This window comes from Jeotgalibacillus sp. 10bf12 (assembly GCF_055597105.1).
Genome location: NZ_CP200276.1, coordinates 2,185,367 through 2,243,037 on the forward strand (window position 1 = coordinate 2,185,367; position 57,671 = coordinate 2,243,037).

Annotated in this window: 62 protein-coding genes and 1 other annotated feature (1 of these 63 cut by a window edge); of the genes, 52 read left to right on the forward strand and 10 right to left on the reverse strand. The window is 41.3% G+C overall.

What is annotated here, in order from left to right; genetic code table 11:
* A protein-coding gene (gene pyc, locus DH10bf12_RS11345; RefSeq protein ID WP_471735397.1) for a pyruvate carboxylase crosses the window boundary here: on the forward strand, window positions 1–1,082 show its end. The gene continues 2,362 nt to the left of window position 1, outside the view; only the last 1,082 of its 3,444 coding nucleotides appear in the window; its start codon lies off the left edge, out of view; its stop codon occupies window positions 1,080–1,082.
* A gap of 33 nt (window positions 1,083–1,115) precedes the next feature.
* On the opposite strand, the gene DH10bf12_RS11350 is transcribed toward pyc, so the two are convergent.
* Window positions 1,116–2,039, reverse strand: a complete 924-nt coding sequence (locus DH10bf12_RS11350) for a COX15/CtaA family protein (RefSeq protein ID WP_471735398.1) — start codon at window positions 2,037–2,039, stop codon at window positions 1,116–1,118.
* A 341-nt stretch (window positions 2,040–2,380) separates the two neighbouring features.
* Here DH10bf12_RS11350 and cyoE point away from each other — a divergent pair, with 341 nt between their 5' ends.
* The 7 genes from cyoE to DH10bf12_RS11385 all read left to right on the forward strand — a co-directional run bounded on the left by cyoE (window position 2,381) and on the right by DH10bf12_RS11385 (window position 8,924).
* The gene (gene cyoE, locus DH10bf12_RS11355) at window positions 2,381–3,295 is read left to right on the forward strand and encodes a heme o synthase (protein WP_471735399.1); all 915 of its coding nucleotides are present in this window, start codon (window positions 2,381–2,383) and stop codon (window positions 3,293–3,295) included.
* Between the two features lie 81 nt (window positions 3,296–3,376).
* Complete coding sequence (coxB, locus tag DH10bf12_RS11360; RefSeq protein ID WP_471735400.1) at window positions 3,377–4,495, forward strand: cytochrome c oxidase subunit II; 1,119 nt, start codon at window positions 3,377–3,379, stop codon at window positions 4,493–4,495.
* Between the two features lie 26 nt (window positions 4,496–4,521).
* Window positions 4,522–6,414, forward strand: a complete 1,893-nt coding sequence (gene ctaD / locus DH10bf12_RS11365; protein WP_471735401.1) for a cytochrome c oxidase subunit I — start codon at window positions 4,522–4,524, stop codon at window positions 6,412–6,414.
* Window positions 6,414–7,043 carry a cytochrome c oxidase subunit 3 gene (locus tag DH10bf12_RS11370; RefSeq protein WP_471735402.1) on the forward strand — a complete coding sequence of 210 codons (630 nt, stop codon included), beginning with the start codon at window positions 6,414–6,416 and terminating at the stop codon, window positions 7,041–7,043. Before ctaD ends, DH10bf12_RS11370 begins: the two co-directional genes overlap by 1 nt.
* 4 nt (window positions 7,044–7,047) lie before the next feature.
* Window positions 7,048–7,377 (forward strand): cytochrome c oxidase subunit IVB, encoded by a 330-nt coding sequence (gene ctaF, locus DH10bf12_RS11375; RefSeq protein ID WP_039808668.1) that lies wholly within the window; start codon window positions 7,048–7,050, stop codon window positions 7,375–7,377.
* A gap of 140 nt (window positions 7,378–7,517) precedes the next feature.
* The gene (gene ctaG / locus DH10bf12_RS11380) at window positions 7,518–8,438 is read left to right on the forward strand and encodes a cytochrome c oxidase assembly factor CtaG (RefSeq protein ID WP_471735403.1); all 921 of its coding nucleotides are present in this window, start codon (window positions 7,518–7,520) and stop codon (window positions 8,436–8,438) included.
* A 24-nt stretch (window positions 8,439–8,462) separates the two neighbouring features.
* Entirely contained in the window at window positions 8,463–8,924 is a 462-nt protein-coding gene (locus DH10bf12_RS11385; protein WP_471735404.1) for a DUF420 domain-containing protein, read from the forward strand.
* A 54-nt stretch (window positions 8,925–8,978) separates the two neighbouring features.
* Here the strand turns inward: DH10bf12_RS11385 and ytvI are convergent, their stop codons facing one another.
* Complete coding sequence (ytvI, locus tag DH10bf12_RS11390) at window positions 8,979–10,037, reverse strand: sporulation integral membrane protein YtvI (RefSeq protein WP_471735405.1); 1,059 nt, start codon at window positions 10,035–10,037, stop codon at window positions 8,979–8,981.
* A gap of 116 nt (window positions 10,038–10,153) precedes the next feature.
* On the reverse strand, window positions 10,154–10,513 hold the full coding sequence (locus DH10bf12_RS11395; protein ID WP_471735406.1) for a YugN family protein: 360 nt from the start codon (window positions 10,511–10,513) through the stop codon (window positions 10,154–10,156).
* A gap of 206 nt (window positions 10,514–10,719) precedes the next feature.
* On the opposite strand from DH10bf12_RS11395, the gene DH10bf12_RS11400 reads away from it, so the two are divergent.
* Window positions 10,720–11,799 carry a CAP domain-containing protein gene (locus DH10bf12_RS11400; RefSeq protein WP_471735407.1) on the forward strand — a complete coding sequence of 360 codons (1,080 nt, stop codon included), beginning with the start codon at window positions 10,720–10,722 and terminating at the stop codon, window positions 11,797–11,799.
* Between the two features lie 37 nt (window positions 11,800–11,836).
* Here DH10bf12_RS11400 and DH10bf12_RS11405 read toward each other — a convergent pair whose 3' ends face one another.
* The gene (locus DH10bf12_RS11405) at window positions 11,837–12,310 is read right to left on the reverse strand and encodes a PaaI family thioesterase (RefSeq protein ID WP_471735408.1); all 474 of its coding nucleotides are present in this window, start codon (window positions 12,308–12,310) and stop codon (window positions 11,837–11,839) included.
* Between the two features lie 71 nt (window positions 12,311–12,381).
* On the opposite strand from DH10bf12_RS11405, the gene ylbD reads away from it, so the two are divergent.
* Together ylbD and DH10bf12_RS11415 are read left to right on the forward strand one after the other, a co-directional pair.
* Entirely contained in the window at window positions 12,382–12,708 is a 327-nt protein-coding gene (gene ylbD, locus DH10bf12_RS11410) for a spore coat protein YlbD (RefSeq protein WP_471735409.1), read from the forward strand.
* Window positions 12,709–12,757: 49 nt separating this feature from the next.
* Window positions 12,758–13,204 carry a YlbF/YmcA family competence regulator gene (locus DH10bf12_RS11415; protein ID WP_471735410.1) on the forward strand — a complete coding sequence of 149 codons (447 nt, stop codon included), beginning with the start codon at window positions 12,758–12,760 and terminating at the stop codon, window positions 13,202–13,204.
* Between the two features lie 39 nt (window positions 13,205–13,243).
* Here the strand turns inward: DH10bf12_RS11415 and DH10bf12_RS11420 are convergent, their stop codons facing one another.
* Together DH10bf12_RS11420 and DH10bf12_RS11425 are read right to left on the reverse strand one after the other, a co-directional pair.
* A complete protein-coding gene (locus DH10bf12_RS11420) occupies window positions 13,244–14,146 on the reverse strand; it encodes a glycerophosphodiester phosphodiesterase (protein WP_471735411.1) in 903 nt (300 codons plus the stop codon).
* Between the two features lie 73 nt (window positions 14,147–14,219).
* Window positions 14,220–14,534: a hypothetical protein gene (locus DH10bf12_RS11425; RefSeq protein WP_471735412.1), complete on the reverse strand. Its 315-nt coding sequence runs from the start codon at window positions 14,532–14,534 to the stop codon at window positions 14,220–14,222.
* A gap of 79 nt (window positions 14,535–14,613) precedes the next feature.
* Here DH10bf12_RS11425 and DH10bf12_RS11430 point away from each other — a divergent pair, with 79 nt between their 5' ends.
* Entirely contained in the window at window positions 14,614–14,889 is a 276-nt protein-coding gene (locus DH10bf12_RS11430) for a YlbG family protein (protein WP_471738229.1), read from the forward strand.
* A 40-nt stretch (window positions 14,890–14,929) separates the two neighbouring features.
* Here the strand turns inward: DH10bf12_RS11430 and DH10bf12_RS11435 are convergent, their stop codons facing one another.
* Entirely contained in the window at window positions 14,930–15,325 is a 396-nt protein-coding gene (locus DH10bf12_RS11435; protein WP_471735413.1) for a DUF7147 family protein, read from the reverse strand.
* A 101-nt stretch (window positions 15,326–15,426) separates the two neighbouring features.
* Between DH10bf12_RS11435 and DH10bf12_RS11440 the strand changes: the two genes are divergently transcribed.
* The 3 genes from DH10bf12_RS11440 to coaD all read left to right on the forward strand — a co-directional run bounded on the left by DH10bf12_RS11440 (window position 15,427) and on the right by coaD (window position 17,162).
* Window positions 15,427–15,717, forward strand: coding sequence for a hypothetical protein (locus DH10bf12_RS11440; protein WP_471735414.1), 291 nt, complete (start codon window positions 15,427–15,429; stop codon window positions 15,715–15,717).
* 400 nt (window positions 15,718–16,117) lie between these two features.
* Window positions 16,118–16,687 (forward strand): 16S rRNA (guanine(966)-N(2))-methyltransferase RsmD, encoded by a 570-nt coding sequence (gene rsmD, locus DH10bf12_RS11445; RefSeq protein ID WP_471735415.1) that lies wholly within the window; start codon window positions 16,118–16,120, stop codon window positions 16,685–16,687.
* Entirely contained in the window at window positions 16,677–17,162 is a 486-nt protein-coding gene (coaD, locus tag DH10bf12_RS11450; protein ID WP_471735416.1) for a pantetheine-phosphate adenylyltransferase, read from the forward strand. Before rsmD ends, coaD begins: the two co-directional genes overlap by 11 nt.
* A gap of 8 nt (window positions 17,163–17,170) precedes the next feature.
* Here coaD and DH10bf12_RS11455 read toward each other — a convergent pair whose 3' ends face one another.
* Window positions 17,171–18,259 carry a nucleoside recognition domain-containing protein gene (locus DH10bf12_RS11455; RefSeq protein WP_471735417.1) on the reverse strand — a complete coding sequence of 363 codons (1,089 nt, stop codon included), beginning with the start codon at window positions 18,257–18,259 and terminating at the stop codon, window positions 17,171–17,173.
* A 120-nt stretch (window positions 18,260–18,379) separates the two neighbouring features.
* Here DH10bf12_RS11455 and DH10bf12_RS11460 point away from each other — a divergent pair, with 120 nt between their 5' ends.
* Complete coding sequence (locus DH10bf12_RS11460; protein WP_471735418.1) at window positions 18,380–19,171, forward strand: patatin-like phospholipase family protein; 792 nt, start codon at window positions 18,380–18,382, stop codon at window positions 19,169–19,171.
* Window positions 19,164–20,198, forward strand: a complete 1,035-nt coding sequence (locus DH10bf12_RS11465) for a SepM family pheromone-processing serine protease (protein ID WP_471735419.1) — start codon at window positions 19,164–19,166, stop codon at window positions 20,196–20,198. The genes DH10bf12_RS11460 and DH10bf12_RS11465 overlap by 8 nt, the downstream gene beginning before the upstream one ends.
* Before the next feature lie 49 nt (window positions 20,199–20,247).
* Here DH10bf12_RS11465 and DH10bf12_RS11470 read toward each other — a convergent pair whose 3' ends face one another.
* Window positions 20,248–21,450: a nucleotidyltransferase gene (locus DH10bf12_RS11470; protein ID WP_471735420.1), complete on the reverse strand. Its 1,203-nt coding sequence runs from the start codon at window positions 21,448–21,450 to the stop codon at window positions 20,248–20,250.
* Window positions 21,451–21,680: 230 nt separating this feature from the next.
* On the opposite strand from DH10bf12_RS11470, the gene DH10bf12_RS11475 reads away from it, so the two are divergent.
* The 4 genes from DH10bf12_RS11475 (at window position 21,681) to DH10bf12_RS11490 (ending at window position 24,077) form a co-directional block, all read left to right on the forward strand.
* A complete protein-coding gene (locus DH10bf12_RS11475) occupies window positions 21,681–22,226 on the forward strand; it encodes a YceD family protein (RefSeq protein WP_471735421.1) in 546 nt (181 codons plus the stop codon).
* A gap of 59 nt (window positions 22,227–22,285) precedes the next feature.
* The gene (gene rpmF / locus DH10bf12_RS11480; RefSeq protein ID WP_039808711.1) at window positions 22,286–22,459 is read left to right on the forward strand and encodes a 50S ribosomal protein L32; all 174 of its coding nucleotides are present in this window, start codon (window positions 22,286–22,288) and stop codon (window positions 22,457–22,459) included.
* Between the two features lie 140 nt (window positions 22,460–22,599).
* Complete coding sequence (locus DH10bf12_RS11485) at window positions 22,600–23,352, forward strand: enoyl-CoA hydratase/isomerase family protein (protein WP_471735422.1); 753 nt, start codon at window positions 22,600–22,602, stop codon at window positions 23,350–23,352.
* A gap of 140 nt (window positions 23,353–23,492) precedes the next feature.
* On the forward strand, window positions 23,493–24,077 hold the full coding sequence (locus DH10bf12_RS11490; RefSeq protein ID WP_471735423.1) for an RsfA family transcriptional regulator: 585 nt from the start codon (window positions 23,493–23,495) through the stop codon (window positions 24,075–24,077).
* 161 nt (window positions 24,078–24,238) lie between these two features.
* On the opposite strand, the gene DH10bf12_RS11495 is transcribed toward DH10bf12_RS11490, so the two are convergent.
* Window positions 24,239–24,715 (reverse strand): N-acetyltransferase, encoded by a 477-nt coding sequence (locus tag DH10bf12_RS11495; protein WP_471735424.1) that lies wholly within the window; start codon window positions 24,713–24,715, stop codon window positions 24,239–24,241.
* Window positions 24,716–24,879: 164 nt separating this feature from the next.
* Here DH10bf12_RS11495 and DH10bf12_RS11500 point away from each other — a divergent pair, with 164 nt between their 5' ends.
* From DH10bf12_RS11500 to DH10bf12_RS11650, 31 genes are all read left to right on the forward strand, one after another.
* Window positions 24,880–26,220, forward strand: coding sequence for an acetyl-CoA carboxylase biotin carboxylase subunit (locus tag DH10bf12_RS11500; RefSeq protein ID WP_471735425.1), 1,341 nt, complete (start codon window positions 24,880–24,882; stop codon window positions 26,218–26,220).
* Between the two features lie 5 nt (window positions 26,221–26,225).
* A complete protein-coding gene (locus DH10bf12_RS11505) occupies window positions 26,226–26,438 on the forward strand; it encodes an acetyl-CoA carboxylase biotin carboxyl carrier protein subunit (protein ID WP_471735426.1) in 213 nt (70 codons plus the stop codon).
* Window positions 26,439–26,462: 24 nt separating this feature from the next.
* Window positions 26,463–28,001, forward strand: a complete 1,539-nt coding sequence (locus tag DH10bf12_RS11510; protein ID WP_471735427.1) for an acyl-CoA carboxylase subunit beta — start codon at window positions 26,463–26,465, stop codon at window positions 27,999–28,001.
* Window positions 28,002–28,097: 96 nt separating this feature from the next.
* The gene (locus DH10bf12_RS11515; protein WP_471735428.1) at window positions 28,098–28,988 is read left to right on the forward strand and encodes a ketopantoate reductase family protein; all 891 of its coding nucleotides are present in this window, start codon (window positions 28,098–28,100) and stop codon (window positions 28,986–28,988) included.
* Window positions 28,988–29,374 (forward strand): DUF3397 family protein, encoded by a 387-nt coding sequence (locus tag DH10bf12_RS11520; RefSeq protein ID WP_471735429.1) that lies wholly within the window; start codon window positions 28,988–28,990, stop codon window positions 29,372–29,374. Before DH10bf12_RS11515 ends, DH10bf12_RS11520 begins: the two co-directional genes overlap by 1 nt.
* 79 nt (window positions 29,375–29,453) lie before the next feature.
* Window positions 29,454–31,061 (forward strand): bacillithiol biosynthesis cysteine-adding enzyme BshC, encoded by a 1,608-nt coding sequence (gene bshC / locus DH10bf12_RS11525; RefSeq protein WP_471735430.1) that lies wholly within the window; start codon window positions 29,454–29,456, stop codon window positions 31,059–31,061.
* 200 nt (window positions 31,062–31,261) lie between these two features.
* Complete coding sequence (gene mraZ / locus DH10bf12_RS11530) at window positions 31,262–31,693, forward strand: division/cell wall cluster transcriptional repressor MraZ (protein ID WP_471735431.1); 432 nt, start codon at window positions 31,262–31,264, stop codon at window positions 31,691–31,693.
* Window positions 31,694–31,718: 25 nt separating this feature from the next.
* Window positions 31,719–32,654, forward strand: coding sequence for a 16S rRNA (cytosine(1402)-N(4))-methyltransferase RsmH (gene rsmH, locus DH10bf12_RS11535; RefSeq protein WP_471735432.1), 936 nt, complete (start codon window positions 31,719–31,721; stop codon window positions 32,652–32,654).
* Window positions 32,655–32,684: 30 nt separating this feature from the next.
* Complete coding sequence (gene ftsL / locus DH10bf12_RS11540; RefSeq protein WP_471735433.1) at window positions 32,685–33,038, forward strand: cell division protein FtsL; 354 nt, start codon at window positions 32,685–32,687, stop codon at window positions 33,036–33,038.
* A complete protein-coding gene (locus tag DH10bf12_RS11545) occupies window positions 33,035–35,221 on the forward strand; it encodes a penicillin-binding transpeptidase domain-containing protein (protein ID WP_471735434.1) in 2,187 nt (728 codons plus the stop codon). Before ftsL ends, DH10bf12_RS11545 begins: the two co-directional genes overlap by 4 nt.
* 102 nt (window positions 35,222–35,323) lie before the next feature.
* Window positions 35,324–37,240: a stage V sporulation protein D gene (locus DH10bf12_RS11550; RefSeq protein WP_471735435.1), complete on the forward strand. Its 1,917-nt coding sequence runs from the start codon at window positions 35,324–35,326 to the stop codon at window positions 37,238–37,240.
* 59 nt (window positions 37,241–37,299) lie between these two features.
* Window positions 37,300–38,778 (forward strand): UDP-N-acetylmuramoyl-L-alanyl-D-glutamate--2,6-diaminopimelate ligase, encoded by a 1,479-nt coding sequence (locus DH10bf12_RS11555; RefSeq protein ID WP_471735436.1) that lies wholly within the window; start codon window positions 37,300–37,302, stop codon window positions 38,776–38,778.
* Window positions 38,779–39,000: 222 nt separating this feature from the next.
* Window positions 39,001–39,975, forward strand: coding sequence for a phospho-N-acetylmuramoyl-pentapeptide-transferase (mraY, locus tag DH10bf12_RS11560; protein ID WP_471735437.1), 975 nt, complete (start codon window positions 39,001–39,003; stop codon window positions 39,973–39,975).
* A complete protein-coding gene (murD, locus tag DH10bf12_RS11565; protein WP_471735438.1) occupies window positions 39,975–41,327 on the forward strand; it encodes a UDP-N-acetylmuramoyl-L-alanine--D-glutamate ligase in 1,353 nt (450 codons plus the stop codon). Before mraY ends, murD begins: the two co-directional genes overlap by 1 nt.
* 22 nt (window positions 41,328–41,349) lie before the next feature.
* Window positions 41,350–42,423 carry a putative lipid II flippase FtsW gene (gene ftsW / locus DH10bf12_RS11570; protein ID WP_471735439.1) on the forward strand — a complete coding sequence of 358 codons (1,074 nt, stop codon included), beginning with the start codon at window positions 41,350–41,352 and terminating at the stop codon, window positions 42,421–42,423.
* Between the two features lie 125 nt (window positions 42,424–42,548).
* On the forward strand, window positions 42,549–43,409 hold the full coding sequence (locus DH10bf12_RS11575; RefSeq protein ID WP_471735440.1) for a cell division protein FtsQ/DivIB: 861 nt from the start codon (window positions 42,549–42,551) through the stop codon (window positions 43,407–43,409).
* A gap of 193 nt (window positions 43,410–43,602) precedes the next feature.
* The gene (gene ftsA, locus DH10bf12_RS11580; RefSeq protein WP_471735441.1) at window positions 43,603–44,895 is read left to right on the forward strand and encodes a cell division protein FtsA; all 1,293 of its coding nucleotides are present in this window, start codon (window positions 43,603–43,605) and stop codon (window positions 44,893–44,895) included.
* Window positions 44,896–44,932: 37 nt separating this feature from the next.
* The gene (gene ftsZ / locus DH10bf12_RS11585; RefSeq protein ID WP_471735442.1) at window positions 44,933–46,102 is read left to right on the forward strand and encodes a cell division protein FtsZ; all 1,170 of its coding nucleotides are present in this window, start codon (window positions 44,933–44,935) and stop codon (window positions 46,100–46,102) included.
* 154 nt (window positions 46,103–46,256) lie between these two features.
* On the forward strand, window positions 46,257–47,090 hold the full coding sequence (locus tag DH10bf12_RS11590; protein ID WP_471735443.1) for a sigma-E processing peptidase SpoIIGA: 834 nt from the start codon (window positions 46,257–46,259) through the stop codon (window positions 47,088–47,090).
* A 22-nt stretch (window positions 47,091–47,112) separates the two neighbouring features.
* Window positions 47,113–47,823, forward strand: coding sequence for an RNA polymerase sporulation sigma factor SigE (gene sigE / locus DH10bf12_RS11595; protein WP_471738230.1), 711 nt, complete (start codon window positions 47,113–47,115; stop codon window positions 47,821–47,823).
* Window positions 47,824–47,917: 94 nt separating this feature from the next.
* Complete coding sequence (sigG, locus tag DH10bf12_RS11600; RefSeq protein WP_471735444.1) at window positions 47,918–48,691, forward strand: RNA polymerase sporulation sigma factor SigG; 774 nt, start codon at window positions 47,918–47,920, stop codon at window positions 48,689–48,691.
* A gap of 145 nt (window positions 48,692–48,836) precedes the next feature.
* On the forward strand, window positions 48,837–49,085 hold the full coding sequence (locus DH10bf12_RS11605; RefSeq protein ID WP_471735445.1) for a YlmC/YmxH family sporulation protein: 249 nt from the start codon (window positions 48,837–48,839) through the stop codon (window positions 49,083–49,085).
* A gap of 67 nt (window positions 49,086–49,152) precedes the next feature.
* The gene (gene pgeF, locus DH10bf12_RS11610; RefSeq protein ID WP_471735446.1) at window positions 49,153–49,959 is read left to right on the forward strand and encodes a peptidoglycan editing factor PgeF; all 807 of its coding nucleotides are present in this window, start codon (window positions 49,153–49,155) and stop codon (window positions 49,957–49,959) included.
* Window positions 49,960–50,631 (forward strand): YggS family pyridoxal phosphate-dependent enzyme, encoded by a 672-nt coding sequence (locus DH10bf12_RS11615; RefSeq protein ID WP_471735447.1) that lies wholly within the window; start codon window positions 49,960–49,962, stop codon window positions 50,629–50,631.
* A 17-nt stretch (window positions 50,632–50,648) separates the two neighbouring features.
* Entirely contained in the window at window positions 50,649–51,059 is a 411-nt protein-coding gene (locus DH10bf12_RS11620) for a cell division protein SepF (RefSeq protein WP_471735448.1), read from the forward strand.
* 23 nt (window positions 51,060–51,082) lie between these two features.
* Window positions 51,083–51,358, forward strand: coding sequence for a YggT family protein (locus tag DH10bf12_RS11625; RefSeq protein ID WP_471735449.1), 276 nt, complete (start codon window positions 51,083–51,085; stop codon window positions 51,356–51,358).
* Window positions 51,359–51,415: 57 nt separating this feature from the next.
* Window positions 51,416–52,192: a YlmH family RNA-binding protein gene (locus DH10bf12_RS11630; RefSeq protein ID WP_471735450.1), complete on the forward strand. Its 777-nt coding sequence runs from the start codon at window positions 51,416–51,418 to the stop codon at window positions 52,190–52,192.
* Window positions 52,193–52,277: 85 nt separating this feature from the next.
* Complete coding sequence (locus tag DH10bf12_RS11635; protein WP_471738231.1) at window positions 52,278–52,787, forward strand: DivIVA domain-containing protein; 510 nt, start codon at window positions 52,278–52,280, stop codon at window positions 52,785–52,787.
* Between the two features lie 79 nt (window positions 52,788–52,866).
* Window positions 52,867–53,093: a binding site (T-box leader), on the forward strand.
* A 51-nt stretch (window positions 53,094–53,144) separates the two neighbouring features.
* Window positions 53,145–55,922 (forward strand): isoleucine--tRNA ligase, encoded by a 2,778-nt coding sequence (gene ileS, locus DH10bf12_RS11640; protein WP_471735451.1) that lies wholly within the window; start codon window positions 53,145–53,147, stop codon window positions 55,920–55,922.
* Between the two features lie 319 nt (window positions 55,923–56,241).
* Window positions 56,242–56,730: a signal peptidase II gene (gene lspA, locus DH10bf12_RS11645; protein ID WP_404409046.1), complete on the forward strand. Its 489-nt coding sequence runs from the start codon at window positions 56,242–56,244 to the stop codon at window positions 56,728–56,730.
* Window positions 56,696–57,607, forward strand: coding sequence for an RluA family pseudouridine synthase (locus DH10bf12_RS11650; protein WP_471735452.1), 912 nt, complete (start codon window positions 56,696–56,698; stop codon window positions 57,605–57,607). Before lspA ends, DH10bf12_RS11650 begins: the two co-directional genes overlap by 35 nt.
* Window positions 57,608–57,671 lie beyond the last annotated feature (64 nt).

Genomic DNA, 57,671 nt, shown 5'->3' on the forward strand with positions numbered 1-57,671 from the left:
ATACAAGACAGCTGAAGCTGGATGTTGACCATTCAGAAACACTTTCTCATTACTGGGAAGATGTCCGTAAATATTACGCACCATTTGAGAGCGGCATGAACTCACCGCACTCTGAAATTTATAAGCATGAAATGCCTGGCGGTCAATACTCCAACCTTCAACAGCAGGCAAAAGCTGTAGGGCTTGGCGCACGCTGGGAAGAAGTAAAAGAAATGTACGCACGGGTAAACCAGATGTTTGGTGATATTGTAAAAGTTACACCATCATCTAAAGTAGTCGGTGATATGGCTCTATTCATGGTTCAAAATGATCTTGATGAACAGTCAGTCATTGAAAAAGGATATTCAATCGACTTCCCTGATTCAGTGATCGAACTATTCTCAGGCTATCTTGGACAACCGCACGGCGGCTTCCCTGAAGATCTGCAGAAAGTGATTCTGAAAGGAAAAGAGCCAATTACTGTCCGTCCTGGAGAGTTAATGGAGCCGGTTGACTTTGATAAGCTGAAAGAAGAGCTGTTCCATGAGCTTGGAAGACCAGTAACGAGCTTCGATGCACTTGCTCATGCACTATATCCAAAAGTGTTTAAGGAATTTACTGACACTGCTGCTCAATTTGGAGATGTATCAGTGATTGATACACCAACATTCTTCTACGGTATGAAACTGAATCAGGAAATTGAAGTTGAAATTGAAACAGGTAAAACACTGATTCTGAAGCTTGTATCAATTGGAGAAGCAAGAGCGGATGGAACACGTGTCCTTTATTTTGACTTAAATGGTCAGCAACGTGAGATTGTGATTAAAGATGAAAGTATCAAGTCCACAGTTGCTGTGAAGCAAAAAGTAGACCCGTCAAATCCTGAAGAGCTTGGTGCTACAATGCCCGGAACAGTCATTCAGGTAGTTGTATCAGTCGGAGATCAGGTTGAAAAAGGTGAACACCTGATTATTACTGAAGCGATGAAGATGGAAACAACTGTACAGGCGCCGTTTGATGGAACAGTTGAAGAAGTCTTTGTGGAAAGCGGAGAATCATTGTCTCCTGGAGACCTTATGATTAAACTGAAAAGAGACAACTAAATAAAGTAAAAAAAAAGAAAGTTGAGCTGCGGCTCAACTTTCTTTTTTACTGTTTATTTTGCTTCTTGATATCAGTAGTATAAAGTAACTGAGTAAACCGAACAGAAGTGAAATAATTAATGCATGTGATAATGCGATCAACAGGTTCAGCTTAGTTACAACGACAAGCGCACCTGTGACAACCTGCAGTGTTACAAGGGTTAAAGCGATAATCCAGCCGTAATAAACAATTTTCTGATGTTTATAGTTTCTGATCGCAATAATCGCGACATAGATAATCCAGATGAAAATAAATGCAGCAGCCATACGGTGTCCCATCTGAATCCACTGAATGGAATTTAATGATAGATTACCTGGAGCTGAGTTTACGCAAAATGGCCAGTCAGGACACGCAAGACTTGCTTCAGTGTGTCTGACAAATGCACCGGAATAAACAACTGCAAAAATATAAATCATTAATCCGTAAGTATGAAACTTGATCCTCCGGTCGATGACCAGCTTATAAGCATCAAACTTTTTATCAACCTCAAATATCAGAATCGTTAAAAGGAGAACAGCTGCAAAAGATATAAGGGAAATCCCGAAGTGTGCAGCGAGTATGATATCCGAGTGTCCCCAGACTACAGCTCCTGCCCCAAGCAGTGCCTGCAGCATTAAAAAGAAGAAAGCAAGGATTGCGAGGAAGTTTGTCTCTCTGATATGCCCCATCGCACGCCATGACCAGATGGAAAGCGCCAGTACTAAAAATCCTGCTCCTGCTGAAACAACTCTGTGAGAGAGCTCAATAATCGTTTCTATTTCTAACTGATCCGGGATGATCTGACCGTGGCAGAGTGGAAAGGACTGTCCGCATCCCTGTCCGGAATCAGTTTTTGTTACTAGTGCGCCGCCTAACAGAACAAGCAGCATGACAAGAGTCGTAACAACCCCTAAAAGTTTTAATCCCTTTGATTGCAAAAGTTTCACCTTCTCATTTAATTCTCTTTAAAGTACCTGATACTGAATGAAATACTCGTAATGTCTATTATGGTACAGATTAAACGTCAGGTGTACCTTTTTTGTGTAAAAAACTAATATTGTTCAGAGGCTAAGACAAATAATTTTCACATAGCAAAACTATATAAAAATAATTCATATCACGTATTAGTGTAAAAAGATGTGAAGGAATTGTTACATTTATTTAAATGCATTATTTCAGAAGTTGTCTGAATTTCATTTTAAATATAGAAATCATGTTCGCTATCCTTTATAGTAGATGTAGTATGATGTATTAGCAAGTTTGGAGAGGAGGGGAAAGTGTGTCAAATAGTCGAGTTGTGTCGGCTGTAAAAGAGGCAGATTTTTCTGGAACAACTGCTTGGAAGGATTTCCTCGCTCTGATTAAAATCGGTATTGTAAACTCGAATCTAATAACAGCGTTTACCGGATTATGGCTTGCGCTTTATTTTACCGATACTTATTTTCTTGGCTCAATTGATGTAATGCTTCTCACATTAATCGGATCATCACTTGTTGTTGCGGGCTCTTGCAGTATTAATAATTACATAGACCGTGATATCGATCCTTTAATGGAAAGAACAAAAAACCGTCCAACTGTAACAGGACGTGTTGCACCTTCAAGAGCGCTTGGTCTTGGAATCGGTTTCGTCATTTTTGGTGAAATTATGCTGTTCATGACAACGCCAATGGCCGGTCTGATCGGATTGTTTGGTGTGTTCAGTTATGTCGTCCTGTATTCAATGTGGACGAAGAGAAAGTATGCAAGTAACACAATTGTCGGGAGTATTTCTGGAGCAGTTCCTCCACTGATTGGTTGGGCAGCGATTGATCCTGGTCTTGGCGCTATACCATTTGCATTATTTCTGATGATGTTTGTCTGGCAGCCGCCTCATTTTTATGCAATTGCCATGAGAAGGGTGGAAGAATACCGGGCTGCAGGAGTGCCAATGCTACCTGTGGTAAAAGGGTTTGCGAGAACGAAGCTGTCAATGCTTCTATGGGTTATTGCCTTGTTCCCGCTGCCATTTTTATTGCCTTCACTTGGTACCGCTTTTATCGTACTCGCAACCGTGCTGAATATCGGCTGGCTTGTGCTTGCGCTTAAAGGCTACAAAACAAAAGATGACCATAAATGGGCTACGATGATGTTCGTATATTCATTGAATTACCTGACAATTATGTTTACAGGTATGGTTATTCTTACATTCATTTAGGGAATTCTTTCTTTAGAGAAATCCATATAAACAATCTCCATCAACAAGAATATTCGAATGAAAGAGGGGTTTAAAAAAGCTATGAAAAATGGGCTTAAGAAATGGCGTTTTCTGCCGCTCGTAGCGGCAATGGCGTTTATTCTTTCCGGCTGTGGAGAGCCGTTTCTGTCAACGCTTCAGCCTGCGGGTGAAGTAGCACAGAAGCAATTCAACCTGATGATTCTGAGTGTAGTAATCATGGTTCTGGTAATCATCGTTGTAGCAATCGTATATGTTATTGCTGTTACTAAGTTCCGCCGCTCAAAGCTGGGTGAAGACTTTATTCCAAAGCAGGTGGAAGGAAGTCACAGACTGGAAGTAATCTGGACTGTTATTCCTATTATTCTTCTTCTAATCCTTGCAGTACCTACTGTTGCACTGACTTTTGAACTTGGTGACACGTCAGGAATGGAAGTTGAAGATGAAGATGGAAACAGAGAAGCACTTGTAGTAGATGTGCGTGCAAATCTTTACTGGTGGGAATTCTCATATCCTGATCAGGGAATTGTAACTGCACAGGATCTTGTTGTACCAACAGATCAAAATGTTTACTTTAATGTAATCGCTTCTGACGTTAAGCACTCATTCTGGATTCCTGCAGTTGGAGGAAAGATTGATACAAACGTTGATAATATGAACACATTCTACCTGAACTTTGATGGTGAAAAAGCACAGGATGCTAATAACCTGTTCTATGGTAAATGTGCTGAGCTTTGCGGACCTTCACATGCTTTAATGGACTTCAAAGTACAGACAATGTCTCAGGAAGACTTTGACGGCTGGGTTGCAGCAATGCAGGAAGCTGGAGGAGCTGAAGGAGAACCGGAGTTTGAAAATGAAACAATCGCAAGAGGTTATGAAGTGTTTAGTGACAATCAGAATGGATGTATCGGGTGTCACGCTATTAATCCGACACAGCAGATTGGAACCTCACAGGGACCTAACCTGACAAACTTTGGTGAACGTTCTTACACAGCAGGAATCCTTGATAATGAGGATTCAGAAGAAGTACAAGCTGAAAACATCAAAAACTGGATCCGTAACGCGGATGCTTTAAAGCCGGGTAACACAATGGGCGCTTATAACGAAGATGATATCTCAAATGAAGATCTCGATGCACTGACTGAATACTTAATGAGCTTAAAGGTTTACACTGAATAATTTGATTTTTAAGGGAGGTATACTTAGTGAGTACCGTTGCTGAAAAAAGAGGTTTCTTAGCAGTCCTATGGGACTACCTCACAACGGTCGACCATAAGAAAATCGCCATTCTCTACTTAATTTCCGGCGGATTTTTCTTCCTGGTTGGCGGTATAGAAGCAATGCTGATCCGTATTCAGCTTGCGGTTCCTGATAATGATTTTGTGTCAGCAGGACTATACAATGAATTACTTACCATGCATGGAACAACAATGATCTTTCTAGCAGCCATGCCGCTATTATTTGCTTTTATGAACGCAGTCGTACCATTACAAATTGGTGCGCGTGACGTAGCATTCCCGTTTCTGAACTCACTTGGGTTCTGGTTATTCTTCTTCGGTGGAATCTTCCTTAACCTTTCATGGTTCCTTGGCGGAGCACCTGATGCAGGATGGACTTCATACGCTTCACTGTCACTTGCATCACCTGGTCATGGGATTGACTTTTACGTATTAGGTCTTCAGATTTCAGGGGCCGGTACATTAATTGCAGGGATTAACTTCCTTGTTACCATTATCAACATGCGTGCGCCTGGTATGACTTACATGCGTATGCCGCTATTTACATGGTCAACATTCGTTGCATCTGCACTGATTCTGTTTGCATTCCCTCCACTGACTGTGGGACTTTTCCTGATGCTGTTTGACAGAATGTTTGGTGCGAATTTCTTCGATGTAACAATGGGAGGAAACACGATTATCTGGGAGCACTTATTCTGGATCTTCGGTCACCCGGAAGTATACATACTGATCCTTCCGGCGTTTGGTATTTTCTCTGATATTATCTCGACATTCTCGAAAAAGCGTCTGTTCGGTTACGCTGCGATGGTATTCGCAACAGTACTGATTGGTTTCCTTGGATTCATGGTATGGGCGCACCATATGTTCACAACTGGTCTTGGACCAACTGCGAACGCAATCTTTGCCGTAGCAACAATGGCAATTGCCGTTCCTACAGGGGTTAAGATCTTTAACTGGCTTCTTACAATGTGGGGCGGAAGCATCCGTTTTACAACGCCAATGCTTTATGCTGTAGCATTTATTCCTTCATTCGTTGCCGGAGGTGTTACAGGGGTTATGCTTGCATCAGCTGCAGCTGACTACCAGTACCACGATTCTTATTTCGTAGTTGCTCACTTCCACTATGTAATCATCGGTGGGGTTGTGCTGGGACTACTTGCAGGTACACATTTCTACTGGCCGAAAATGTTCGGTACAATGCTGAATGAATTCCTTGGGAAAATTACTTTCTGGTTATTCCTGATTGGTTTCCACGGCACATTCTTTATACAGCATTTCCTTGGGCTAATGGGTATGCCAAGACGTATCTGGAAGTTCCTTCCTGGACAGGGTCTTGACTTATTCAATATGATCAGTACAGTAGGCGCATTTTTCATGGCGCTTGGTGTAATTGTACTTCTATACAATGTCGTGATTACACAGATCAAAAATGTTCGCGTTGGAAATGACCCTTGGGGGGATGGACGTACGCTTGAATGGGCGATTCCATCACCACCGCCATACTATAACTTTAAGCAGCTTCCACTTGTGCGTGGACTTGATCCACTTTGGATTGAAAAGATGGAAGGTCATACTGAAATGACACCGGCTGAGCCGCTTGGTGATATTCATATGCCTAACAACTCATTCATTCCATTCGTTATGTCTCTTGGACTATTCATTGCAGCATTCGGTGCGATGTACCAGGTGGACTGGAGAGCTTCTGACGGTGCAGATTATGTATGGTCAATTCCGGTTCTGATTATTGGGATGCTGATTACAATCGGTTCTATGGCTGTCCGTTCATTGAAAGATGATCACGGTTACCATATTCATAAAGAAGAACTAATGGACGATCATGATAAAGGGGGTAGGGAGTAATGGATATGAATCAAAAATACACGGCTCGTACGTGGCCTGAATCTCCTGAAAAAACTACCCTTGAAGGTAAAAACAAATTTTTAGGATTTTGGCTCTTCCTTGGTGGAGAAACAGTTTTGTTTGCTTCATTATTTGCAACCTACCTGGCTTTAAAAGATAAAGTTCCGGGTAGTGATCACTATCTCGCAGCAGATATGTTTGCACTGCCGCTTGTCTTTATAATGACAATGCTTCTTTTAACATCATCACTGACAAGTGTCTATGCAATGTATCATATGAAAAACCATAACTACCAGAAGATGCAGACATGGTTACTGCTTACAGTTCTGCTTGGTCTGGCATTCCTTGGTTTTGAAATTTATGAGTTTTATCATTATATTCATGATTACGGTCATACATTTACAAGCAGTGCATTCGGTTCAGCCTTCTACACACTTGTTGGCTTCCACGGAGCGCACGTTGTAGTAGGACTTGGATGGTTTATTCTTCTGCTTGTTCGTAACGCCAAGCGTGGACTGAACCTTTACAACGCACCGAAGTTTTTTGTCGCTTCACTATATTGGCACTTCATTGACGTTGTATGGGTATTCATCTTCACGGTTGTATACTTAATGGGAATGGTGGGATAAACTCATGGCACATGAATCTACTTCAGCGAACCCTAAAGTCAATTATGAATACCGCCGCAGAAAAGCACGCGATGAAATGCGCGGACAGGTAACATCTTTTGCAATGATGATCTTTATGACATTTATTGCATTTATCATTGTCATCGCAGATTTTGATAAGTTTTATGCATTCCCGATTCTGCTTGTATTAGCAGCAGCTCAGGTTGTGCTTCAGCTTTACTACTTCATGCACATGAGTCATAAAGGACATGGGACAGCAGCACTTTTCCTATACTCCGGTGCATTGATTGCATTTGTTACCATTTTGACTTTCCTGACGATCGTCTGGTGGTAATCTCTTAAGGATCGGCATATGCCGGTCCTTTTTTAAATGCGATCGTTCATGAACTTGTCATCTGACTGCATTGAAGTAAAGATGTCTTAGGCTTATAATGAAAGAGATGAGACAGGAGTATTCAGAAAGGAAGGTGCCTGATGTCGATCAGTATATTTGGATTCCAGGCTCTGTGGAGTCCTTACTTTTTTATCAGCCTGACAGTGTTAACCATCCTGTTCTTTTTATTAGCAACTAAATGGAGACATAAGCTTCAGGATTCAAGACCGATCACAAGAAAAGAAACGGTTTTGGTACTTATTGCAGTATTAACGATTTATATTATTAAAGGATCTCCGGTCGATGTATGGGGGCATATCCTGTTTTCAGTTCATATGATTCAAATGGGTATTTTCTATTTATTGATTCCGCCTCTTCTGATAGCCGGTGTGCCGAATTATATGTGGAAGGCATTGTTAAATCTTCCGGTTATTAAACCGCTTTTCAATTTTTTTACTAAGCCTTTGATTGCACTGATTTTATTTAATGGAGCATTTTCTTTTTATCATATACCGTTAATTTTCGATACGATTAAGGTGGATATGGTACTCCATTCAGTTGTAACAGGTGCGATCTTTGTCTTCGCATTCTTAATGTGGTGGCCGCTTGTCAACACACTTGAAGGTGAGTATAAGTTGAGTGGAGTTAAGAAAATCGGGTATATTTTTGCTGACGGGATCTTATTGACTCCTGCATGTGCATTGATTATTTTTGCGAATAACCCGATGTATAATACTTTCTTCAATGGAGGAGCATGGCTTGAAGCAATGGCGCTATGTGTCCCTGCTGCTACGCTTCAAAGTCTGAGTGGGCTTGGCATTACCGGTCCTGAACTGTTTACAAACATGCAGCCGCTTGAGGATCAGCAGGTAGGCGGCGTAATTATGAAGATCATTCAGGAAATTATCTACGGTGTTATTTTGGCCCAGGTATTCTTTGAATGGTACAGAAAAGAAAGATCAGAAGAGGATGCACTTAATGCATCTTTATATGCAGCAAGAGAACCAAAAACTTTATCGTGATGACACAGAAAGAGGATCTAGACGATGACATTACCGATCTTACCAACATTAAGTACAATTTTTATTGTAACCAGCGCAGTGCTTGTCGCAATTGGCTGGGCGCTTGTAAGAAAAAGAAAAATTGAAGCGCACAAAAAGACGATGTTTGCTGCAGCCATTGCAGCTCTAACATTTTTCATTATTTATATGAGCAGAACAATTTTTGTAGGGAACACTGCATTTGGCGGTCCGGATGATATGAAGATCTATTACACTGTATTTTTAATTTTTCATATTATCCTTGCAACGACTGGTGCAGTATTCGGACTTGTAACGATTTGGCTTGGATATAAGAACAGGATTAAAAAACACCGTAAAATCGGACCTGTTACTTCAGTTATCTGGTTTGCAACTGCCACTACGGGTGTAATGGTTTATCTGCTGCTGTATGTTTTGTACGATGGTGGAGAAACTACTTCTGTTATTAAAGCCATACTCGGAACGTAATCATATTACACATAAAAAGCGCGCCAAGTTCCGGCGCGCTTTTTTGTATGCAGATTAAAACTTGAAATCCATTTTGAAAATACCTGCTTCTCTTGCTGAGTTGAAAATGATCAGAATCAGTGGCCCTATAATGAATCCGAGGATTCCAAATAACTTTAGACCGATAAACATGGCGATCAGTGTAGCAAGAGGGGAGAGACCAATATGTGTCCCCATGACTTTTGGTTCCACTGTTCTTCTGATAACCAGCAGAATGACAGCTAATATCGCAAGCTGTGTTCCCTGCTCAATATCACCCGTGATCAGCTGGAAAATAGCCCATGGAGCAAGGACGACAATCGAACCGATAATTGGGATCAGATCGATCAGCCAAATAATGATCGCCATGACAAGCGCAACTTCCGGAGCAATGATGTAAAGCCCGATTAAAGAACCTCCAAGTATTAATAAACTTACTAAAAACTGAGCCTTGGCAAATCCCCAAATGACTTTTGACAGTCTTGCAGTCATAAAGCGTACCTTTTCAGCCGTCTGGTCTTTGAAATGCTTATAAATATTTTTTCTGATTGCCGGCAGATCCAGCATAATTAAAAATAATGCAATGAGATAGACAAGAAAGCTGACAAGGTAATCAGGTATGTTTGTAATCATACCGGTGACACTTTCAGCATTAATTGAATTTGTGATGCTTGTTCTAAAGTCGTTTATAAAGTTATTGATTTCCGTACTTGTCTGTTCCATTACCTGCGTAGGAACCTGGGCAAAAGTAACGGCCATATCATTTTCAACTGTTTTCCACCAGACTGCGAGCTCATTAATATAATCCGGTGTATTTTCAACAAATTGAATCGCCTGACCGATTAATTTCGTTACAGCTATGTACAGAAGAAAGCCAATTGTACCAAGGAACAGAATAAATACCGTCCCGACAGACAATTTCCTGTTAAATTTAGTTTTACTTTCAATCAGCTTTACCAGCGGATCCAAAATAAGTGCTGTAATGAGAGCGGCAATCAAAGGAACTGAAACGGGTAAAATAAAGTAAATCAACAGTAATACAGCAATCACAACGATTGTTGTAATAACATTCTTTTTGGTAAATAACTTGTTCAACGCCGGTCCCCTTTCAAAGATCTAGTGGTTATTCAGAGGATGTTCAACTGCTCTAAGGGTTCAAAATAGCAGCTATATATAAAAATAAAGAGCCATTATACCATGGCTCCTGCCCATTAGATGGCGATCTTTGCAAGATCCTCATAAATGGCAATTAAGATTTTTTCACACGTTTGTACAAGGTGTTCAGGAAATTCTTCACCTTCACCATATTCAACACCATGCGGGTAATAATGTTTACCAAGCAGTGGTGTAAGCAGCTTTACATCAGCATCACTTGAGCCGATATCTCCTTTTTCAGTGTATCCGAAAATACGAAGGTAGAAAGTACCTTCTCTGATCTCGAACTTTCTGTCATATGTAACACGTTCCCAGTCCCATTGGCCTGCACGGATCATGCCATGTTCATTCATTACATCTTCTAAAGGATCAAATTCGATTAATAAAGATTCTAATCCAGTATTTTCAAAGCGCATTTGAAAATCTCCTCCTGTAAACCAGTTTTAATAATAAGTCGTCTCATGCTTAATAATAGTCGAAACAGTAAGAAGTTGCAATTATGTCATTCATTAATTTCGTGATATTTGTGGCAAAAGCATGACAGTTGATATACGGTCTCTTGCTATTATTATCACCTGATCCTATGTATAATATAGATAAGAGATAAAAAGGGGGGACACAGATGAAGGCAATGATCAGAATAGGCGTAGTCATATTAGTCATATTCCTCATTGGCTTTTACAATGGTCCTACTTTTCAGGAGAATGAAGAGCTTGAGAACGAACCGTTTAATGTAGATTCCAATGAAAATGCTGAAATCCCCGCCTCAGAGGGCCTGACAAGACCTAAATCAGGTGTTTCTGTTTATATTGGTAAAGGTGTAGAGAGCTTAACCTCGGAATATGGTGAGCCTGAAAGAATGGATCCTGGCAGAAATGGACTGACCTGGTTAATTTATAAGGTGGAAAGTGGTTATATGCAGGCAGCAGTGAAAAACGATGAAGTTAAAGCGTTATTTGTGATGGGAGATGCTTATGACAGCACGCCTTATTTCTCAGGTCAGTCTGTTCAGGAAATTTACCAGTTCACAATGATCAACAGTGAAATTATCGTAGAAGATGATGGCAGGGTATATCAGCTTGAATTAAGTGAACAGGACCTTCATACACGGCTTCTTGTTCAATTTGAAAATATCTACGCACAGCTGATGATTGATACAGTTTCTAACAGTCTGATGGGTGTATATTATCTGGATAAAGAGACACTGCTTGATCAGCAGCCTTATGAAGGTTCAGTTGAAGGTGGACCGCTTGCAGATCAGGATCAGCTCATTCTTGATGAAGTGAATAAAGCAAATGAGCGTCAAATGTTTGATATTGTAAATTTTATCAGGGGGAAAAACGGGCTGAATGAACTGATCTGGGATGATCAATTGGCAGAGGCTGCGAGAGATTTAAGTCAGACGCGCGAACAGTTGTCATCAGAGTCATCTGAGGAATCGTCAGGTTTATCAGACCGCCTGGATATACTGGACAGGAATTATAAGTCAGCAGCTGAAAATACAGCCTCACAGTATTATCTTACACCTGCAGTGGTGCATGGGTGGCTGAATTCAGAAAGTCACCGCAGTACAATGCTGGATGATACATTTACTCATACCGGTTCTGGTGTGTACGGCAGCTATTATACTCAGGACTTCGTTCAATTTGATGAACCGGATGTTCTGGATGAAGAAGACGATTTATCAATGCAGAGTGAATAATATGAAAGGGTGAGACTCAATTGTCTCACCCTTTCATCTATTTTCGGTCAATCATAAAAAATGAACCAGTTGCATGCGCGGCTCTTTTACCTTCTGCAGTTTCAACCCATCCTTCAATCACCATACTCTTGCTCCCGTGATGAATGACTTTGGCGAAAGCCTGTATCGTACCTTCCTGAATAGGAGCAGTATAATGCAGATTAAGCTGGCTTGTGACAGCAGCTTTAGTGGGAGGGGCAATTTTATTGGCAAGCGTGCCCATTGCAGTATCAATTGCAGTGGCTGTAATACCACCATGCATGATGCCAAGTGAATTGTGTACAATCGGTGTAACAGGCATCGTAATGGTTAATACTTCTCCATCATAAAGATGCTCCATTGCATACATTGCACTTACATAAGAAGTGGCGAGCCCCTGTCTTTTTGTTTCAAAGCCTTTTAATACCTGTTCAATAATACTTTTTTCATCATCATTTAACTGATCAATACGCAGTTGATTAAGTGTGTTCATCGTCTGCCCCCTTTAACCATTCAATTCATTTTACCATAAAATATAAGATGAACATGAAGAGGGGGAGTCGTATGAGTAACAACGAGCGCTTAGAGGCATTTAAGCTTTATTTAAAAAAACATCCCGATCTTGTAAAGCAAGTCAGGAGGCAGGAAAACTCGTGGCAGGGATTATATGAGGAATGGCTGTTGTTGGGAGATGATAAAGCTCCCGGTATTGAATTTGAACAGCTCTTTTCAAGTGTAAAAGAAAAAATACAGCATTTTGATCCATCACAGATTGAAGAATACTCAAAAAAGCTTCAGTCAGGACTGGATTTTTTTCAGGAAATGCTGAATCATTTTAATCGTGAAAAAGATCAGGAAGATGATATTTTAATGAAACAGTGGAAACAATAAGGGATTCATTTACTGTATTTCATGTTATGATAAAAGTGGAGGTGCGAATATGTTAGCGACAATGGAAAGAATCCAGCTGCTTGATGCGTCAGATGAGCTGTCTGAAGTGATCCTGCACTCAGAAACATTAGAAAATTATTACGAGAAGTACCGCACTTTAAAATCGTCCACCACGTCGATGGATAAAATATATAAGTTTAATGCACTGAAGGAATTATACGAAGAAGTTCAGCGCTTCGGCAGATATCATCCCGATTACAGCAGAGTCATGAAGGAAATCCGTGAGACAAAACGGGATATGGATATGGACCCGAACGTTGCACAGTTCAGAGTGGCTGAAAATGAGTTACAGCAGTTACTCGATGAGGTAAGTGCGCTGATTGGCCATGCAGTATCTGAAAACGTGAAGATTCCTACCGGGAACCCATTTTTTGATTCTCAATCCGGCTGCAGCGGAGGCTGTGGTTCAGGCGGGGGCTGCTCATGCTCAGCGTAATAAAAATGACGGAATGCGATTAAGCATTCCGTCATTTTTTTAATCATTTTTCAGTAATTGCATTGCGATGTCAGGGCGGTCGGTAATAATGCCATCTGCACCAAGGCCAATCAGACGGTCCATTGTTTCAACATCATTAACAGTCCAATACTCAACCTGGATGTTCAGGGAAGTTAAAAATTCAATAAACCCTTTTGAATCAAGGGGAATTGATTTATGTTTAGTCGGGATCTGAATCGCATCAGTATTTGGGTGATATAAATGCCCAAAGCCACTGCGATATAATGAGAATGCTTTTCTTGCTTCACTTTCACCGGCACCGATTGCTACACGGTCCTGGGAATAAAGAGAGAAGCGGTCAATCTGCTCATCATAAAAGCTTGTAACAAGCACTCTGTCCTGAACGCCAACCTTCTCAATCAGACGCCATAATTTTGAAGGCATCAGACTTCCTTCATAAGTATCCGGATCTTCTTTCATATCAATATTAAACAGCATGTCAGGGAACACTTCAAATGCTTCTTTCAGACTAAGCACGACTTCGCCTTTATCTCTGTATGTCTGTTCACCCTGAAGGTCTCTGAAATGATAGCCAAGATCAAATTCTTTCAGTTCAGCAAGCGTATAATCAGCTACTCTGCCGGCACCGTTTGTAGTGCGATCGATAAACTGATCATGGAAAATGACCAATTCTTCATCTTTTGTCATACGGATATCAACTTCAAATCCGTTCACACCGAGTTCAGCAGCCTGCTTGAATGCTGCAAGTGAGCTTTCTGGTGCTAATGCCGCACCGCCTCTATGAGCAAATACTCTTGGTTTTTCACCTTCAAAAAACGTTTTAGTTTGTCTTTTAGCCGGTTTTGATGTCATTTTGGTACCTGCCCAGATCGCTGCACCAGAAGCAGCAAGAGCAAGTCCGATATTAGTCTTCTTTCCCATTAAGAATCCTCCCTTATACAAATATTTCACATTTTAATGTTAGCACGCAGGCGTTTGGTTCACAAACATTAGCTCACCTGAAACGGATACAATCATTGCAGAGGTTGCCACAGCAGAACATTTTTTCCTGAGGAACATAAAAGCGGTGCCTGTAAACCCATTCACCATCCAATGCTCTCACAAAAATTGTTTCGGCATTCAGACGTTTACCTCGCATTGCCCGGACTGCACAACGTTTTATTTTTTGTTCGATTTCCTGCCGGTCTGCTTGCAAAGTTTGAATATACAAAAATGGAATCCCGGCAGATTTTCTCCATTTAGCATTTACAATTCCGGGTTCTTCACTTAAAAGAGAGATAAACCGCTGCCAAATTTCATTCACATCCATATAAGCGCTTCCTTTCGTTGCCGGAAAGGCATACTATATGCTACAATTTTGTGTAAGAATAACGAGTGAGGTAATGACTATGCTGACAGAGCGTCAAGGATTAATCGTATGGCTGCACAGCTTAAAGCACGCGAAAACGCTAAGGCGCTTTGGGAACGTGCATTACGTATCAAGGAAAATGAAGTATGTATTATTATACTGCAATCAGAGTGAAATTGAAAAATTAACAGAAAAGCTCTCAAATTACTCATACGTAAAGAAAGTTGATGTGTCACTGAGACCAATGATTAAAACAGAATATGAGAATGCAAGACCGGATAAAGCTAAAGAGTACGATTACAAAATGGGTCTTTGACAATTAAAAAAGGCGGGCATAAGCTCCGCCTTTTTGTGTCTTAATAAGATGATGAAAGTGGTGCGATGTAATGGTTCATCCTTAAGATGCCGACCAAGTGTTGAAAATACAGCTCTTTTTCGCCGAATGCGACTGAGGGTTGTACCTCCAGATGAACGATTGGAATACCTGCCTGTTCAGCAGCTGCTTCAATTAATCTTAGTCGTTCAGAAGGCTTTTCAAGATCCGGAATGCCTTCAGTGGAAATATAGATTGCCTGAAAATTGCCCATTTCAGTTTTTTTCATAATCAGCGCCGGAGAGACAAGCTTCTTATCACTCATCTTTGTATGGAATACCGCAAGCCTCATTGCACGATCCTTATTATATTTAATTAAATCAAGTAATTCATATACATCAGCGTAACCTTCACCAAGTTCAATAAAACGTTGAATCATCCATTTCACCTGCTTTATTTAATTTAATCACCAGCCCTTAATGTATCATATGTTTCAGAAATATGCTTTCAGTAAAAGAATATAAAACCGGGGTGATCGCTATGCATATTGCAGCAATTGTAATTGTACTATTACTGGTCATCATTTATTTTCTTCCTGGCAGTAAAAACGAAACAAAAATGAATGACGAAGGATGGCTCGTGACAGCGATTGTCACAGCGTTAGTGACTTATGGATTCATTGAGCTTGCCAGGGCAGATGAAATGAATGAGATGTCACTGCAGGAGCTCAAAGAGACATTAGCTGAAAATGAAAACCTGCCTGACCTTGATCAGATTATTCACGAAATGGGAGTAGAAGACTTCGCAGCTGACCTGCCTGATTCAGGATAAGTTATGTATTACATTTTAATTTAAAAGACTATAAGGTACCCTGTTTGAATAAGAGTGAAGCATTCAAAGAGCATGAGACTATTATGTCTCATGCTCTTCCTTTTTTGGAAAGCTAAGTTATAGGTTAGGTTATGTCTGGTACTGCTAAGCTGATGATTCTCGCTGCAGGATTCTCTTCGTCAGGAAGGGACGTGTGAGGCATGGCAGAAGCCTGCTGGCTCAACGCACGGCTGCAGAAAGCGTCTGCCTCACTCAGCAATCATCACCTGACTTTAATAAAGCCTTTTGAAAAAACAACGTATCTCATGGCGGTTCACAGTCAATTATGGTAGCATAGGTACGAAAAGTGTCACACCTTATCAGAAATTGACAAATTGACATGAGAGATTGTGGTGAGAATATGAGAATTATTTCAGGGGATAAAAGAGGAATTCACCTGCAGGCAGTACCCGGCACAAATACAAGACCAACGACTGACAAAGTAAAAGAGGCTATTTTTAATATGATTGGTCCATACTTTACTGGCGGTAACGGATTGGATTTATTTGCCGGCAGCGGAAACCTTGGACTTGAAGCGTTAAGCAGGGGTCTCGATCATATGATTTTTGTGGATAAAGACCGCAAAGCATTTCAGACAATTCAAGCAAACATACAGAAATGTTCGTATGAAGATCACTCGGAGTTATACCGAAATGATGCAGAGAGAGCTTTGAAAGCGGTTGCGAAAAGAGAGCTGCAGTTTGAGTGCATCTTTTTAGATCCTCCTTATAAAAATAAACAGCTGGAACTATACCTGGCATTTATAGATGAACATCAGTTGCTGAGTGCTACCGGGGTTGTCATGTGTGAGCACGATGCAAACACTAAAGTACCTGAATCAGCAGGCGCGCTTGTTCTTGTTAAGCACGAACTTTATGGTACTACAGGTATTTCGATTTATAAAAGAGAGGAAGAAATTCATGAAGCGTAAAGCAGTATGTCCGGGCAGCTTTGACCCGATTACACTTGGACATTTAGATATTATTTCACGCGGGGCGAAAAATTTTGATGAATTACATATAGTTGTACTAAATAATTCTTCAAAAAAGCCTGCGTTTTCAGTTGAAGAGAGAATGGATCTGATCAGATCAGTCACTAAGGATATTCCAAATATTAAAGTGGACTCTTATCAGGGGTTACTGGTAGATTATGCAAGAGAAGTCGGGGCTAATGTTATCATCCGCGGCTTACGTGCAGTATCCGATTTTGAATATGAAATGCAGATCACATCCATGAACAGAGTGTTACATAACGATCTTGAAACCTTTTTTATCATGACTAATAATCAGTACTCATTCTTAAGCTCAAGCATTGTAAAAGAAGTGGCACGTTACGGTGGAAATATTTCAGAGCTTGTACCGCCGGAAGTAGAAGAAGCATTGAAACAAAAATATCTGATGAAATAAAGCCCTGGCTAATACCGGGGCTTTTCTTTGTATCGAAATTGTATTAATATCACGGCGCATATGAACAACACGATTACGGTCAAGATTTGTGAAAAATTAATCCCTATATCAACAGGCGCCATGACATCCGCTGCAGGAAGTTTGTCTGCTTTGAAAGGAAAGAAAAGTTGATGGATCATAAAAATAACCGGTGAAATGATCATATGAAAGAGCCTTGAAACTAAATAGGATCGATAAGTAATCGGCAGCTGATCAATAAAAGTGATGACCTGCATATGTATACATAAACCACTAAAAGACACCATCGCAAGAACAATGACAGATGCTGTGTAGGGGTCTGAAAAACGAACCGCTGCCTCAACTCCGTTAGAGAGCTCCATGACACCAGCGATTAAAACCTCCATCTGCTCAGCTTTAAGTCGATCTGAAAAAGAGCTTAGAAGTTGTTCAAGTAATTCTATACATACTGAAAAAAAAGTAATCAATCCGCCAATGATAATCAGCTGTTTGACTGACACTGTGACGGATTCTCTGAACAGAGAGAGATAATCAGCCTTTGACTGGTCAGGTGGGTTCCTTTCTAATGAGGGCCCTTTTATCAGTCTCCCGGCTGCAATTCCAATGATCACATTTCCACATAGATGACACAAAAACAGAATGATTCCTAATGTAGGCTGATTCATCAGTCCACCCGCAACTGCACCAATGATAAACATGGGGCTTGCGCCATTTGTATAACAAATCAGACGCCTCGCATCTGTTATACTGATTTTATGATTTTTAAGTAAATCAGCAGTCATTTTTGCACCAATTGGAAATCCTGATAAAGACCCGGCAATGAAAACAAGTGCCCCCTGACCTGAAACATTAAATAATGGTTTCATAACTGGTCCAAATAATCGGGCTAACAGATTAACCCATGGTATAGCGGGTAGCATAGCAGTTAATACAAAGAATGGGAAAAGTGAAGGGAAGATAATATCAGCAAATAATGTCATGCCAGTTAAGGCAGCTTCAATTGTCGATGTTGGTGAGGAGAGCATAAATATAAAAAACAGTAAAAACATAAATGACACAATATGCTCTTTAAATTTCATTAAATCGGCTCCATTGCAGTGTGATTAGTTCTTTTTAAAGTTCAGCAGTGCTAAAATTAACTGTAAGAGAATTGTATGAGGTTGCAGACTGATTAGAACTGCTGGTTAGGGGTGGTTTAGATGAATCCGAAAATAGGTCTTGCACTTGGATCGGGCGGTTCAAGGGGATTTGCTCATCTTGGCGTTTTAAAGGTGCTGGAGCGCGAAAATATCTCAATTGATTATATCTCGGGCAGTAGTATGGGTTCTTTAGTCGGGGCATTATATAGTGCAGGACAATCTGTTGCTGATATGGAAAGAGTCGCAGAGACATTCAGAAGTAAATATTTTATGGATCTGACAGTTCCAAAAATGGGGTTTATCTCAGGAGAAAAATTCAGGCAGTTCATCAGATTGTTTACGCATCATAAAAATATAGAAGAGTTAAATATACCGCTCTCGATTATAGCGACTGATCTGATTAAAGCTGAAAAAGTGATTTTCACAAGCGGTCCGGTTGACCGTGCAGTGAGAGCAAGTACAGCGATACCTGGCATTTTTGTTCCGGAGAAGATTGACGGCAAATTACTCGTTGATGGCGGGGTCATTGACAGGGTGCCTGCTTCTGTAGCAAAAGAAATGGGAGCAGACATTGTGATTGGTGTGGACGTTTCCCAGGTAAAGAAAAATGCTGAAATTACAACGATTTATGATGTAATTATTCAGAGTATTGATATCCTGCAAACCGAAATTGTGCAGCTAAAAATGACGGGAGCAGATGTGTTAATTTCTCCACGCGTTGAAAAGTTCAGCAGTAAATCCTTTCAATATGCTAAAGAAATTATACACCTAGGTGAAGAGGCTGCTGAAGCGGCTTTACCAAGAATATTCGAGGAAATTGAACACTGGAAGGAGCTTCACAAACATGAATAAAAAAACGATGCTGACACTGACCATTATTATGCTCGTTTCAGTGTTTCTCAGCTTTTATTCGCTGCCTTATTATATACAAAAGCCGGGCAGCGCCTTTGCGCTTGATGATATCGTTGAGGTGACAGATGGGACTGACAGTGAAGGAGATTTCTCTTTAATGACTGTTTCACAGGTACAGGCAAACGTATTTGCCTATGCATGGGCATATTTTAGCGATTATCAGGAAATTTACCGAGTAGAAGAGGTCAGAAACCCGCATGAAAGTGAGGATGAGTATTCAGTCAGGCAGCTATATCTGATGGATAACTCAGCAGCTCATGCAATTGAAGTGGCATTCCGTGAAGCCGGAGCAGAGTTTGAATACCTTTATAATGGCATTTATATTCTTAATGTATTTCCGGGTATGCCGGCAGAGGATATTTTACAGGCTGGTGACAGGATCACACAGGTAGATGAGACTGCATTGGAATCATCAGAGCAATTTATTGAGTATGTATCTGAAAAGGAAGCTGGAGACGCAGTGACGATTGTCTATGAAAGAGATGGAGTAGAAAGATCAGATGACATTACACTCGAGACATTCCCTCAGAATAATAACCAGGTAGGAATGGGGATTTCCCTTGTTGATGATATTGATCTCGAAACAGATCCGGCAGTTAATATTGACTCAGGAGGCATCGGAGGTCCCTCAGCCGGACTGATGTACGCACTTGAGATATACGATCAGCTGGTAGAAGAAGACCTGACATCAGGAAAGCTGGTCGCCGGAACAGGCACGATCTCTTCAGAAGGCATTGTAGGAAGAATTGGCGGCATTGAACAGAAGGTAGTGGCAGCGGATAGACAGGGAATTGAAATATTCTTTGCACCGGACGATGAACTGCCTGAAGATGTGCTGAATGATAACCCTGACCTTCAGACAAATTATGAAGCGGCTTTACAGACTGCTGAAAATATTGGAACTGATATGGAGATCGTTCCAGTAAGAGAGTTTGAAGATGCGCTTGAATATTTGAATTCGTTATAACACAAAGAGCCTGAGACAAAAGTCTCAGGCTCTTCTTTATAAGGACTACTTATTTTATGATCACCGGGGGAGCAGTAAAATCCCTTGTAAGCATTATTTTACGTTTAGCAGGGTCAGAAAAGCCCATAGCATACGTTTTCGAAGCTCTGATATCAATCGCACACAGATCCTGGTGCTGCTGGTTCAGATTGCTGATAACCGGGAGCGTAAAATCCTTTTTATATTTATTAAGATATTCTTTCCCTTTTGCCGTCATACCAAGCATTCTTAAATACGCTGGCTGAGTATTTTGCTGAATTTCTTCCTTCGTTGTTTTAGTGATCAGATGTGTAAGCATTCTCTGGATTCTGGTCCAGGTATATCTTTTTGTTTTTACCGCCTGCATAAAAGATTCAAAGCATGTACTTCTCATAGCGGCATCGATTAACCTGTACTCAATACCTTCCTCCACCTCATAATAGGCTTTAAGGGTTGATGGGGATGAGGTCACCAGCATATGCTGCAGATATGGCCAGAAGTGATTCCAGTTTAGAAACTGGCCGTCTTCAGTGAAATCTTCCATCACGGTATATGATGAATGAGGCACATGCCGGACAATTTCTTGCAGTCCATCTTGAAAAATCTTTTTTCTGATAGAAGTAGCGCTTGAAATGAAAGATTTGTGCAGTGATTCATCATGGTAATCTGAAGAAGTTCTTTTAATCGTATAAGGCTTCATATTCGAATACCGGTGTACCGCAGTTATGTATTGATAACCAAGCATGTTATTTGGCCTGGCCAGATCAAGTTCAGATGAGTGGCTAAATAATAATCTATAACTTTCAGCCGCTGCTGCAGGATAACTTTTACCGAGCTTCATCTGTTCACGAATCGTATACTGTAAGTCTTCCTGATGTTTGTTTTCAAGGTTTAACTGATGAATAAATGGTTCGATTCTTCCATTTTCGCTTCCAAAACAGATTGAATCGCACCCCGCGGCATCAAGACATTTCACAGCACCTTCTGCAAAAATAGAAGCATGTTGAACAGCAAAATGGTATGGCAGCTCAAAAACGATATCAACACCTGAGCGCAGTGCCATTTCAGCACGGTCCTGTTTCGGACAGAGTGCAGGCTCACCTCTTTGAAGAAAATTCCCGCTCATCACAGCAATGACTACGTCACAATCAGTCACTTTTCGTGATTGTACGGCATGGAGATGGTGACCGTTGTGAAAAGGGTTATATTCAACTACAACTCCACAAGCCCTCATTTATCTCACTCCTTCAATAAAATCGTTTCGTAAAATGAACAATCCCTTTATATTTTAACTCATTTACGTTATAATAGGGTGTAGTTTAGACCGGAGATAGTAACCGGTCTTTTATTGTGCAGCCTAAAGCGTAAATACTTTCAGGTCAGTACTTTTAGTTGTAAAGAAAAAATCTTGACATTCCTTTATACAGGGAATATAATCTACTTTGTGCCTTGAGGTGATGACAAATGAAATGGTCAATCATTCAGCTGCAGAAATATCGCAATGAGGACTTCAAGATCGATGAAACGGCAGAAATGAATGAACTGACAGAACGGCACCGTGATATCAGACAGGTAGAACCTGTAAGAGTCACTGGACGCGGTGATATCAGCTCTTCAAAGATTACGTTTCACCTTCATATTGAAACAACACTGACTTTACCATGTGCGAGAACACTTGCAGATGTTAAGTACCCGGTTTCTCTTGATACTGTGGAAACTTTTATTTTGAATTCATCTTATATAGATGAGGAATTAAATGAAGAAGTACATGAGCCGGATGGTGAGGTTGTTAACCTCCGACCGGTAATCGAAGAGATCCTGCTGCTTCAGGTACCACTTCAGGTCTTTAGCGATAAAGCGCTTGAAGAAGAAGGTATGGACAGCGGAAACGGCTGGGAAGTGTTATCAGAAGAGGAACTTGAAGAAGCAAGAATAGAGGAGCAGCAGGAAGAACCTGCCGCAGATCCAAGGCTTGCTGATCTTGCGAAATTTTTCGACGAAAAAAAATAAACGTAAAAACTGGACCTCTGGTTCATTTTACAATCACTCTCTTTAAGGAGGTGGGAAACATGGCAGTACCATTTAGAAGAACATCGAAGACCGCTAAAAGAAAGCGTCGTACGCATTTCAAGTTATCTGTACCAGGTATGGTAGAGTGCTCTAACTGTGGAGAAATGAAGCTTTCTCACCGCGTGTGTAAAGCGTGCGGAACTTATAAAGGCAAAGAAGTAGTAGGCAAATAATGTCTTCTGCTGAAAACCTGCAACAGGGACCATGGCCCTTTGCAGGTTTTTTTGTCCAGAAATGTAAGTAAATCATTCAGCTCCTTAAAATCTCATGTTACAATTATTTGCAGACTTAAGGGAAAAGGGGACTGTTATGTATGGGGTATCAAATACACAAAAAAAATAACGTACTAGTTTTTACAATCACCAGACCCGATCGCAGAAATGCAGTTAACTATGAAGTAATGGATGGGCTGGACGAAGCAGTCACAAAAGCTGAACATGATGACAGTATAAAAATTTTAATGATTACAGGAGAAGGCACACAGGCCTTTTGTGCCGGTGGGGACCTTCAGGAATTCCACAGCTTAAAAACTCAGGCAGAATCCTACAGCATGCTGTCGAGGATGGGTGGTATTTTATACAGGCTGGCAATACTTGATAAAGTCACTGTTGCATTCATCAATGGCGCGGCTGTTGGCGGAGGCTGCGAAATTGCTTCAGCCTGTGATTACAGATTTGCACGTCCCGGAGTTAAGATGGGATTTGTACAGGGAAACCTCGCCATTACAACTGGCTGGGGAGGCGGGACACTGCTTTATGAACGACTTCCGGCAAACCAGGCTTTCCGTATATTAACGGAAGCGAATATTCTCACTGCTGATACATTATGTGAATTAGGATTTATTGATCAGCTGCTAAACGCAGAGTCTGCTGACGAACTAATTGAACTATTTGAACCTGTGATTAAAAAGACAGGACCAGTGTTATCAGCTTATAAAAAAATGCTCACAAGAAAATGGATTGCAAGTGATCTTAAAGAGCGGATGGAAAGTGAAATGTATGAGTGTTCTGTTTTATGGGAATCAGAAGACCATCATGAAGCAGTAGGCAGGTTTTTAAATAAATAAATTGACTGGAATAAAAAAATAGACATAAAAAATACGATTATCGTATTTTTTATGTCTATTTTTTTATGTTCATGCATAAGATATCAATAGATTCAGAAACTGCAGGTTAAAAGTTTACTATATGGACTGGGGGAGTCAGTATGACATTAAGACAGGATGGCTGGACATCGCGTGAAGATCAGTTATTAAAAGAAAAAGTGTTAACCCACATCGAACAGGGCAGTACACAGCTGAATGCATTTGAAGAAGTAGCGCTTGAGCTTAACAGAACACCGGCAGCATGCGGATTTCGCTGGAATTCATCTTTAAGGAAAGAATGCCAGAAGCAGATTTCTGAAGCGAAACGGTTGAGGTATGCGAAAAGAAGAGAAGAAGAAAAAAAGTCTGTTGAAAAAGTGAGTGACTGGAATGCTGAACAGCTGATTCAGAAGATGAATCACTGGATTTCAAGACTTGAACAAAACCAGCCGGCAGTTGATATGATGCAAAAAGCTGAGGATGCAGAAAAAGAACGGGAACGTCTGGAAAGAGATAATCAGTTTTTAAAAGAGCAGATTACAGAGTTAAAAGAAGACTACCATGCACTATTATATTTAATTGAAAAAGCGAGAAAGCTTGGAACAGATGACCATGACCGTTCTTCAAGCGTCTTTAAAATGGAACCGAATGGCAACCTTTTCAGAATGGATAAAAAAGCCGTGAATGAATCGACGGATCAGTTTTAACAAATAAAGAGGCTGGGTTTTACTCCAGCCTCTTTAACCGTTTTACTGTCCTTCAGGTGGAAACTTCACAGACTCGCCGGTATGAGCTTCTCTGCACCAATCGTTTGATATTAGTCTTGTTTAAAATATCAATTGTTGAATTTGCACCAAAAGTGATTCAATTACTCATGTACCTGTTCGGTAACACCTTCCGGATACCAGGCCATTGGATTCTCTCCTAAATCTCTTTCCAGATCATACGTTACACGTTCAAAGCCCATCTTCTCCCAGAACTCAGTAGAATTGACTCTCGGATTCGTTTTAATTGGCAGTCCGAAACCTTTGGCGAACTCTACCATTGCCTGACCGTAGCCTTTTTTCTGATAACCTGGCAGGACTTCTACTTTCCATAGCTCAAGGTAGTTCTGAGGCGGCTCAAAATACTGATCAAATCTTGCATCTCTTTTATACAGATTCATTCGTGCGACAAGCTTGTTTCCTAAGTAGATCCCGTAAAAAGGTGAATCACTGTCGTTTTCAACCATATTTGTTTCGAGCTCTTCTTTCATTGACAGCTCCTGTACGCCAACTTCCCGAAACTTATTAAACTCTTCAAGAGTTTTGTAATTAATTTTTAAATTCTCCACTTTAAAAGACATTCCGGACACTCCCTGTTTGTATAATGGCTTTCTTTTGTAACCGCTTTAATCGGTATTTACATATATTATAGCGCAACAGGTCAAAAAATTCTGCACATTTACTTAGAAAGCGTTTACAATAGAAGGTGGGGATGGAAAGTATATTTTGAAGAAGGGGGATTTTTGTGAGAAAAATACTCATAGCAAATCGCGGGGAAATTGCCCTCCGTATCATTAAAACGTGTAAAAAAATGAATATCAAAACAGTCGCAGTGTATTCTGAAGCTGATCAGGACCTGCCTTATGTGAAAGAAGCGGACACAGCCAAGCTAATTGGTCCGCCACCTGTAGCGCAGTCCTACTTACATATTGACCGGCTCCTTGAGATTGCTTCTGAAGAAAGCGTAGATGCGATTCACCCGGGATACGGTCTCCTGTCAGAGAACGCTGACTTTGCAGAGCGTGTAGAGAAAGAAGGCTTTATCTTTATTGGACCAGCATCTTCAGTGATGCGGAAAATGGGAGACAAAATAGAAGCCAGAAAAACAATGGTTGATGCAGGCGTTCCTGTTGTGCCGGGTTATGAGAGTGAAGACATGACACTCGAGGAAGCTCACAGAGAAGCTGCGAAAATCGGCTATCCCGTTATGTTAAAGGCGAGCAGCGGCGGTGGCGGTGTAGGAATGGTACTGTGTGAAAATGAACAAGCGCTCACTCAGCATTTTGAACCGACGATCAAACGCTCTCAGACCTACTTTGGGTCAGGAAAATTATTTATTGAAAAATATATTGCCAAAGCAAGGCATATTGAAGTGCAGATTTTTGGAAACTCATTCGGTGAGGTATTCCACCTGTTTGAACGGAACTGCTCGATCCAGAGAAGAAATCAAAAAGTCATTGAAGAGTCTCCATCTCCATCGCTTTCTGGACCGGCTAAAAATAAGCTGTACCATTTAGCTGTTCAGGCAGCAAAAGCAGTAGGCTATCAAAATGCAGGGACAATTGAATGTATTTTAGACACCGATGAAAATCCATATTTTCTTGAAATGAATACCAGACTGCAGGTAGAGCATCCCGTTACTGAGCAGATAACGGGTTTTGACCTGGTTGAGTGGCAGATTAAAACTGCATTTAACGAAGAACTGCCTGTAAAAACGCAGGAAGAGATCCAGTTGTCCGGACACTCAATCGAGTTCAGAATCTACGCGGAAGATCCGAAAACTTTTTATCCCTCTCCTGGAACATTGAAAGAAGTTCAATTTCCTGAAGGGGAAGGAATCAGGGTTGATATCGGGTATGAGGCTGAGAACAAAGTAACACCATATTATGATCCAATGATCGCTAAATTTATTATAACGGCTGATTCAAGACAGTCCTGTATTCAGGTGGCAAGACAGGCATTTGATTCAGTACATGTAGAGGGTGTAAAGACCAATATACCACTTCATAAAATTGTCCTGGATTCAGCTGAATTCATGGACGGGAAATACCACACTCAAACTTTAATGAATATAAAAGGAGAATGATGAAAATGACACAAATTACTTCAACAATGGCAGGAACAGTGCTGCAGGTACTCGTAAATACAGGTGATGATATTGAAAATGGTCAGGCAGTAATGATGCTTGAATCTATGAAAATGGAAATTCCGGTTGAGGCAGAAACAGCAGGTAAAGTAAGTGAAGTAAAAGTAAATGCAGGAGATTTCGTAAACGAAGGAGATACACTTCTGATTCTTGAATAAAACTTTTAGAAGGGAGATCTGAACATGCAATCTGAAACAATCCAGAGCAGGCTGAGAGAGGCCCGTGAAGAGATAAAAAAAGGCGGTAAGCCAAAATATCATGAAAAGCTGAAAGAGCAGGGTAAAATGTTTGCCCGCACAAGAATTGATCTGCTCGTTGATGAAGGATCATTTAAAGAAGATGCGATGTTTGCAAATTTCAATGCTGGTGACCTGCCGGCTGATGGTGTTGTCACTGGAACTGGCTTAGTAGATGGCAGGCCGGTGTGCATTATGGCGAATGATTCTACGATCAAAGCCGGCTCATGGGGTGCGAGAACGGTTGAAAAAATTATCAGAATCCAGGAAACAGCTGAGAAACTCCGCGTACCGCTTTTATACCTGGTAGATTCTGCCGGCGCCAGGATTACAGACCAGCTTGATATGTTTCCAAATCGCCGCGGGGCGGGGAGGATCTTTCATAATCAGGTCAGAATGTCAGGGTTTATCCCGCAGATCTGTTTATTATTCGGTCCCTCTGCTGCAGGTGGCGCCTATATTCCTGCTTTTTGTGATATCGTCATCATGGTTGAGGGGAATGCCTCCATGTATCTCGGTTCGCCAAGAATGGCAGAGAAGGTGATTGGTGAAAAGGTTACACTCGAAGAAATGGGTGGTGCTAGAATGCACTGTACAGTGAGCGGATGCGGCGATGTACTGGCTCAAAATGAAGAGGAAGCCATTCAGCACGCAATTAAGTATTTGAGCTATTTCCCATCTAACTTTGAAGGGGAGGTACCTGTAAAAGAAGCAGCATCTGAACAGAGCAGCGAATCATTATCCGGACTCATTCCGCAAAACCAGAATGCACCGTTCAATATGTACGATGCAATCGACACATTAATCGATCAGGACAGCTTTTTTGAGATAAAGAAACTGTTTGCGCCTGAGTTGATTACGGGATTTGCACGTATGAACGGAAAGCCTGTAGGAATCATTGCGAATCAGCCAAAGGCAAAGGGCGGTGTATTATTTGTAGATTCAGCTGACAAAGGTGCAAAGTTTATTCAGCTTTGTGACGCTTTTAATATTCCGTTATTGTTCCTTGCTGATGTACCGGGCTTTATGATCGGCACAAAGGTGGAGCGTGCAGGTATTATCCGCCACGGTGCCAAACTGATATCTGCCATGAGCTCTGCAACAGTGCCTAAAATTTCAGTTGTTGTCAGAAAAGCTTATGGGGCGGGCCTTTATGCTATGGCAGGCCCTGCATTTGAGCCGGATTGCTGTATTGCCCTACCATCTGCACAAATTGCAGTCATGGGGCCTGAAGCAGCAGTCAATGCTGTTTACTCCAATAAAATTCAGGAGATTGAAGACCCAAAAGAAAAACTTGCATTTGTTCAGGCAAAGCATAAGGAGTATCAGGAAGAAATCGACCTGTACAGACTGGCATCTGAATTGATTATTGATGATATTGTAGAGCCGGATGAGCTGAGAGATGTACTGATCAGCCGCTTTGATTATTATTCAACAAAGCATATTCCTATGCCGCCTAAAAAACATCCGGTTTACCCTGTATAAACATTTACCGCCAGAATAAACGCTGGCGGTGTTTTTTTGAAAAAACATACGTTTTCCAATGCTTAATTTTGATAAAATAGTTAAAAAGGGGTGATCATGATACACATTCATATCATTGGAGCGGGATCGATTGGTCTTCTTTTTGCTCACCGCTTAAGCATGTGCGGTCATTCAATACATATTATTACACGAACAGCAGAACAGTCAGCGTTACTGGGTCAGCATGGAATTGTTAATCAGTCAGTGCAAAAAGTAACTGCAAGCCCGCTTGAACAGTCTCAATTTAACCAGGCAGATGCGGTATTAATTGCAGTGAAACAATATCATCTAGAGACGATCTTACCTGTTCTCACAGAAATTCCTGCATCAACACCACTTATTTTTTTACAAAATGGCATGTCACACCTCGAACATCTAACACGATTGCCTCATGAGCATATTTATGTCAGCACCGTTGAACATGGAGCTAAAAAGCTGAACGCTTATACAGTTCAGCATAACGGCGTCGGCTGGTGGCGTATAGCGTCTTATAAAGGTCAACGAGAAAATATAAATGCCATTTTGGCCTGTCATCACAATGATTTTCCAATTTCATATGATGAGGATTATCTGCGGCTATTAAGAGTGAAGTTGATTAAAAATTTGATGATCAACCCTTTAACGGCGCTGTTTCAGGTTAAAAATGGTGCGCTGGCTAAAAACCTGTACTTAAGGGAAATGATGGCGGCATTGTATGAAGAGCTTGCTGCTGTGTTTCCTGATGAAATTGCCTACTGCAGCTTTGATGACATCTTGGATCTTTGCAGAAAGACGTCTGAAAATGAGTCTTCAATGCTCTCGGATATTAAGGCAGGCCGTAAAACAGAGATTGAGTCATTAACGGGTTATGCAATCAAGGTCGCCGGGCTAAAAAAAGTAAAGCCGGTGATTCTCCCATTTTTAGAGCAAGGCATACTTGCGATTCAAATTGAAAGGGGATCAAATTAGTGGAGGCTGCAGCGATACTGTTCAGCATACTGATATATGCGCCTTACCTGATATACCTGATTGTTTTTATTACAGTAAAAAAAATATCTTCAAGGCACAGGACAGCAGTTTCAACCGGTATACATGCGACAAACCCGTTCCTGATCGGCTCAGTCTACTTTTTGATTCTGTTTATATGGGATCTCTCTGTATTCTGGCTGCTTTGTCTGATCATTGCAGTAATCGGCATTTTATCAGCATTTTACATAAGAAGTAAAAAAGATGATTTTACCTTTGCACATATCCTTAAAAGTACGTGGAGACTGTCTTTTTTAGTCTTTATACTGTTGCACATCTCATTAGTCATAGCCGGGACAGTACTTGCCATTTACGATTCAATCGTTTAACGAGCAATTTCCTTTCGGCTTTCGAAAGTCAGATGGTATACTGACAATGGACTAATGCGGATCAAAGGAGATTTTAACAATGCTCGTAAAACAAATGGACCTTCCGGCTATTCAGCCTTTTGCGTCAGCATATATAAAAGAAAGTAATCAGGCGATGAAACATTTCCATTATTCATACCGCGGGGATTTTGACAGAAGACTGAAAGATCTTGACCAGCGGACGTTTATGCGTAATGAGCTGACTGCCTGTATCGAAAAATATATGGATGGCTTACCGTCATCTGATCAGACGATCGTTTCTCTATCTGCTTTAAGGGAAGACGGAGTGGCAGTTGTCGGAGGTCAGCAGGCCGGACTACTGACGGGACCGCTTTATTCAATACATAAGGTTATCTCAATCATTAAGCTTGCAGAGCAGCAAACAGCTGAGCTTGGCAGAAAGGTCATCCCGATCTTCTGGATTGCAGGAGAGGATCATGATTTTCTTGAGATTAATCACGTTTATACAGAGGCGGAGGGGAAACTGAAAAAGAAAGGTTACCCTGAAAGAGTACTTACTAAAAAAATGGCTACTGATATTCAGTATGACCCTTCTCGGATGAAGCGCTGGATTGATGAGATTCTTGCTGAATTTGGTGAAACTCATTATACTGCCGGCTTAAGAGAGAAGCTGTATCAGGCTGCTGAAGAAAATACAAATATCTCAAAAATGTTTGCATGGCTTGTCATGGACCTGTTCAAGGAATCGGGTTTACTGGTGCTCGATGCTGCGGATCCCAATTTAAGAAAGCTTGAATCTGCCTTTTTCAAACAGCTGATTGAACAGCATGCCGTCATTAATCAGTCAGTTTTAGCTCAACAGGAAGTGCTTAAAAGTGACGGTTTCAAACCAATGATAGAACTTGAGAGGGACGCATCAAATCTATTTATCAGAGTAGATGAGGAAAGGCAGCTTCTTTTTTATAAAGATGATGCTTTTTATGATAAAGCCGGCCGTACGTATTCAATGAGTGATTTATTGAATGAAGCTGAAAGTCATCCTGAAAACCTCAGTAATAATGTGGTAACGCGCCCATTAATGCAGGAATGGCTCATTCCAACGCTTGCATTCATTGGTGGACCAGGGGAGATCGCTTATTGGGCTGAACTGAAAACCGCTTTTGAAAAAGCAGGTTTCAGTATGCCGCCGGTTGTGCCAAGACTGACTTATACAATTGTTGAAAGAAACATTGAGCAGGATGCGAAAGAACTCGATCTTAGTCTCAATAAAGTTATTGCAGAAGGGGCAGATAACGAAAGAACTGCTTTTTGGGAAGCAGTAAAAGACCAGTCTCTGAAATCAGTTATTGATGAAACAGAAAAACAGCTGACAAGACAATATGATGAAATTAAGCAGCTCTCTGAGAAATATGACCCGAACTTTAATCAGATCGTAGAAAAAAACCTGAACTTTCATTTAAAGCAGCTTTCCTATCTGCAGATGAAATCAGATGATGCACTTAAGCTGAAGCACCAGACTGTGCTCAGAAAATTTGACCGGGTGGAAAATGCACTTAGACCAGGAGGACCTCAGGAAAGAATCTGGAACATTTATTATTATATGAACCGGTATGGGGATTCTTTTATCAAAGACTTACTTGATGCAGAAATCTCATTTAATCATCAGCATAACATCGTTTATATTTGATCAGAAAAAGTCCGTTCAGATGAAAAAATCTGAACGGACTTTTTCTATTTTGAAATAAGTGAAACATAAATATCATCAGTTGTTTTTAGAAAATTCATTCACTTTGAACTTTTTATTATTACAGTTGTGTTAGAATATGAGAAACGAGTGGTACAAAGTGGGGGACTGTGGTACATTTATTTTGAGAGGTGGGAAGCCGGATGTTCATGGGTGAGTATCAGCATTCAATCGATACAAAAGGGAGAATCATTGTCCCTGCAAAATACCGTGAACATGTGAAAGATCTTTTTGTTATCACAAGGGGTCTTGATCAGTGTTTATTTGGTTATCCTATGGATGAATGGCGACGCCTTGAAGAAAAAGTACGTTCTCTACCTGTCACGAAAAAAGATGCCAGAGCATTTGCGAGATTCTTCTTCTCGGGTGCAGTGGAATGTGAAATTGACAAGCAGGGAAGAATCAATCTCCCTAAAAACCTGATTGACTATGCGAAAATTGAAAAAGAATGCATGATTATCGGTGTATCATCAAGAATTGAAATCTGGGATAAAGCAGTGTGGAGCGACTATCTTACTGAATCGGAAGAGTCGTTCGCAGAAATAGCAGAAAACCTGATAGATTTCGACTTATAGAATTTAAAGTGTTGAGGTGGCAAGGATGTTTGATCATACTACTGTCCTTCTGAAAGAAACAGTTGATGGACTAAATATAAAAAAGGACGGTATTTATGTAGACTGTACCCTTGGTGGTGCAGGACACAGTGAGTACTTATTATCCCAGTTATCGCATGAAGGACACCTTTATTGCTTTGATCAGGATGAGACGGCAATTGAACACGCAAGAGAAAAGTTGAAGCCTTATGATGGACAAGTTACTTTTATCCAGTCAAACTTCAGGCATTTGAAAAGTGAATTAAACGACCTGGGTGTGGAAAAAGTTGATGGCATTTTATATGACCTCGGCGTTTCATCACCACAGCTTGATACACCTGAAAGAGGATTCAGCTATCACCACGACGCACCACTTGATATGAGAATGGATCAATCGGCGGATTTGTCGGCAAGAGAAGTTGTAAATGAATGGGCGTATCAGGATCTGGTCAGAATCTTTTTCAGATATGGGGAAGAAAAATTTTCTAAGCAGATTGCCCGTAAGATTGAAGCAGCAAGAGAAAAGAATCCGATTGAAACGACGGCTGAACTTGTGGAGCTGATCAAAGACGGAATTCCGGCGCCGGCAAGAAGAAAAGGCGGTCATCCTGCAAAGCGTATTTTTCAGGCAATCAGGATTGCTGTAAACGATGAACTTGGTGTCATTGAGGAATCTATTGAGCAGGCAATTGACATGCTGAAGCCTGGGGGAAGGATCAGCGTCATTACATTTCATTCTTTAGAAGACAGAATCTGCAAGACGATGTTTAAAGAAGCTTCTAAAGGCCCGGAATTGCCACCGGGAATGCCGGTTATTCCTGAAGGATATGAACCTGTATTAAAGCTCGTTACGAGAAAACCGATTTTAGCAAGCGAAGAAGAATTAGAACATAATAACAGATCACGCTCTGCCAAGCTCAGAATTGCGGAGAAAAACAAATAAAATAGATAAATATGAAATGGGGGAAATAGAATGATGAACACTGCAAGGAAGGTCGAGCACAAGCCGTCTACTCAAGCCGAGCCTAAAAGAGTACTGAGAAAGAGATCTTCTGCATTTACGCTTGGTGAAAAAGTGATCGCTGCTGTATTTGCTGCATTTGTTTGCTTTGCGAGTCTTCATATTATTACAGCGCAGGCTGAGATCTACAGTACAAACAAAGAAATTCAACAGTTGGAATCAACTGTACTGGCCCAGGAAAATGTGAATAACGATTTGACGATTCAGGTAAGCCAGATGAGTACATATGAGCGTGTATGGGAAAAGGCAAAAGAGCTTGGACTCACGCTGAATGATTCAAATGTTAAGGTTGTGCAGCAGCCATGAGGAAATTGAAAAAGAATTGGGGAGCCTACCTGCTGTTTACAGTATTTAGCGCTCTCTTTTTTTTATTGATCACAAGGTTTTTGACACTGCAAATCACAGGTGAAGCGGAAGGAAGAGACTTAGCCGCCCAGGCGCAGGCGCAGTATGCAAGAAGTCAGATTCTCGAAGCTGAAAGAGGCAAGATTCTTGATCGGAACGGAGAAGTCATTGCTGAAGATACCCAGACATATAAAATTGTGGCAGTTTTAGATGAAAACCTGACAACAAATGAAGAAAATCCGAGACATGTGTTTAACCCCGAGGATACGGCTTCAACACTTGCGCAGTATCTTGATTTAAGCGAAGCTGAAATTCTGGATATTTTAACGCAGGACCGGAAACAGGTTGAATTCGGAACAGAAGGTAAGGATATTCCGCTTGAAATTAAACAGCAAATTGAAGATGCAGAACTGCCGGGCATCTTTTTCCTCCAGGATTTAAAGCGGTTCTATCCCAATGGCATCTTTTCTTCACATCTGATTGGCTATGCGCAGCCAGAGGAAAATGAAGACGGTCTAGTAAAAACGGTTGGCCAGATGGGTGTGGAAAGAAACCTGAATCAGTATCTTGAAGGTCAGAATGGCAAGCTTTCATTTGAAACGGATGCAAGAGGTTTTCTTCTTCCGGGTGGAGAAGAAGCGATTCAAAAAGCTCAGGATGGTCACGATGTATATCTGACAATCGATAAAAAAATCCAGACATTTCTTGAAGATGCACTGAGTCAGGTATCAGATGAATATAACCCGGAAAAGATGTTCGGTGTCGTGGCAGATGCGAAAACAGGTGAAATTCTCGCAATGAGCCAGCGGCCTACATTTGATCCTGATACAAGGGTCGGGTTAAGTGATAACTGGTATAACCAAATTGTGGAGAGTACGTTCGAACCAGGGTCCACGTTTAAAACATTTTCACTTGCAGCTGCAGTTGAAGAGGGTGTTTTTAATCCGGATGCGACATATCAGTCAGGTTCATATGACGTGCTTGGACAGAAAATTAATGACCATAATGTCAGTGGCTGGGGAACCATCAGTTACTTAGAAGGTGTGCAGCGTTCGTCAAATACTGCTTTTGCAAAGCTGCTTGAGCAGATGGGTGACGATGTTTATAGAAATTATCTGAATGATTTCGGGTTCGGACAGCCTACTGAGATCGATTTACCGAATGAAGCTCCAGGTAATATTCTATATAATTACCCGATTGAAAAAGTAACAACGATCTTTGGACAGGGAACTACGGTAACACCTCTTCAAATGATTCAGGCCGAAACTGCCATTGCAGGTGATGGGAATATGAAAAAACCCTATGTTCTGTCTAAAGTTGTAAACCCTGAAACCGGGGAAGCCGTATATGAAGGTGAATCAGAAGTCAGCGGTCAGCCAATTTCAGCTGATACTGCTGCTAAAGTCAGGGAGTACCTAGCATCGACTGTCACAAGTGAGGTCGGAACGGGGCAGCCATTTAGTATTCCGGGTTATGAAGTATCAGGGAAATCGGGTACTGCTCAGATTCCTGATCCGGAAACGGGCCGTTATATGACAGGAAGATCCAATTATCTCTTCTCATTCATCGGTATGGCACCGGCTGATGATCCGGAACTCATCGTATATATTGGTATTCAGCAGCCGGATCTGCCGGAAGATGAAATCAGTTCAATTCCGGTTTCCAAAGTATTTAATCCTGTCATGTTAAACAGTCTGAAATACCGGAATATCCAACCTGCTGAAGCACCTATGAAAGAAAGTATAGCGGTTGAAGATTATACCGGACAATCAGCTGTTACTGTAAAAGAAGACCTAGAAAGTATGGGGTTGAAGGTTGAAATGATCGGTAACGGTGAAACGATTCAGGATCAGTCTACAAAACACAATGAGTTAATCGCAGGAGAAAGATTGATTATAGTCACAGATGGGGAGTTAACCATTCCTGACTTCACTGGATGGTCATACAGAGATGTCGTGCGCGCGGCAGCCGCTGCAGACCTTGAACTGAATGCAACTGGGACTGGTTTCGCTGTTTCCCAAAATCTGACCGCTGAAACAGTTATCAGTGCTGATCAGCCATTAACAGTCAAATTTGAAACACCTGAAGAAACCAGAAACAGATTAAGTCAGCCGGAAGAAGATAGTGAGCTTCCGCAGGACTAAAACAAAAAGCCTTTTCTGATGATTGATCAGAAAGGGCTTTTTGCATACGTTTATACTTACTGCATACGATGAATTATATATGCTAAAGACAGGAGGAGCAGTGTGCAGCATTTTTCTGAGAGGCTGTTGAAAAAAAGGCTAGTCATTGTATTTTTTTTATTTCTTCTGCTCTTGTTCGTCGTAGTGATCAGACTTTTTTACGTACAGGTAATTGCGCATGAGCAGCTTTATGAAAAAGCGATTGAAAGCTGGACAAGGGAATTGCCGCTTGAACCTAAAAGGGGAACGATCTATGACCGTAACGGTAAGCCCATTGTGTCAAATGAGTCAGCACCGAGTCTTTTTATTATTCCAAAACAAATTGAAGACAGGGATCATACCGCCACTCAGTTAAGTGACATTTTAAAAGTGCCCGAGGAAAAAGCGAAAGAGTTTGTATCCAGGAAAGGGTCTATTGAAAAACTTCATCCTGAAGGAAGAAAGCTTAATTTTGAACAGGTCCGTGCCCTTGAGGAAGCAGCATTGCCAGGCGTATATATAGCAGACGATTATAAGCGATCTTATCCTCAGGGAAGGATGCTTTCTCATGTTCTTGGATTCATCGGTGTAGATAATAGAGGACTATCCGGCCTTGAATTGCTTTATGATGAGCAACTATATGGCGTTAAGGGAGCAGAAGGCTTATTTACGGATGCCAAAGGTAAAGAGATGGATCAGGGGTCATACCATAAAGAACCAACTCATGGAATGGATCTTCATTTAACCATTGACCTGGATGTACAGAATGTACTTGAACGGGAGTTAACGAATGCACAGGAAACATATGATGCAGATCAGATTCTCGCGATTGCAATGAGCCCTAAAACAGGTGAAATTCTCGGTATGGCATCTAGACCTGACTTTGATCCTTCTCATTATCAGAAGTTCTCTCCGGATATATATAATCGGGTGCTGCCGATCTGGCGGACGTATGAACCAGGCTCAACATTTAAAATCATTACGCTGGCTGCTGCTCTTGAAGAAGGTCTGGTTGATCTGGAGAAAGAAAGCTTTTACGACAGCGGACATGTTGAGGTGGGAGGAGTTCACCTTCACTGCTGGCAGCGGGAAGGACACGGCAGCCAGACTTTTCTTGAGGTTGTCCAAAACTCATGCAACCCTGGATTTATTGAGCTTGGTAACAGACTCGGTAAAGATAGGCTATTATCTTATATACATGATTTTGGATTTGGACAAAAAACAGGAATTGATTTAACCGGGGAAGCGAGCGGGATCTTATTCAAGCCTGAAAATATGGGTCCGGTGGAACAGGCGACAACTGCTTTTGGTCAAGGTGTTTCAGTAACACCAATCCAGCAGGCAGCAGCGGTCTCGGCGGTCATCAATGGCGGTACACTGCCAACACCAGTTATCACCAAGAAATGGACAGATCCAATATCAGGGGAGACTTTACATGAAACACCTGTAAAAATGAAGAAAAAAGTAATCTCTGAAGATGTGTCAGCAGAAATGAGGGAAGCGCTTGAATCTGTTGTGGCACAGGGAACCGGACGCGGGGCTTTTGTAGAAGGCTACAGAGTAGGCGGGAAAACAGGGACCGCGCAAAAAGTTGAAAATGGCCAATATATGAAAGACAGTTATATCGTTTCCTTTATCGGGTTTGCACCAAGTGATGATCCGGAAATCCTTGTTTATCTTGCAGTGGATCATCCTAAAAACACAATACAATTTGGTGGAGTAGTGGCAGCGCCAATAGTAGGGAACATCATTGAAGAATCTTTAAATGTACTGGGCGTGGAAAAAAGGAAAGATCAAATTGAAAAGGAAGTCAGGTGGACAGATCCTCCCGAAATCAAAGTACCTGATTTAATAGGAAAGACTAAAAGCGAATTATTAGATCTGCATCTAAACGTAAACCTTGAAATTAAAGGAGAAGGAAAAAAAGTGATCAGACAGTCACCAGAAGCCGGAACAGTTATTCCGGAAGGTGAGACACTTCGAATATTTATTGGTCAATAGCATTCTTTCGACCTATCAGGTAAAATAACAATATAAGAAATGTTCGAGGAGTTGGGTTTATGAGACTTTCAGATCTGACAGGATGCCTTCCTCTGTATGAGATGAAAGGCCCTGGATCAGACCCTGAGATCCTGAAGGTATGCCATCATCATCAGGATGTTGAGCCTGGATCACTTTTTGCTGCGATGAAAGGTGAAAAAGCTGATGGCAGGTTTTATATTGAAAAGGCAATAGAAAAAGGGGCTGTGGCTATTTTATCTGACAGTGAACATCACTTGAGTGTTCCTATCGTGATCGTAAAGCATCCAAGGCACGCGCTTGCCTGCATTGCGAATCATTTTTATGATTACCCGAGTTTTGATCTGAAGGTGATCGGTGTAACCGGTACGAATGGCAAAACAACTGTAACACATATGCTTCAGGCGATTTTAGAATCAAATGAAACAAAGACCGGGATCATCGGCACACTGTATATGAAACAGGGAAATCAGGTGAAAAAAGCCGAGAATACAACACCAGACAGCCTGCTGCTTCAGCAGACATTAGCAGAATTCAGATCTGTTGGAGTGAAGGCAGCTGTGCTTGAAGCGTCTTCACATGGCCTGTCTCAGGGCAGGATGTTTGGCTGTGATGTTGATGTTGCCATATTTACAAATCTGACGCAGGATCATCTTGACTATCATGAAACGATGGAACATTACAAGTGGTCAAAAACGCTTTTGTTTTCGCAGCTTGGGCACACCCATATAAAAAACGCCCCAAAATTTGCTGTGTTAAACTATGACGATCCGTTTACAGAAGAGATTACAGCAGCAACCTCTGCGCATATCATCACATATGGCTTAACAGCAGAAGCGGATATTTACGCTGAAAATCTGAATCAATCGAAAGAAACGACAGCTTTTACACTTTGTACACCATCAGGAAAAGCAGATATTCAACTGAATTTTGCAGGTTTATTTAATGTATATAATGCGCTGGCTTCAGCAGCTGCTGCTTTTGTGATGAGAGTACCAATTGAAATCATTGTTAGAGGACTTGAAGGTTTATCGGGCGTTCCTGGACGCTTTGAGATCGTCAAACATAAAAGACCATTTACTGTCATTGTGGATTATGCCCATACACCTGACAGTTTAAAGAATATACTAAGTGCTGCCCGAAAAATGAACCCCCGTAAGCTGATTATTGTGATTGGGTGTGGGGGTGACAGAGACAGGGCTAAAAGACCTGTTATGGCGAGAATCGCCTGCGAACACGCGGATCAAGCGATTTTTACATCAGACAATCCGAGAACTGAAGATCCAGGGAAGATCCTGAGAGATATGGAAAAGGGTGTTCACGGTAGAGCCTACAAAACAATTGTGGATAGACGTGATGCAATTAAATATGCGATCTCCAAAGCGTCAGAAGGTGATATCGTCATTATAGCAGGGAAGGGGCATGAAAAATTTCAACTGATACAAAACGATAAAATCCTATTTGATGATAAGTCTGTTGCAGAGGATTGTTTAAATGAATATCAGCTAGAAGATCTGTAAAAGTAAAAATACAGAATTAGAACACAAGATAAGCCTGACTGTGAGTCTGTGACATATTCATGTCGCAGGCTTTTTTCAATTGTATAAAGATCATCCTGTACTGAAATTAAAATGTAAAAAACTTTAGCGCTATAATCATTGCAATTATGGTAAAATGAGAGATTGTCAGCATACAACATAAAAAGTACAATAAACTGGAATGATTTGTTAGGAGGAAGCAGGATGTCAGTATTAGCTGTAGTGTTAGCAGCGATATTTGGATTTGGAATTTCAGCAGCGGCAGCACCGCTATTTATTCCTTATTTAAGAAGATTAAAGTTTGGACAAAGTATCAGGGAAGAAGGACCTCAGTCCCACCAGAAAAAATCAGGTACACCAACAATGGGCGGCCTGATCATCCTGAGCGCGATGACACTTGCGACTGTTATCGTCAGCGCAATTTACGGAGTGCTCTCTGTTACCACGCTCTTATTATTAATGGTTACAATTACATTCGGCGTTCTCGGGTTTTTAGATGATTTTATAAAAGTTGCAAAAAAACGAAACCTTGGATTAACTTCAAAGCAGAAGCTTCTTGGTCAGATTGTGATTGCAATAATATTCTATATTATTTTTAGCGCCAATGATTTTTCATCCATTATTTCAATTCCTTTTACATCAATTGAATTAAATCTTGGAATTGTTTATGTGGCATTTGTTATTTTCTGGCTGGTTGGATTCTCCAATGCAGTTAACTTAACAGACGGACTTGACGGACTTGTGTCAGGGACAGCAGTCATTGCTTTTGGTGCATTCGCATTGATCGCCTGGCAGCAGGATCAGCTGGCACTTGCAATCTTCTGTATGTCAGCTGTGGGTGCATTACTTGGATTCTTACTATTTAATGCGCATCCTGCTAAAGTCTTTATGGGTGATACCGGGTCACTTGCACTTGGTGGAGCGATTGGTACCGTATCCTTACTGGCAAAACAGGAAGTCTTACTTTTATTAATTGGAATTGTTTTTGTACTGGAAACACTATCTGTCATGATACAGGTAACTTCTTTTAAAACTACTGGAAAACGAGTGTTCAAGATGAGCCCGCTTCATCACCACTTTGAACTGACTGGCTGGTCAGAGTGGAAAGTAGTTACTGTCTTCTGGACAGTTGGACTTGCTGCTGGGATCTTGGGCGTTCTGATAGGAGTGTACGGCTGATGATTGATTATAAAGGATATCAAAATAAAAAAGTATTAGTTGTGGGACTGGCTAAAAGTGGTGTCGCGGCATCATTGCTTCTTCATAGACTGGGCGCTTTTGTTACTGTGAATGACTGGAAGCCTCTATCTGAGAACAGGGATGCCCAACAGCTGCTGGATCAGGGGATTAAAGTGATCTGCGGCAGTCACCCGGTTGAATTGCTTGATGAAGGTTTTGAGCTGATCGTAAAGAACCCTGGTATTCCTTATTCCAACCCTCTCATTAAAGGAGCGATAGCCAAGGGGCTGACGGTTCTGACTGAAGTAGAGCTTGCTTACAATATCAGTGAAGCGGCTATCATTGGTGTAACCGGAACTAACGGTAAAACGACAACAACTACTTTGATTCATGAAATGATTTCAAAAGACAATAAGAAATCTTATGCAGCAGGTAATATTGGTACAGTAGCATGCGAAGTCGCTCAGATTGCAAAACCTGATGAAGCGATGGTGGTTGAATTATCATCATTTCAGCTGATGGGTATCAGACAATTTGCACCTTCTATTTCAATCATCACAAACATTTATGATGCGCACCTGGATTATCATTCTTCTAAAGAGGAATATGTTGGAGCGAAAGCAGCCATTACCAGAAATCAGACAGCTGGTGATTATTTGATCGTAAATGCTGATCAGGAAGAACTGATGGCTGCAGTCGATCATACAAAAGCTCAGATTGTTCCTTTCTCTACAAAGAAATTTTTAGAAAAAGGCATTTCAAGCGATGGGGAAAAGATTTATATGAATGGGGAAGCAGTCGTTTCATTAAAAGATATTGTTCTTCCAGGCAGACATAACCTCGAGAATATTATGGCAGCCATTGGTGCAGCTAAGCTTTATGGTGTGGCTGATGAAAGTATCAGAAAAGTACTGGCGGAATTCTCCGGGGTGAAGCACCGTACACAGTTTGTAAGAGAATGGAAAGATATTAAGTTCTATAATGATTCAAAAGCAACAAACATACTTGCCACTCAGAGTGCACTCGATGCATTTAATTCGCCAACAATTCTTTTATGTGGCGGTCTGGACAGAGGAAATACCTTTGAAGAATTAGCCGGATCCATGTCGCATGTGAAAACAGCTGTCGTTTTTGGTGAAACTGCAGATAAAATGGCTGAAACAGCTAACCGTGCAGGTGTTGCCAATGTGATTCGTGTGAAAGACATTAATGAAGCAGTCACTGCAGCAGCAGAGGTTGCAGAAGGCGGGGATGTTGTGCTGTTGTCACCGGCATGTGCAAGCTGGGATCAATACCCAACATTTGAAGTTCGCGGAGACATATTTATTGAAGCGGTGAATAAGCTGAAATAAATACGTTGAAGGGACGAGTTGCATGGATCGTCTACTCTTTACTTTCGTACTGATCTGTTCAGTATTTGGTGTATTGTTAATTGATAGCGCAAGCAGTGTATGGGCATTAGACCGTTTCGGTAATGCCCATTTTTTTTCGGCAAGACAGGCTGTTTACTTAGCTGCCGGACTCATTGTCATGCTGATTGTGTCAAAGATTGATTATCTTTTTTGGTACAGACATGCCAAATCAATTTATTTTGTTACGGTTATTTTACTTGTAATTGTTCTCATTCCGGGTATCGGTCTTGAAAGAAACGGATCTCAAAGCTGGATCGGTGTCGGGCCTTTGTCAATTCAGCCTGCTGAACTGGCAAAGGCCGGAGTTCTGATGCTGACTGCAGGCTTGATCAGCACACAAAGAAAAAAGCTTTCAATTAAGCAAACTGTATTTCTGATGCTTGTCGTTTTATTCCCTTTTGGCATCGTGATGCTTCAGCCTGATTTGGGAACCGGGACCGTCTTAGCGGGAAGTGGTTTATCGCTGTTATTCTTAGCTGGTGTCAGTCTCCGGTTTTTTTTATGTTTGTTCGGGGCAGGAATGGCGGGTTTCGCAGGCCTGGTTATCGCTGCACCATATAGAATGCAGAGGATCTATTCATTTATAGACCCCTGGCAGGATCCGCTCGGGGCAGGTTTTCAGATTATCCAGTCACTGTATGCAGCAGGTCCTGGCGGGCTTTTTGGTGCAGGTTTCTTTGAGAGCAGACAAAAGCATTTTTATCTGCCTGAACCACAAAATGATTTTATTTTTGCAATTGCTGCTGAGGAACTGGGACTTGCAGGGAGTATTCTGATCGTTTGTTTATTTTCAGCTGTTATCTGGCGGGGAATACTGATTGCAATCCATGCACCTGACAGCTTCAGTAAACTGCTCGCAGGTGGGATCACAATCTCGCTTGGTCTTCAAGCTGTCATGAATATCTCAGTTGTGATTGGACTGATTCCTGTGACTGGTATTACACTTCCGTTTTTCAGCTATGGCGGGTCTTCACTGATGGTTGTGCTGAGTATGAGCGGAATATTACTGAATATCAGCAGGCATACAGGGAATTAGGTATTTTACATTTTCATGACGATCAACAAGTTTCTGTATTTTCTAAGCGTACAATAGTGTAGTATTAGGGTAGATTTATAAAGAGTAATGTGATTGCGGGTAACCGCATGACTGGAGTGAAATGAATGAAACGCAAGCCGGTTGTCTCACTTGAAGACAGAGTGCCCCAATTAAGACAGCGCCGGCGTAAAAGAGCAAACAGGCGCTTAGTTGGAGTGGTGTTGCTATTCGTCTTCATGATTATTATTGTCCTGTACTTTCAATCACCTTACAGTAAAGTGCAGAACATTCAAATAACAGGTAATAGCGGTGTCTCTGAAGATCAGACAGTTCAATTGAGCGGTATTTCAACCGGAGATCCGTATTGGACATTAGATACTGAAGAAGCCGAAAACAGACTGAAAGATAATGAGATGATCAAGGACGCAGAAATAAAAAGGGATTTGCCTTTAAATGTAGAAGTGATCATTGAAGAATTTGACAAAGTAGCACTCAGTAGAGAAGGGCAGCTTTATCGAGCTGTATACGAAAATGGCTTTATTGGTGAGCCTCTGCCTGTCCAGGATATTGATTTCAGTGCGCCGGTACTGAATGGCTTTCAGCAGGGGGAAATCGTAAATGATCTTGCATCCGCTCTGTCAGACCTTCCGGGAAATGTTATAAACTCCATTTCTGAAGTGCATTATTCTCCATCTGAAGTTGACTCCAATAGAATCATAATATATATGAACGATGGTTTTGAAGTTCATGCAGTCATTCCTTCACTTGTTGAAAAAATGACTCATTATCCTTCAATTGTGAGTCAGCTGGATCCTGAAGTCAGAGGAATCATTGACTTGGAAGTTGGTTCTTATTTCCGTGCTTATGATGCAGGGGAAGCTGCTGAAGGGGATACAGAGGAAGCGCTTGAAGAGCAGATAGAAGAAGCTGCTGAAGGGCTGCCTGACAACGATGTACCAACAATAGAGGAAAACTCAGAGGGGTAAATCCTGTTAAAGTATGAATTTGTCAGTAATATCGGTCATTTATTACTTTTCTGAGTATCTCAATTGGTGTAGACTATACCTATTGAGGTTTCAAACGTGAAACTTGTAAAAAAGCTTTCTATAAACAGCAGATAAAAATGAAAATTTAAATGATTAAAATGAATGGGAACAATGTTCGAAGGAGGTGCCACACGTGAGCAATAACGAATATTATGTCAGTCTTGACATAGGATCATCTTCTGTCAAAGTAGTCATTGCAGAATTGGTCCATGATTCAGTGAATATTATTGGGGTTGGAAATGTAGAATCCGAGGGAATCCGTAAAGGATCAATTGTAGATATTGATGAAACCGTACAATCAATCCAGAAAGCAGTCGATCAGGCTGAACGGATGACGGGTCTTTCAATACATAACGTAATTGTCGGAATACCAGCAAACCATGTAGCCTTGCAGCCATGCCATGGAGTAGTGGCAGTTTCTTCAGATGATAAAGAAATCCGTGATGAGGATATTGCGCGTGTACTCGATGCAGCGCAGGTTATGCCAATGTCACCTGACAGAGAATTAATTAACGTAGTACCGCGACAGTTTATTGTGGATGGACTTGACGAAATTAAGGATCCACGTGGGATGATCGGCGTCAGACTTGAGCTTGAAGGTACAGTTGTAACAGGCTCGAAAACGATGCTTCATAACATTTTACGCTGTGTGGAAAAAGCAGGTCTAGAAGTTGCAGACATTTTTCTGCAGCCATTAGCTGCAGGTACGATTGCACTGTCAAAAGATGAACAGGATCTTGGCACTGCTATTATTGATATCGGTGGAGGGTCTACCAGTATCGCAGTGTTTGAACATGGGCATCTAATTGCAGCATCTACAGTGCCTGCCGGTGGTGAACATATCACAAAAGATCTTTCAATCGGACTGAGAACGACAACAGATGATGCTGAAAAAATTAAGCGCAAGCACGGCCATGCGTTTTATGACTATGCATCAGAAGATGAAGTGTTCAGTGTGCCGATTATTGGAAGTGACCAGCATCAGCAATTTAATCAGCTGGAAATCTCTGATATTATAGAGGTTCGAATGGAAGAGATGTTTGAACTGGTATTGAATGAATTAAAGAGGCTTAACATCCACGATTTGCCTGGCGGATTTGTTCTGACTGGCGGATCAGCTGCGATGCCAGGTGTGCTTGAACTTGGACAGGCAGTATTGCAAAACCAGGTTCGGGTAGCTGTACCGGATTATATCGGGGTAAGAGAACCTCAATATACAACAGCAGTAGGGTTAATTAAATATGCATATAAACATGCCAAACTTCAGGGGCAGGCTGATAAGCAGCCTTCAGCATCAGAATATGACCAGCATGAACATGCTCAGAAAAAACCTAGAAATACTGAATCTGGTACTAAGCAGCAGAAGCCAAAGCAGAAAAATGAAGAGGGAAGATTTAAAAAACTGTTTGGATACTTCTTTGAATAGGAGATCCGGAAAGTAATTTGAATTAGGAGGATTTGCGATGTTAGATTTCGATACGAATGTTGATTCCCTGGCAACGATAAAAGTCATCGGTGTAGGCGGCGGCGGAAATAATGCTGTTAACCGTATGATCGAGCACGGTGTGCAGGGAGTAGAATTTATAGCAGTAAATACAGACGCACAGGCACTTAATCTTTCAAAAGCTGAAATTAAAATGCAGATCGGCGGCAAACTTACGCGCGGTCTTGGTGCAGGTGCAAACCCTGAAGTGGGTAAAAAAGCAGCTGAAGAAAGCCGCGAGCAGATCGAAGAAGCAATCAAGGGCGCAGACATGGTATTCGTTACAGCAGGTATGGGTGGCGGAACCGGAACAGGTGCTGCACCTGTTATTGCACAAATTGCCAGAGAACTTGGAAGTCTGACAGTCGGAGTTGTTACACGTCCATTTACATTTGAAGGACGTAAGCGTGCGACGCAGGCAGCAGGCGGAATCAGTTCAATGAAAGAAGCAGTTGATACACTGATCGTGATTCCAAACGACAGACTTCTTGAAATTGTTGATAAGAGTACACCAATGCTTGAAGCATTCCGTGAAGCTGATAACGTACTGCGTCAGGGTGTTCAGGGTATCTCAGACTTAATCGCGGTACCTGGACTAATCAACCTGGACTTCGCAGACGTGAAGACAATTATGTCTAACAAAGGATCTGCATTAATGGGTATTGGTATTGCTTCAGGTGAAAACCGTGCTTCAGAAGCTGCTAAGAAAGCAATCTCAAGTCCATTACTTGAAACATCGATTGACGGCGCACAGGGTGTCCTGATGAACATTACAGGTGGAACGAACTTAAGCCTGTATGAAGTTCAGGAAGCTGCTGATATTGTTGCAAGTGCTTCTGACCAGGAAGTAAACATGATTTTCGGATCAGTGATTGATGAAGATCTGAAGGATGAAATTCTGGTTACAGTCATTGCCACTGGATTCAACGAACAGCTGAATCAGGCGAAGCCTGCACGTCCGCAAATGGGTGGTCAGGTAAGACAGCAGCCTCAGCAGCCTAAGCGTGAAAGAGAAAGAGAGCCAGTGCGCGAGCAGCATCACCGCGAGCGCGAAGAAGCGCCTCAGGCAGAGCAGCGCAACCAGCAGCCTGTCGAAGATACACTTGATATCCCTACATTCCTGCGTAACCGTAACAGACGCAGAGGATAATTAAATTTAAAGAACCTGAGACATCTGATCTCAGGTTCTTTTTTTTGTGGCATGATGGCGTAATTTATCCAACGATTTATTAAAATTGCTATAGAAATTGACAAGTTTCGTTCTTAGTTATTTGTAGAATGTGGTTATTGGGAGGACGGGATGAATGACATTGTATTTCGAGTATTTACTGCTTGTAAATATTTGTGGGGGACTACTCGTATTGTTCGCTGTCAGCAGATGTCTGAAGACTGGAATTAATATCCGTCTGGCGAGTGGCATATTGTTTTTATATACGCTGACGGAATGTCTTATAGTAACATATCATCCTCAATTGTCAGGTTTTTTAGCCGCAGTGTCTGTTCTTGTGATCAGTAAATATACTGTAAAAAGACAAATGGTGTTACATGCAGCACTTATTTTATTATTTATTTTTTCCTCAGGCTCCATGACACTTTATACAGTAAATTTACTGAATTTTCAGTTATTTTATTCATGTGTGGTTTTATTACTTATTTTTTTGACTGGTCATCTGATTTTTTCGATGAAAATTGCTGACTGGATCAGTTTTTCATCTGTACAAGCTTCTTTTATCTGTGAAGTTAAACTCAAGCAGGGGCAGGCAATTTGGTTTGGTAAAGGGTACCTTGATTCAGGGAATGCACTATCTGCCCCTTTTAGCGGGAAGCCTGTGATGTTTGCTGATGCCAATGTCTCATCGGAATTGTTACCAGAAGAAGTAGTTGCCTATCTGAATGGCATTTCCGCATGTCCTGATCAGTGGAAGGAGAGAATTTCATTTATTCCTTCAAAATCAGTCCATTCAGCATGTGAAATTCTGCTTGGAGTTGAATGTGAAAAAGTAGAGGTTACTTCAAATGGAGAAACATTTGTATTTGAAAACATCCCAGTTGTATTCAGCAAAGAACAATATTATGTAGAGCAGTCCTGTCATTGTCTGCTGAGTCCAATGCAAATGCTGCAATGCTATCAAAAATAAGGAGTGCTGTGAATTGAATTTACTGGATGCAAAAAAGAAAGTTCAATTATGGCTTGTACAGGTTGCTGGTAAAATAAAGGCAAAAGAAATTCATTATATTGGTGGTAGTGAAGCACTCCCATCGCCGCTTGAGAGGCCTGAAGAAGCCAAGGTGTTAGCGAGATTGGCAAAAGGAGATGAGCAGGCCAGGTCTTTATTGATCGAAAGAAATCTCAGACTTGTTGTCTATATATCAAGGAAATTTGAAAATACAGGAATTAATTTAGAAGATCTGATAAGTATAGGTACAATCGGACTAATAAAGGCGATTAATACATTTAACATTGAGAAGAATATTAAGCTTGCCACTTATGCATCCAGATGTATCGAGAATGAAATACTTATGTACCTGAGAAGAACAAGTAAATTAAGATCTGAAGTATCGTTTGATGAGCCGCTTAACACAGATTGGGATGGGAACGAGCTTTTGCTGTCTGATGTGATGGGAACCGAAAACGACCTGATCGTCAAAGGGATAGAAGAGAAAATGGACCGGGTTCTGCTTTATCAGGCATTGAATATTTTAGATGAAAAAGAATCATTTATTATTGAATCAAGATTCGGATTGAATGGCAGAAAAGAGCATACCCAAAAAGATGTAGCAGATATGATGGGGATCTCCCAGTCCTACATATCAAGGCTAGAAAAAAGGATTATAAAAAGGCTGCAAAGAGAAGTAGCAAAACTGGTTTAAAAGCCATTCTTTTCCTGCGATGGATGCCCGCATATTTTTTACCAGCAGGGACATACTGAACGAGAACAATTACTCCCGACTGGAGGAAAATCTCATGTCCCGGAAAGTTGAAATTTGTGGTGTAGATACGTCAACACTTCCAATTTATAAAAACGAAGAAATGAGAGCTTATTTCTCTGCTTTTCAAAGCGGGGATCGTGATGCGAGAGAAAAGCTTGTATACGGCAATCTGAGACTTGTACTAAGTGTGATTCAGCGTTTTAGTCACAGGAGCGAGAATCCGGATGACCTGTTTCAAGTGGGCTGTATCGGGTTGTTAAAATCAATTGATAATTTTGATTTGAGCCAGAATGTGCGTTTTTCTACTTATGCTGTACCGATGATTATTGGAGAAATCAGAAGGCATCTGAGAGATAACAACCCAATTAGAGTATCAAGATCGCTTCGTGACATTGCTTATAAATCTCTTAAGGCGAAAGAAGAACTGATATCTGAAACTTCAAAAGAACCGACAATCAGCGAAATTGCTAAACGCGCTGATATTCCTGAAGAAGACATTGTTTTTGCACTTGATGCGATTCAGGAACCGGTATCGTTATTTGAGCCAGTTTATCAGGATGGAGGAGACCCGGTCTATGTCATGGACCAGGTCAAGGATAACCGCGTCAGCGATGATCGCTGGATTGAAGAGTTGTCAATCAGAGAGGGCATGCTAGACCTTGAAGACAGAGAACGTCTGATCGTTAAAAACCGCTTTTTTAATGGTAAGACACAAATGGAGGTTGCTGAAGAAATCGGGATTTCTCAGGCACAGGTCTCACGCCTTGAAAAAGGAGCCATTAAGCAGATGAACAAATACTTTTCTTAAAGTACAAAGTACATCAATTTTCAAATACTGCTTTAAAAAAAGCAAAGTGGAACGATTGAAGAACCTGAGACGATATTGTCACAGGTTCTTTTTCATTGCATCGTAAAACAGGCCTACTTGCATAGAATAGTGTAAGGGGGAGATAATGTTGAGAATTTCTGATCTTCAATCTAAAGATGTGGTCTCGATTACAGATGGAAAAAAGCTTGGCCTGATCGCAGATATCGATTTAAACGTGTATACAGGTATGATTGATTCGTTTGTGCTGCAGTCCTCCGGTGGATGGTTCAATCGGGGTGAAGAAGTCAGAATCAAGTGGAAGGATGTTGCGAAAATTGGTAATGATGTAATCCTGGTGAAAAATATTGATAAAGCTGACGGGCTAATCAATTAAAGAGATTTTCACAGTTTTATGATACAATTTTAGTGAATCTCTGCGTGCACAGAAAGGTTTGATCTCAATGAACATCGACCAGACAAATACATTTCTGGAATCAACTAAGTGGAAAAAACAATTTCCGAATCTGACTGCAATCTTTACCACAAAAAACGGCGGAGTCAGTAAAGGAGATTTTTCAACATTGAATACCGGTTTGCATGTAAAAGATCAGGGTCAAGATGTAATTAATAATCGTCATATCGTTGCCAAGAATAGCGGTTGGGAATTAAATAAATGGATTTATGCAGATCAGGTGCATGGCACCCGTGTCGTCCAGGTGACATCACGTCATGCGGGAATGGGTATTGAATCATATGATAGAGCCGTTAAAGCTGCAGACGGTCTCTGGACTTTTGATCGGGGAATTGGCTTATCTCTTGGTTTTGCGGACTGTGTGCCCGTCTATTTTGCTGAGCCTGAAACCGGATATGCCGGTGTGGCTCATGCAGGGTGGAAAGGATCAGTCGGCAATATAGGTGGAGAAATGATCAGACAGGCAGAAGAAGCTGGCGTCTGTGCTGATAAGGTGCATGTCATGATCGGCCCGTCTATTGGGGAGTGCTGCTACCAGGTGGATCAGCGTGTTATTGACAGGATTCCAGCGCACTTAAATAAGGATCGTATATATGAGACCCTCGGTGAAGGGCAATACAGATTAAATCTGCAGGAGCTGAATAAACAGCTTATTATGGCAGCCGGGGTGAAGGAGCAGAACATTGAAATGAGCGGAATGTGTACATCCTGTCATAAAGATCTTTTCTTTTCACACCGGAGAGATCAGGGGAAAACAGGCAGAATGTCGGCAGTCATTGGATGGAGGGAATCGTAAGTGAAGGTATCTGAAAAGCTTGAACTGATTAATAACAAAATCTACTCAGCCTGTGAACGTGCAGGAAGACAGGCTGATTCAGTTAAAATTGTAGCCGTAACGAAATATGTAAGTGATGAACGGACACAGGAAGCAGTTGATGCAGGACTTATTCATCTTGGTGAAAACCGACCTGAAGGGTTTAAGGAAAAAAGTGATGCTGTATCAGGAAATATTAAATGGCATTATATCGGGTCATTACAGTCAAGAAAGGTTAAAAACGTGATCAATGATATTGATTATCTGCATTCATTGGACAGAATGTCACTCGCGAAAGAAATTCAAAAGCGGGCTGAGCATAAAGTTGATTGTTTTATCCAGGTAAATGTGTCGGGGGAAGAACAAAAACATGGACTTTCTCTAGAAAATGCGGGACAATTTGTCGAAGAACTGGCAAACTATGATAAAATAAACGTAATTGGATTAATGACAATGGCACCGCTGACTGAAGATGAAGAGGTGATCCGTAGCTGTTTTAAACAGCTGTCAGTGCTGAGAGACTCAATTGCTGCAAAAAACCTGCAGCATGCACCCTGCACTGAGCTGTCAATGGGAATGTCAAACGACTTCACCATTGCCATTGAAGAAGGAGCTACCTACATAAGAATCGGATCTTCGCTCGTCGGAGAATAAAGGAGGAAATCCGTGTTATGGGGATGAAAACGAAATTTAAAGATTTTTTCTTTGGTGAAGAAGAGGAATACATGGAAGAAGTATCTGAAGAAACACCTGAGGAAGTAAAAAGCGTCAGAAAACCTGCTCAAAAGCATAATGTTGTCAGTCTTCAGAGTGTTCAGCAGTCTTCTAAAATGGTTCTGATGGAACCAAGAATGTATGCTGAAGCGCAGGAGATCGCTGACCACCTGAAAAGCCACCGTGCGGTTGTGGTGAATCTTCAGAGAATCAGCAAAGATCAGGCGAAACGGATCGTTGATTTCCTCAGCGGAACCGTATATGCCATTGGCGGGGATATTCAGCGTGTAGGTACAGATATCTTTTTATGTACACCTGATAATATAGAGGTCAGCGGAAATATTACTGACCTGATTCAAGAAGATTAAAATGATGGGTGGTTAAAAGCAGCATGCAAAGTGTTTTAGGTTTAATCTTTTCGGTGTTAGACACCTTATTAACTTTTTTCAGTTTCGCACTGATTATTTACATTCTTCTTTCCTGGTTTCCTAATGCCAGAGAAAGCAGTTTTGGTCAGATTCTCGGGAAGATTTGCGAACCCTATCTTGAGCCGTTCAGAAAAATTATTCCACCTCTTGGAATGATCGATATCTCGCCACTTGTTGCAATTATTGCACTTAACCTAGCGAGATCAGGATTGCAACAGTTATATATTATGCTTTTATAAAGCATTAACCCGGTGGCAATCACCGGGTTTTCTTTTATCGTAAAGGATGTGAAGAGGATGTCGGTTTATCAGCATTTTCGTGAAGAAGAAAGAGGATTTATAGATCAGGTTATGGATTGGCAGCAGGATGTTGAAATGAAATACGCTCCGAGACTTACTATTTTTCTTGATCCCCGTCAGCAGCATATTATGCAGGCAATGATTGGATCGTCAGGTGACATAAAGGTCGCATTTGAAGGTGGACCATCAGAAAGTGAGAGAAAAAGAGCGCTCATTTACCCTGATTACCTCTCACCTGAACAGGGAGACTTTGAGCTTGTCCTGCTCGATATTGGCTTCCCTTCAAAGTTCGTTCAGCTTTCCCACGGTGATATTTTAGGATCATTGATGGGGCTTGGCATCAAGCGGGAAACGATTGGAGATATCCTGACCTCAAAAGATCGTATTCAGCTCATTACAACAAAGGAAATGAAGGATTTTCTGATTATGAATCTTGTTCAGGCGGGAAAAGCTAAAGTAAATGTATCCGAAGAAAAATGGGAAGATATCATACAATCTGAGAATAAATGGACAGAGAGAAATATTCTTGTATCATCCATGAGACTTGATACTGTTCTAGCAGGGGCTGTAAATATTTCAAGACAAAAAGCGCAGCTTCTTATACAGGGAGGTAAAGTAAAAGTAAACTTCAGGCAGGAAGAAAAAACATCTTTTGAACTTGATCAGGGGGATATGATTTCAGTCAGAGGATTTGGCAGAATGCGTGTAGGTGAGCGTAGCGGCGTGACAAAGAAAGATAAGATCAGACTGAATTTTTATTTTCTTCAATCTTAATAGGTGAATTAGAAGGATTTTAACACAAAACGTCGAATCATCAGTATAATGGAGTATAGATTACAAAGACTCGGAGGTGCACATGATGCCACTATCACCACTTGATATACATAATAAGGATTTCAGCCGCGGATTCAGAGGCTACGATGAAGATGAAGTAAATGAATTTCTTGACCACGTGATGAGAGATTACGAACTTGTTCTGCGTGAAAAGAAAGAACTTGAAGAAAAACTAAATAATCACACTGAAAGACTGGGTCATTTTACGACAATTGAAGAAACGCTTAATAAATCAATTGTTGTTGCTCAGGAGGCCGCTGAAGAAGTAAAGCGAAGCGCATCAAAAGAAGCAAAGCTTATTGTAAAAGAAGCTGAGAAAAACGCAGACCGTATTGTCAATGAATCATTAACAAAAGCACGTAAAATCGCACTTGAAATTGAGGACCTGAAAAAGCAGTCCAAGGTTTTCCGTACGCGCTTTAAAATGCTGATTGAAGCCCAGCTGGATCTGATCAGTCATGATGACTGGGATGAACTGATGGAGTATGACCTTGATACTGAAGAACTGAAAAGCCTGACACCTGATCACGAATAAGAAATATTGACGTATCATACTTATGTTACTATAATTAAATTGTTAAAATGTAATTCAAATCATCATGCACTTATACATTGCATCAACTTTGAAGGGAACAGTACACTGACATAAAAACCGGCGATAGCGATTCGGGGATGGTGAAAGCCCGAAACGGAATGTCAGAGGAAGATCATCCCTGAGTTTTCAGACTGAACGAAGTAAGTCTGAACGTGTGACAGCGTTAACCGTTACTTAAGTGGAAAAAGTCTGATCTTTTTCTATAAGGGTGGTACCGCGTGAAGCACAAGCTCTCTCGTCCCTTTACCAGGGATGGGGGAGCTTTTTTTATTTTTATGAACACAGGAGGAGAAAAAGATGGAATACAAAAATACTTTATTAATGCCAAAGACGGCATTTCCAATGCGGGGCAACCTGCCAAATCGCGAACCTGAAATGCAGGAAAAGTGGGCAGAAATGGATATCTATCAAAAAGTACAGGAAAGAACTGCCGGAAGACCTTTATTTGTTCTTCATGATGGTCCTCCCTATGCAAATGGAGACCTTCATATGGGTCATGCCCTGAATAAAGTGCTGAAGGACTTCATTGTACGTTATAAATCAATGAGCGGATTCCAGGCGCCATACGTTCCGGGCTGGGATACTCATGGTCTTCCGATTGAGCAGGCACTGACTAATAAAGGTGTGAAGCGTAAAGAAATGACTGTCGCTGAATTCCGTGAAAAGTGTGCTGAGTACGCACTGCAGCAGATTGATAATCAGCGCACCCAATTCAAGCGTATCGGGGTCCGTGGTGACTGGGATAATCCATATATCACATTGAACCCTGAATATGAAGCTGAACAGATCCGAGTATTTGGTGAGATGGCGAAAAAAGGCTATATCTACAAAGGTAAAAAGCCAGTTTACTGGTCCCCTTCAAGTGAGTCTGCACTTGCAGAAGCTGAAATCGAATATCAGGATAAACGCTCTGCTTCTATTTATGTATCTTTTGACGTGAAAGATGGCAAAGGGAAACTCGATCAGGATACTGGATTTGTCATCTGGACGACTACTCCGTGGACAATTCCTGCCAATCTGGCAATCGCACTGCATCCTGAACTCGAATATGTTGTTGCAGATACAGGCAGCAAAAAGTTTGTTGTTGCCAAGGAGTTGCTTGAAAGTGTACAGGAGACAATGGGCTGGGAAAAGGCGGATGTGACTGCCACTTATAAAGGCTCAGAGCTTGAGCATGTGACAGCTGCACATCCTTTATATGACCGTGAATCACTTGTTGTACTGGGTGAACACGTAACGACTGATGCAGGTACTGGTTGTGTTCACACTGCACCGGGTCACGGTGAGGATGACTTTATTGTTGGGAAAAAATACGGACTTGATGTGCTTTGCCCGGTTGATGACCGTGGTGTATTTACTGATGAAGCACCTGGATTTGAAGGATTATTCTATGATAAAGCGAATAAGCCAATCACTGAAAAGCTTGAAGAAGCAGGCGCATTATTAAAGCTTGAGTTCTTCACACACAGCTACCCTCATGACTGGAGAACGAAAAAGCCGATCATTTTCCGTGCAACTGCCCAGTGGTTCGCTTCTATTGATAAGTTCAGAGAAGAACTGATGCAGGCGGTTAAGGATACTAAGTGGGTGCCTGCCTGGGGTGAAACGCGACTGTTTAACATGGTCCGTGACCGCGGTGACTGGTGTATTTCAAGACAGCGTGCATGGGGCGTGCCAATCCCTGTCTTTTACGCTGAAAACGGCGATGCAATCATTACAGAAGAAACAATTGATCATGTATCAAACCTATTTGCAGAGCATGGTTCAAATATCTGGTTTGAGCGCGATGCAAAAGATCTTCTGCCTGAAGGTTTCACGCATGAAGGAAGTCCAAATGGCCGCTTCTCGAAAGAACAGGATATCATGGATGTCTGGTTCGATAGCGGTTCTTCCCATCAATCTGTACTGAAAGTCCGTGATGAACTGCAGCGTCCTGCTGACCTTTATCTTGAGGGGAGTGACCAGTATCGCGGCTGGTTTAATTCTTCACTTACAACAGGAGTTGCCGTGACTGGAAAAGCACCTTATAAAGGTGTGTTAAGCCACGGATTTGCCCTTGATGGCAACGGCCGAAAGATGAGTAAATCACTTGGTAATGTGGTGCTGCCATCTAAAGTCATGAATCAGCTTGGAGCAGATATTCTCCGTCTGTGGGTTGCTTCAGTGGATTACCAGGCAGATGTACGTGTATCTGATCCGATCTTAAAACAGGTTGCTGAAGTTTACCGTAAAATGCGTAATACGCTTCGCTTCCTTCTTGCAAATCTGGCTGATTTTGATCCGTCAAAAGATGCTGTATCATTTGAAGATTTAAGAGAAGTTGACCAGTTTATGATGGTCAGGCTGAATCAGGTTGTAAAATCAGTGACAAATGCATATGAAAATTATGAGTTTGCATCGATCTATCATACAATCAATAATTTCTGTACAACAGACCTGAGTTCATTCTACCTTGATTTTGCAAAAGACATTCTGTACATCGAGGCTGAAAATCATCAGGATCGCCGTGCGATGCAGACAGTTATGTATGAGTCACTTGTGTCACTTGTTAAGCTATTATCTCCAATTCTTTCACACACAGCTGATGAAGTATGGACATTCATCCCTGGTGTTGAAGAAGAAAGTGTACAGCTGACTGATATGCCTGAAGCAAAATCTTATGACAATGAAAAAGCACTGCTTGAAAAATGGAATGCGTTCCTTGATGTAAGAGATGATGTATTAAAAGCGCTTGAGGAAGCAAGAAGCACGAAGCTGATCGGTAAATCTCTGGCAGCGAAAGTAACGCTATATGCAGATGAAAACACATATGAGTTACTTTCTTCTGTAAAAGAGGACCTGAAGCAACTGTTTATCGTTTCTGATTTTGAACTTGCTACTTCGACTGACAATGTACCGGAACAGGCAATCAAGTTTGAGGGCCACACGGTAGCTGTTGAAAAAGCTGAAGGTGAGACTTGTGAAAGATGCTGGACTGTTACAACTGACGTGGATAAAGACAGCGACCACCCTACACTTTGTACGAGATGTGCGACTGTAGTAAAAGAAAACTATGCAGACGTTGCTGCAGAATAAATGATTTAGAGCTGCCGGTTATGATACCGGCAGCTTTTTAATGTATTGTGTGCAGAGATTTTGGCTCATTCCATGCCTGCTTGCAGTCATGGCTTTTCACCATATAAGAGAAGAAGCGCGAAATCAAGCAAGCTTGAATTTCCGCGCTTCTTCTCTTATACAGTAAATGAGCCAAAATCGAACGTGGCTGTATACAAATCATTGCCATTGTTCATATTCGGACAAACTATTTGCAAAACATCTCCTATAATCATGTCTGCCGTGCTGAATTATGCTACAATATTTTAAGGGTTTGCAACGAGATAACGGAGGTAGACAAGTGATTTATTATTTGCTGGCTTTATTTATTATTGCAGTGGACCAGCTGACAAAGTGGCTGGTGGTCCGTAATATGGAAGTGGGGGAATCGATCAATGTGATTGATGGTTTCTTCTACCTGACCTCGCATCGTAATACAGGTGCAGCATGGGGGATGCTTGAAGGACAGATGTGGCTGTTTTATATTGTCACACTGGTTGTCATTGCAGGAATTCTTTATTATTATCACAAACATGCTAAAGGAAATAAATTATTCAGTGCAAGTCTGATGGTGTTACTTGGAGGAGCAGTCGGTAACTTTATTGACCGTATTTTCAGGCAGGAAGTTGTAGACTTTTTACAGTTTACGTTCTTCAACTTTATATTCAACATTGCTGATGCCGCGCTGACAATTGGAGTAATCATGTTATTTCTTCAAATGATTTTAGAAGAAGTGCAAGAAAAGAGGAAGAAAAATGGAAAACATTCAACACTCAATACAGGAAAATGAAAAAGGAAAACGCCTTGATGCAGTATTAGCAGGGCTTGAATATAACTGGTCAAGATCTCAGGTGCAGCAGTGGATTAAAGACGGAAACGTAACAGTAAACGGTTCAACAACAAAACCGAATTACAAATGCGTACCAGGTGTTGCAGTTCAGATTGAGATCCCGGATCCTGAACCGCTTGATGTGGAAGCTGAAGAAATGAACCTGGATGTTTACTATGAGGATTCAGATGTACTTGTAGTAAATAAGCCTAAGGGTATGGTCGTTCACCCGGCTCCCGGTCACCTGACTGGTACGCTCGTCAATGGACTGATGGCGCATTGTAAGGACCTCTCAGGTATCAATGGCGTGCTGCGCCCAGGCATTGTCCACCGGATTGATAAGGACACATCAGGTCTTTTGATGGTAGCAAAAAATGATTCTGCTCATGAAAAGCTCGTGCAGCAGCTTGTTGATAAAAGCGTAACAAGAAAATACACAGCAGTTGTCCACGGTGTCATTACACATGATGCTGGTACAATTGATGCACCGATTGGCCGCGATAAAAAAGACCGACAGAGTATGACTGTTGTAGATGGCGGTAAACAGGCAGTGACACATTTTAATGTGATGGATCGATTCAAAGATTTCACACTGGTTGAGTGTATTCTGGAAACAGGCCGTACACACCAGATCCGTGTCCATATGAAACATATTGGTTTTCCTTTAGCAGGCGATCCGAAATATGGTCCACGTAAGACACCTGATCTGAATGGTCAGGCACTTCATGCAGGTGTACTTGGGTTTATCCATCCTTCTACTGAAGAATATATGGAATTCGAGGCTCCTGCCCCAGAGAGCTTTAATGAATTTCTTGAGAAACTTAAGAACGAACATTGACATTGATGGCATGAAAGTTTAAACTGAGAACAACTTAATAACTGAAACCTTTAATCCGGTCCAG

Coding starts and splice junctions, on each gene's coding strand:
- DH10bf12_RS11405 (WP_471735408.1), bottom strand. CDS start 12,310: ATGAACACACTTAATCAACTGCGTATTGATCAGTTAAATGATGATGAA.
- rsmD (WP_471735415.1), top strand. CDS start 16,118: ATGAGAATTATTTCAGGGGATAAAAGAGGAATTCACCTGCAGGCAGTA.
- DH10bf12_RS11555 (WP_471735436.1), top strand. CDS start 37,300: ATGAGACTTTCAGATCTGACAGGATGCCTTCCTCTGTATGAGATGAAA.
- DH10bf12_RS11510 (WP_471735427.1), top strand. CDS start 26,463: ATGCAATCTGAAACAATCCAGAGCAGGCTGAGAGAGGCCCGTGAAGAG.
- DH10bf12_RS11370 (WP_471735402.1), top strand. CDS start 6,414: ATGGATATGAATCAAAAATACACGGCTCGTACGTGGCCTGAATCTCCT.
- DH10bf12_RS11620 (WP_471735448.1), top strand. CDS start 50,649: ATGGGGATGAAAACGAAATTTAAAGATTTTTTCTTTGGTGAAGAAGAG.
- ftsW (WP_471735439.1), top strand. CDS start 41,350: ATGGATCGTCTACTCTTTACTTTCGTACTGATCTGTTCAGTATTTGGT.
- DH10bf12_RS11440 (WP_471735414.1), top strand. CDS start 15,427: ATGCATATTGCAGCAATTGTAATTGTACTATTACTGGTCATCATTTAT.
- ctaG (WP_471735403.1), top strand. CDS start 7,518: ATGTCGATCAGTATATTTGGATTCCAGGCTCTGTGGAGTCCTTACTTT.
- DH10bf12_RS11385 (WP_471735404.1), top strand. CDS start 8,463: ATGACATTACCGATCTTACCAACATTAAGTACAATTTTTATTGTAACC.
- DH10bf12_RS11395 (WP_471735406.1), bottom strand. CDS start 10,513: ATGCGCTTTGAAAATACTGGATTAGAATCTTTATTAATCGAATTTGAT.
- DH10bf12_RS11470 (WP_471735420.1), bottom strand. CDS start 21,450: ATGAGGGCTTGTGGAGTTGTAGTTGAATATAACCCTTTTCACAACGGT.
- DH10bf12_RS11490 (WP_471735423.1), top strand. CDS start 23,493: ATGACATTAAGACAGGATGGCTGGACATCGCGTGAAGATCAGTTATTA.
- sigG (WP_471735444.1), top strand. CDS start 47,918: ATGTCCCGGAAAGTTGAAATTTGTGGTGTAGATACGTCAACACTTCCA.
- DH10bf12_RS11605 (WP_471735445.1), top strand. CDS start 48,837: ATGTTGAGAATTTCTGATCTTCAATCTAAAGATGTGGTCTCGATTACA.
- DH10bf12_RS11515 (WP_471735428.1), top strand. CDS start 28,098: ATGATACACATTCATATCATTGGAGCGGGATCGATTGGTCTTCTTTTT.
- ftsL (WP_471735433.1), top strand. CDS start 32,685: ATGATGAACACTGCAAGGAAGGTCGAGCACAAGCCGTCTACTCAAGCC.
- DH10bf12_RS11475 (WP_471735421.1), top strand. CDS start 21,681: ATGAAATGGTCAATCATTCAGCTGCAGAAATATCGCAATGAGGACTTC.
- DH10bf12_RS11590 (WP_471735443.1), top strand. CDS start 46,257: ATGACATTGTATTTCGAGTATTTACTGCTTGTAAATATTTGTGGGGGA.
- ftsZ (WP_471735442.1), top strand. CDS start 44,933: ATGTTAGATTTCGATACGAATGTTGATTCCCTGGCAACGATAAAAGTC.
- ileS (WP_471735451.1), top strand. CDS start 53,145: ATGGAATACAAAAATACTTTATTAATGCCAAAGACGGCATTTCCAATG.
- DH10bf12_RS11505 (WP_471735426.1), top strand. CDS start 26,226: ATGACACAAATTACTTCAACAATGGCAGGAACAGTGCTGCAGGTACTC.
- mraZ (WP_471735431.1), top strand. CDS start 31,262: ATGTTCATGGGTGAGTATCAGCATTCAATCGATACAAAAGGGAGAATC.
- DH10bf12_RS11465 (WP_471735419.1), top strand. CDS start 19,164: ATGAATAAAAAAACGATGCTGACACTGACCATTATTATGCTCGTTTCA.
- DH10bf12_RS11425 (WP_471735412.1), bottom strand. CDS start 14,534: ATGGATGTGAATGAAATTTGGCAGCGGTTTATCTCTCTTTTAAGTGAA.
- DH10bf12_RS11575 (WP_471735440.1), top strand. CDS start 42,549: ATGAAACGCAAGCCGGTTGTCTCACTTGAAGACAGAGTGCCCCAATTA.
- DH10bf12_RS11415 (WP_471735410.1), top strand. CDS start 12,758: ATGTTAGCGACAATGGAAAGAATCCAGCTGCTTGATGCGTCAGATGAG.
- DH10bf12_RS11460 (WP_471735418.1), top strand. CDS start 18,380: ATGAATCCGAAAATAGGTCTTGCACTTGGATCGGGCGGTTCAAGGGGA.
- ylbD (WP_471735409.1), top strand. CDS start 12,382: ATGAGTAACAACGAGCGCTTAGAGGCATTTAAGCTTTATTTAAAAAAA.
- DH10bf12_RS11420 (WP_471735411.1), bottom strand. CDS start 14,146: ATGGGAAAGAAGACTAATATCGGACTTGCTCTTGCTGCTTCTGGTGCA.
- DH10bf12_RS11430 (WP_471738229.1), top strand. CDS start 14,614: ATGCTGACAGAGCGTCAAGGATTAATCGTATGGCTGCACAGCTTAAAG.
- DH10bf12_RS11545 (WP_471735434.1), top strand. CDS start 33,035: ATGAGGAAATTGAAAAAGAATTGGGGAGCCTACCTGCTGTTTACAGTA.
- DH10bf12_RS11495 (WP_471735424.1), bottom strand. CDS start 24,715: ATGTCTTTTAAAGTGGAGAATTTAAAAATTAATTACAAAACTCTTGAA.
- rpmF (WP_039808711.1), top strand. CDS start 22,286: ATGGCAGTACCATTTAGAAGAACATCGAAGACCGCTAAAAGAAAGCGT.
- DH10bf12_RS11650 (WP_471735452.1), top strand. CDS start 56,696: ATGGAAAACATTCAACACTCAATACAGGAAAATGAAAAAGGAAAACGC.
- mraY (WP_471735437.1), top strand. CDS start 39,001: ATGTCAGTATTAGCTGTAGTGTTAGCAGCGATATTTGGATTTGGAATT.
- ctaF (WP_039808668.1), top strand. CDS start 7,048: ATGGCACATGAATCTACTTCAGCGAACCCTAAAGTCAATTATGAATAC.
- coxB (WP_471735400.1), top strand. CDS start 3,377: ATGAAAAATGGGCTTAAGAAATGGCGTTTTCTGCCGCTCGTAGCGGCA.
- DH10bf12_RS11630 (WP_471735450.1), top strand. CDS start 51,416: ATGTCGGTTTATCAGCATTTTCGTGAAGAAGAAAGAGGATTTATAGAT.
- rsmH (WP_471735432.1), top strand. CDS start 31,719: ATGTTTGATCATACTACTGTCCTTCTGAAAGAAACAGTTGATGGACTA.
- DH10bf12_RS11635 (WP_471738231.1), top strand. CDS start 52,278: ATGCCACTATCACCACTTGATATACATAATAAGGATTTCAGCCGCGGA.
- coaD (WP_471735416.1), top strand. CDS start 16,677: ATGAAGCGTAAAGCAGTATGTCCGGGCAGCTTTGACCCGATTACACTT.
- DH10bf12_RS11435 (WP_471735413.1), bottom strand. CDS start 15,325: ATGATTCAACGTTTTATTGAACTTGGTGAAGGTTACGCTGATGTATAT.
- DH10bf12_RS11485 (WP_471735422.1), top strand. CDS start 22,600: ATGGGGTATCAAATACACAAAAAAAATAACGTACTAGTTTTTACAATC.
- murD (WP_471735438.1), top strand. CDS start 39,975: ATGATTGATTATAAAGGATATCAAAATAAAAAAGTATTAGTTGTGGGA.
- DH10bf12_RS11625 (WP_471735449.1), top strand. CDS start 51,083: ATGCAAAGTGTTTTAGGTTTAATCTTTTCGGTGTTAGACACCTTATTA.
- DH10bf12_RS11455 (WP_471735417.1), bottom strand. CDS start 18,259: ATGAAATTTAAAGAGCATATTGTGTCATTTATGTTTTTACTGTTTTTT.
- DH10bf12_RS11400 (WP_471735407.1), top strand. CDS start 10,720: ATGAAGGCAATGATCAGAATAGGCGTAGTCATATTAGTCATATTCCTC.
- pgeF (WP_471735446.1), top strand. CDS start 49,153: ATGAACATCGACCAGACAAATACATTTCTGGAATCAACTAAGTGGAAA.
- bshC (WP_471735430.1), top strand. CDS start 29,454: ATGCTCGTAAAACAAATGGACCTTCCGGCTATTCAGCCTTTTGCGTCA.